At 65.7% G+C, this 45223-nt stretch carries 47 protein-coding genes (1 of these 47 cut by a window edge); 25 read left to right on the forward strand and 22 right to left on the reverse strand.

Going from position 1 to position 45223, the window contains the following annotated elements:
• A protein-coding gene (locus ACFW0H_RS05795) for a zinc-dependent alcohol dehydrogenase family protein (protein ID WP_422912946.1) crosses the window boundary here: on the reverse strand, window positions 1-334 show its beginning. 644 nt of this gene lie to the left of the window's left edge; only the first 334 of its 978 coding nucleotides appear in the window; its start codon is at window positions 332-334; its stop codon lies beyond the left edge, outside the window.
• A gap of 209 nt (window positions 335-543) precedes the next feature.
• Here ACFW0H_RS05795 and ACFW0H_RS05800 point away from each other — a divergent pair, with 209 nt between their 5' ends.
• The 3 genes from ACFW0H_RS05800 to ACFW0H_RS05810 all read left to right on the forward strand — a co-directional run bounded on the left by ACFW0H_RS05800 (window position 544) and on the right by ACFW0H_RS05810 (window position 3883).
• Complete coding sequence (locus ACFW0H_RS05800) at window positions 544-1602, forward strand: HAD family hydrolase (protein WP_459077285.1); 1059 nt, start codon at window positions 544-546, stop codon at window positions 1600-1602.
• A gap of 176 nt (window positions 1603-1778) precedes the next feature.
• On the forward strand, window positions 1779-3071 hold the full coding sequence (locus ACFW0H_RS05805; protein ID WP_422912947.1) for a phospholipase: 1293 nt from the start codon (window positions 1779-1781) through the stop codon (window positions 3069-3071).
• Window positions 3072-3214: 143 nt separating this feature from the next.
• Window positions 3215-3883, forward strand: a complete 669-nt coding sequence (locus ACFW0H_RS05810) for a TetR/AcrR family transcriptional regulator (RefSeq protein WP_422912948.1) — start codon at window positions 3215-3217, stop codon at window positions 3881-3883.
• Window positions 3884-4112: 229 nt separating this feature from the next.
• On the opposite strand, the gene ACFW0H_RS05815 is transcribed toward ACFW0H_RS05810, so the two are convergent.
• Window positions 4113-6446, reverse strand: coding sequence for an LTA synthase family protein (locus ACFW0H_RS05815; protein WP_422912949.1), 2334 nt, complete (start codon window positions 6444-6446; stop codon window positions 4113-4115).
• Between the two features lie 262 nt (window positions 6447-6708).
• On the opposite strand from ACFW0H_RS05815, the gene ACFW0H_RS05820 reads away from it, so the two are divergent.
• Together ACFW0H_RS05820 and ACFW0H_RS05825 are read left to right on the forward strand one after the other, a co-directional pair.
• Window positions 6709-7545: a CvfB family protein gene (locus tag ACFW0H_RS05820; protein WP_422912950.1), complete on the forward strand. Its 837-nt coding sequence runs from the start codon at window positions 6709-6711 to the stop codon at window positions 7543-7545.
• Between the two features lie 254 nt (window positions 7546-7799).
• Entirely contained in the window at window positions 7800-8060 is a 261-nt protein-coding gene (locus ACFW0H_RS05825; protein ID WP_422912951.1) for a DUF3509 domain-containing protein, read from the forward strand.
• 62 nt (window positions 8061-8122) lie between these two features.
• On the opposite strand, the gene ACFW0H_RS05830 is transcribed toward ACFW0H_RS05825, so the two are convergent.
• A complete protein-coding gene (locus ACFW0H_RS05830) occupies window positions 8123-8446 on the reverse strand; it encodes a hypothetical protein (RefSeq protein ID WP_422912952.1) in 324 nt (107 codons plus the stop codon).
• Window positions 8447-8734: 288 nt separating this feature from the next.
• Here ACFW0H_RS05830 and ACFW0H_RS05835 point away from each other — a divergent pair, with 288 nt between their 5' ends.
• Window positions 8735-9643 carry a c-type cytochrome domain-containing protein gene (locus ACFW0H_RS05835; RefSeq protein ID WP_422912953.1) on the forward strand — a complete coding sequence of 303 codons (909 nt, stop codon included), beginning with the start codon at window positions 8735-8737 and terminating at the stop codon, window positions 9641-9643.
• 27 nt (window positions 9644-9670) lie between these two features.
• On the opposite strand, the gene ACFW0H_RS05840 is transcribed toward ACFW0H_RS05835, so the two are convergent.
• Window positions 9671-10606 carry a DMT family transporter gene (locus ACFW0H_RS05840; RefSeq protein ID WP_422912954.1) on the reverse strand — a complete coding sequence of 312 codons (936 nt, stop codon included), beginning with the start codon at window positions 10604-10606 and terminating at the stop codon, window positions 9671-9673.
• A 128-nt stretch (window positions 10607-10734) separates the two neighbouring features.
• On the opposite strand from ACFW0H_RS05840, the gene ACFW0H_RS05845 reads away from it, so the two are divergent.
• Window positions 10735-11667 (forward strand): LysR substrate-binding domain-containing protein, encoded by a 933-nt coding sequence (locus ACFW0H_RS05845; RefSeq protein ID WP_422912955.1) that lies wholly within the window; start codon window positions 10735-10737, stop codon window positions 11665-11667.
• A gap of 50 nt (window positions 11668-11717) precedes the next feature.
• Here the strand turns inward: ACFW0H_RS05845 and ACFW0H_RS05850 are convergent, their stop codons facing one another.
• The 4 genes from ACFW0H_RS05850 to ACFW0H_RS05865 all read right to left on the reverse strand — a co-directional run bounded on the left by ACFW0H_RS05850 (window position 11718) and on the right by ACFW0H_RS05865 (window position 14136).
• On the reverse strand, window positions 11718-12272 hold the full coding sequence (locus ACFW0H_RS05850; protein ID WP_422912956.1) for a magnesium transporter: 555 nt from the start codon (window positions 12270-12272) through the stop codon (window positions 11718-11720).
• A 190-nt stretch (window positions 12273-12462) separates the two neighbouring features.
• A complete protein-coding gene (locus tag ACFW0H_RS05855) occupies window positions 12463-12642 on the reverse strand; it encodes a hypothetical protein (protein ID WP_422912957.1) in 180 nt (59 codons plus the stop codon).
• A 95-nt stretch (window positions 12643-12737) separates the two neighbouring features.
• Window positions 12738-12947: a cold-shock protein gene (locus ACFW0H_RS05860; RefSeq protein ID WP_422912958.1), complete on the reverse strand. Its 210-nt coding sequence runs from the start codon at window positions 12945-12947 to the stop codon at window positions 12738-12740.
• 280 nt (window positions 12948-13227) lie between these two features.
• Entirely contained in the window at window positions 13228-14136 is a 909-nt protein-coding gene (locus tag ACFW0H_RS05865; RefSeq protein WP_422912959.1) for a LysR family transcriptional regulator, read from the reverse strand.
• A 130-nt stretch (window positions 14137-14266) separates the two neighbouring features.
• On the opposite strand from ACFW0H_RS05865, the gene ACFW0H_RS05870 reads away from it, so the two are divergent.
• Together ACFW0H_RS05870 and ACFW0H_RS05875 are read left to right on the forward strand one after the other, a co-directional pair.
• Window positions 14267-15025 (forward strand): SDR family NAD(P)-dependent oxidoreductase, encoded by a 759-nt coding sequence (locus ACFW0H_RS05870; RefSeq protein WP_422912960.1) that lies wholly within the window; start codon window positions 14267-14269, stop codon window positions 15023-15025.
• Window positions 15026-15345: 320 nt separating this feature from the next.
• Window positions 15346-16218 carry a universal stress protein gene (locus ACFW0H_RS05875; RefSeq protein ID WP_422912961.1) on the forward strand — a complete coding sequence of 291 codons (873 nt, stop codon included), beginning with the start codon at window positions 15346-15348 and terminating at the stop codon, window positions 16216-16218.
• A 59-nt stretch (window positions 16219-16277) separates the two neighbouring features.
• Here the strand turns inward: ACFW0H_RS05875 and ACFW0H_RS05880 are convergent, their stop codons facing one another.
• A complete protein-coding gene (locus ACFW0H_RS05880) occupies window positions 16278-16409 on the reverse strand; it encodes a hypothetical protein (protein ID WP_422912962.1) in 132 nt (43 codons plus the stop codon).
• A 251-nt stretch (window positions 16410-16660) separates the two neighbouring features.
• On the opposite strand from ACFW0H_RS05880, the gene ACFW0H_RS05885 reads away from it, so the two are divergent.
• The 3 genes from ACFW0H_RS05885 to ACFW0H_RS05895 all read left to right on the forward strand — a co-directional run bounded on the left by ACFW0H_RS05885 (window position 16661) and on the right by ACFW0H_RS05895 (window position 19922).
• A complete protein-coding gene (locus tag ACFW0H_RS05885) occupies window positions 16661-17428 on the forward strand; it encodes a PP2C family protein-serine/threonine phosphatase (protein WP_422912963.1) in 768 nt (255 codons plus the stop codon).
• A gap of 4 nt (window positions 17429-17432) precedes the next feature.
• Complete coding sequence (locus ACFW0H_RS05890) at window positions 17433-19004, forward strand: serine/threonine-protein kinase (RefSeq protein WP_422912964.1); 1572 nt, start codon at window positions 17433-17435, stop codon at window positions 19002-19004.
• A gap of 75 nt (window positions 19005-19079) precedes the next feature.
• Window positions 19080-19922: an FHA domain-containing protein gene (locus tag ACFW0H_RS05895; RefSeq protein WP_422912965.1), complete on the forward strand. Its 843-nt coding sequence runs from the start codon at window positions 19080-19082 to the stop codon at window positions 19920-19922.
• A 101-nt stretch (window positions 19923-20023) separates the two neighbouring features.
• Here ACFW0H_RS05895 and ACFW0H_RS05900 read toward each other — a convergent pair whose 3' ends face one another.
• Window positions 20024-20614, reverse strand: coding sequence for an NAD(P)H-dependent oxidoreductase (locus ACFW0H_RS05900; protein ID WP_422912966.1), 591 nt, complete (start codon window positions 20612-20614; stop codon window positions 20024-20026).
• Window positions 20615-20770: 156 nt separating this feature from the next.
• On the opposite strand from ACFW0H_RS05900, the gene ACFW0H_RS05905 reads away from it, so the two are divergent.
• Entirely contained in the window at window positions 20771-21085 is a 315-nt protein-coding gene (locus ACFW0H_RS05905) for a putative quinol monooxygenase (protein WP_422912967.1), read from the forward strand.
• Here the strand turns inward: ACFW0H_RS05905 and ACFW0H_RS05910 are convergent.
• Window positions 21082-21846, reverse strand: coding sequence for an alpha/beta hydrolase (locus tag ACFW0H_RS05910; RefSeq protein WP_422912968.1), 765 nt, complete (start codon window positions 21844-21846; stop codon window positions 21082-21084). The genes ACFW0H_RS05905 and ACFW0H_RS05910 overlap by 4 nt on opposite strands.
• Before the next feature lie 139 nt (window positions 21847-21985).
• Between ACFW0H_RS05910 and ACFW0H_RS05915 the strand changes: the two genes are divergently transcribed.
• Window positions 21986-22321: a carboxymuconolactone decarboxylase family protein gene (locus ACFW0H_RS05915; RefSeq protein ID WP_422912969.1), complete on the forward strand. Its 336-nt coding sequence runs from the start codon at window positions 21986-21988 to the stop codon at window positions 22319-22321.
• A 546-nt stretch (window positions 22322-22867) separates the two neighbouring features.
• On the opposite strand, the gene ACFW0H_RS05920 is transcribed toward ACFW0H_RS05915, so the two are convergent.
• From ACFW0H_RS05920 to ACFW0H_RS05945, 6 genes are all read right to left on the reverse strand, one after another.
• On the reverse strand, window positions 22868-23401 hold the full coding sequence (locus ACFW0H_RS05920; protein ID WP_422912970.1) for an REP-associated tyrosine transposase: 534 nt from the start codon (window positions 23399-23401) through the stop codon (window positions 22868-22870).
• 142 nt (window positions 23402-23543) lie between these two features.
• On the reverse strand, window positions 23544-25409 hold the full coding sequence (locus ACFW0H_RS05925; RefSeq protein WP_422912971.1) for an ABCB family ABC transporter ATP-binding protein/permease: 1866 nt from the start codon (window positions 25407-25409) through the stop codon (window positions 23544-23546).
• An 83-nt stretch (window positions 25410-25492) separates the two neighbouring features.
• Window positions 25493-26074, reverse strand: a complete 582-nt coding sequence (locus tag ACFW0H_RS05930; protein ID WP_422912972.1) for a DUF3501 family protein — start codon at window positions 26072-26074, stop codon at window positions 25493-25495.
• A 17-nt stretch (window positions 26075-26091) separates the two neighbouring features.
• Window positions 26092-27435: a heterodisulfide reductase-related iron-sulfur binding cluster gene (locus ACFW0H_RS05935; RefSeq protein ID WP_422912973.1), complete on the reverse strand. Its 1344-nt coding sequence runs from the start codon at window positions 27433-27435 to the stop codon at window positions 26092-26094.
• 29 nt (window positions 27436-27464) lie between these two features.
• Complete coding sequence (locus ACFW0H_RS05940) at window positions 27465-27899, reverse strand: rubrerythrin family protein (RefSeq protein ID WP_377692049.1); 435 nt, start codon at window positions 27897-27899, stop codon at window positions 27465-27467.
• Between the two features lie 170 nt (window positions 27900-28069).
• Window positions 28070-28507 (reverse strand): Lrp/AsnC family transcriptional regulator, encoded by a 438-nt coding sequence (locus ACFW0H_RS05945; RefSeq protein WP_377692048.1) that lies wholly within the window; start codon window positions 28505-28507, stop codon window positions 28070-28072.
• Between the two features lie 131 nt (window positions 28508-28638).
• Between ACFW0H_RS05945 and ACFW0H_RS05950 the strand changes: the two genes are divergently transcribed.
• Window positions 28639-29538 carry a DMT family transporter gene (locus ACFW0H_RS05950; RefSeq protein ID WP_422912974.1) on the forward strand — a complete coding sequence of 300 codons (900 nt, stop codon included), beginning with the start codon at window positions 28639-28641 and terminating at the stop codon, window positions 29536-29538.
• A 122-nt stretch (window positions 29539-29660) separates the two neighbouring features.
• Here the strand turns inward: ACFW0H_RS05950 and ACFW0H_RS05955 are convergent, their stop codons facing one another.
• The 3 genes from ACFW0H_RS05955 to ACFW0H_RS05965 form a co-directional block, all read right to left on the reverse strand.
• Entirely contained in the window at window positions 29661-29912 is a 252-nt protein-coding gene (locus ACFW0H_RS05955; RefSeq protein ID WP_422912975.1) for a hypothetical protein, read from the reverse strand.
• Window positions 29890-30594: a YebC/PmpR family DNA-binding transcriptional regulator gene (locus ACFW0H_RS05960; protein ID WP_422912976.1), complete on the reverse strand. Its 705-nt coding sequence runs from the start codon at window positions 30592-30594 to the stop codon at window positions 29890-29892. Before ACFW0H_RS05960 ends, ACFW0H_RS05955 begins: the two co-directional genes overlap by 23 nt.
• Window positions 30595-30805: 211 nt before the next feature.
• The gene (locus ACFW0H_RS05965) at window positions 30806-31282 is read right to left on the reverse strand and encodes a YbhB/YbcL family Raf kinase inhibitor-like protein (protein ID WP_422912977.1); all 477 of its coding nucleotides are present in this window, start codon (window positions 31280-31282) and stop codon (window positions 30806-30808) included.
• Between the two features lie 213 nt (window positions 31283-31495).
• Here ACFW0H_RS05965 and ACFW0H_RS05970 point away from each other — a divergent pair, with 213 nt between their 5' ends.
• The 7 genes from ACFW0H_RS05970 to ACFW0H_RS06000 all read left to right on the forward strand — a co-directional run bounded on the left by ACFW0H_RS05970 (window position 31496) and on the right by ACFW0H_RS06000 (window position 39672).
• Window positions 31496-32164, forward strand: a complete 669-nt coding sequence (locus tag ACFW0H_RS05970) for an ABC transporter ATP-binding protein (protein WP_422912978.1) — start codon at window positions 31496-31498, stop codon at window positions 32162-32164.
• Between the two features lies 1 nt (window position 32165).
• Window positions 32166-34640: an ABC transporter permease gene (locus ACFW0H_RS05975; RefSeq protein WP_422912979.1), complete on the forward strand. Its 2475-nt coding sequence runs from the start codon at window positions 32166-32168 to the stop codon at window positions 34638-34640.
• Window positions 34630-35706 (forward strand): lipocalin-like domain-containing protein, encoded by a 1077-nt coding sequence (locus ACFW0H_RS05980; protein WP_422912980.1) that lies wholly within the window; start codon window positions 34630-34632, stop codon window positions 35704-35706. The genes ACFW0H_RS05975 and ACFW0H_RS05980 overlap by 11 nt, the downstream gene beginning before the upstream one ends.
• Before the next feature lie 157 nt (window positions 35707-35863).
• Window positions 35864-36535, forward strand: a complete 672-nt coding sequence (locus ACFW0H_RS05985) for a dioxygenase family protein (protein ID WP_422912981.1) — start codon at window positions 35864-35866, stop codon at window positions 36533-36535.
• Window positions 36536-36561: 26 nt separating this feature from the next.
• Window positions 36562-37311 (forward strand): TIGR01458 family HAD-type hydrolase, encoded by a 750-nt coding sequence (locus tag ACFW0H_RS05990; RefSeq protein WP_422912982.1) that lies wholly within the window; start codon window positions 36562-36564, stop codon window positions 37309-37311.
• A 107-nt stretch (window positions 37312-37418) separates the two neighbouring features.
• Complete coding sequence (locus ACFW0H_RS05995; RefSeq protein ID WP_422912983.1) at window positions 37419-38270, forward strand: CAP domain-containing protein; 852 nt, start codon at window positions 37419-37421, stop codon at window positions 38268-38270.
• 346 nt (window positions 38271-38616) lie between these two features.
• On the forward strand, window positions 38617-39672 hold the full coding sequence (locus ACFW0H_RS06000; protein WP_422912984.1) for a hypothetical protein: 1056 nt from the start codon (window positions 38617-38619) through the stop codon (window positions 39670-39672).
• A 267-nt stretch (window positions 39673-39939) separates the two neighbouring features.
• On the opposite strand, the gene ACFW0H_RS06005 is transcribed toward ACFW0H_RS06000, so the two are convergent.
• Window positions 39940-40575: a hypothetical protein gene (locus ACFW0H_RS06005; protein WP_422912985.1), complete on the reverse strand. Its 636-nt coding sequence runs from the start codon at window positions 40573-40575 to the stop codon at window positions 39940-39942.
• A gap of 222 nt (window positions 40576-40797) precedes the next feature.
• On the opposite strand from ACFW0H_RS06005, the gene ACFW0H_RS06010 reads away from it, so the two are divergent.
• From ACFW0H_RS06010 to ACFW0H_RS06020, 3 genes are all read left to right on the forward strand, one after another.
• Window positions 40798-41652: a DUF6502 family protein gene (locus ACFW0H_RS06010; protein ID WP_422912986.1), complete on the forward strand. Its 855-nt coding sequence runs from the start codon at window positions 40798-40800 to the stop codon at window positions 41650-41652.
• A complete protein-coding gene (locus ACFW0H_RS06015) occupies window positions 41649-43070 on the forward strand; it encodes a DUF5666 domain-containing protein (protein WP_422912987.1) in 1422 nt (473 codons plus the stop codon). Before ACFW0H_RS06010 ends, ACFW0H_RS06015 begins: the two co-directional genes overlap by 4 nt.
• Before the next feature lie 183 nt (window positions 43071-43253).
• On the forward strand, window positions 43254-44006 hold the full coding sequence (locus ACFW0H_RS06020) for a hypothetical protein (protein ID WP_422912988.1): 753 nt from the start codon (window positions 43254-43256) through the stop codon (window positions 44004-44006).
• 124 nt (window positions 44007-44130) lie between these two features.
• Here ACFW0H_RS06020 and ACFW0H_RS06025 read toward each other — a convergent pair.
• The coding region (locus ACFW0H_RS06025; RefSeq protein WP_459077286.1) for an alkaline phosphatase D family protein at window positions 44131-45223 on the reverse strand (1093 nt) is incomplete at its 5' end.

A 45223-nucleotide genomic window follows, 5' to 3' on the forward strand; every position in this document is an offset into this window, starting at 1 on the left:
TGGGTAGCGGGATCAGCTGCCTGGCGTCGGCGATCAGGTGGGTGCGCCAGGTGCCGCAGCCCACCGGCAGCAGCACGGTCTGGCCGGGTTTGAGGTTGCCGACGTCGGCGGCGACTTCCAGCACTTCGCCCACGCCCTCATTGCCGCCGATGGCGGGGAGCGGCGGCAGCATGCCGTACTGGCCGGTCAGGGTGAGTACATCGGAGGGGTTGATGGGTGCGGCCAGCACCTTCACCAACGCCTGGCCGGCGCCAACGGGCGGCAGCTCGAACTCCACGGCTTCGATCACGTCCTGGGGCACCGGGCCACGGGTCTTGTATTCGGCTTTGAGCATGGCGCTTCTCCTGGCGGCTTTGGGGGAGCCTGAGTCTAGCCGCTGTCGCGCCAGAGGCGCTGAATCCCCGGGCATTTGCGGCGTTGATGGCATGGCGCGATCTGGACGCTGGAGGTCGCTATGGAGCCGGTCCGGGGCGGGACCTTTGCTAGGTTCGGCGGTGAAGCTGGAGTAGGGCTTCCTCCCGTCACATATAAGGAATAAGAAGAATGAAGATCGCCAAGACACTGATGTCCGTCGTACTCAGCCTGGGCCTGGCCGGCGCCGCCCAGGCCGCCACCGAGCTGAAGCACTGGCCGGAACCTGCCGCCAAGCAGTTGGACGCGCTGATCGCCAAGCATGCCAACCAGGGCAACTTCGCCGTATTCGACATGGACAACACCAGCTACCGCTACGACCTGGAGGAGTCCCTGCTGCCTTTCCTTGAGATGAAGGGCGTGCTCACCCGCGAGAAGCTCGATCCCTCTCTCAAGCTGATCCCGTTCAAGGATGTGAAGGGCCACAAGGAAAGCCTCAACAGTTACTACTACCGGCTCTGCGAGGTGGATGACCTGGTCTGCTACCCCTGGGTCGCCCAGGTGTTCTCCGGCTTCACCCTGCGTGAGCTGAAGGGTTACGTCGACGAGCTGATGGCCTATGGCAAGCCGGTTCCCGCCACCTACTACGAAGGCGACGAGGTGAAGACCATCGAGATCAACCCGCCGAAGGTCTTCAGCGGCCAGAAGGAGCTGATGAACAAGCTCAGCGAGAACGGCATCGAGGTCTACATCATGACCGCCGCCCTGGAAGAGCTGGTGCGCATGGTCGCCTCGGACCCGAAGTATGGCTACAACGTGAAACCGGAGAACGTCATCGGTGTCACCACGCTGCTGAAGGACCCCAAGACCGGCGCCGTGACCACCAGCCGCAAGCAGATCACCGATGGCCAGTATGACCAGAAGGCCAACCTCGACCTGGAGCTGACGCCGTACCTCTGGACCCCGGCCACCTGGATGTCCGGCAAGCATGCGGCGGTGCTCACCTACATCGATGAATGGAAGAAACCCATCCTGGTGGCCGGCGATACCCCCATCAGCGACGGCTACATGATGTTCCACGGCACCGACGTCGGCAAAGGCGGCATCAACCTCTGGATCAACCGCAAGGCCAAGTACATGGACCAGATCAGCGCCATGCAGAAGAAGAATGCCGAGGCCCAGGCCAAGCAGGGCCTGCCGGTGACGGCGGACAAGAACTGGGTGGTGGTGACCCCCGAACAGATCCAGTGACCCCTGAGCCAGACGTGTGATGAAAGCGGCCGCCCAAGGGCGGCCGCTCCGCTTTGCACTAGAGTGATTGCTGTCGGCCCGATCGGTGAGTCCGGCTGTCCCGGCTGGACAGTGAAGCCTTGCATCGTGGCTGCTACCCTGCCGGGCCTTGCTTGAACCCTGTCACGGAGTGATCGATGAAGTACCTGGCGCTCGCCCTCAGCCTGAGCCTGGCCGGCCTGCCGTCTGCGGCCCTGGCCTGGTCCAACCACGCCCTGGGCACCGCCCTGGCGCTGGCCAGCCTGCCGCAGGTCAAGGACGCGCCGGCCGTGGAGGTGGAAAGCCTGGAGTCCTTCCTGGAGGAGGAGGGCGTTGCCCTGGAGCAGTTCCTGGATGAGCAGGAGGAGTTCTTCCGCGACAACCTGCCGGACTATCCGCCCCGGCCTGACGACCTGCGCTGGATACCCACCCACGGCGGCGACCATCGGCGGGCTTTCCTGATGGCGCTGCGGGTGAACCCCGAGATCAAACTTGCCTATTTCGTCCAGGCCCTGCCGGGTATGGACTGGAGTGGTCGAACGCCCCTGGATGCTGCCGACGTCCTGGTGTTCCGCAAGCTCAGTCCATGGCTCGAATGGCGTTTCTACCAGGTGCAGCCCGGCGACAAGTTGCCGGCGCTGGCGGTGGTGGCCAGCGCCGCCGACGAACCGGACTACGGCCACGACATCAATCTGTTCAGCGACAACCCCGGCGAAGCGGGGAGCCGCTACAACTTCGGCAAGCAGCCCTTCGGCGATGCCCGCTTCGAATATTCGTCCCAGGCCCCCTTCCATATCGGCTACTACCACGAGGATGAACTCATCTTCCGCGCCGCGCCGTATCTGAAGCGGACCTATCCCGAGGTGCGGGTGTACCAGTATCTCGGCCTGGCGCGTTTCGCCTTCGAGAGCGGCCACCCCTACTGGGGCTACCGCTTTCTGGGCTGGGGCCTGCACTACATCCAGGACCTGACTCAGCCCTACCATGCCAAGGCCCTGCCGGGGCACGGCACACCCGCTCTGGTGTGGATCGCACTCAAGGCCGCTGTAGGCCTGGATAGCGACAAGCTGGCGGCCATCGAGCAGGTGGCCGACCGCCACACGCAGGTGGAGCAGTACCAGGCCGACTGGCTACGCCGGCTGCTGCGAGAGGGGCGCAATGACAGCCTCCTGTTGCGTGCCTACGCCGACAGCCGGGCGGATGGCCAGTATCCGCCCTTCGACGGTGAGTCCCTGCGCCAGGTGGTATCCCAGGAGGCCTACGATGTCGCCGAGGACTTCGACGGTCGTATCGCCCACTGGCTGGCGGGTGGCCAGGCGCCAGCGGGCTTCAGTCAGGGCAACAAGCTGGCGCCACTGCTCGACGACGTCATGCTGGACCACGCGCTGGTGAGGCTGATCCGCCATTTCGGCAGCCACAGCCGCAACGCCACCCGCGCCACCCTGCCTTGATTCGCACCAAGGGGTGGCCCCGGTCGGGCGAACAGACGTGATACTGTGCAGCGATCCGGTTCATCCGGCTCCTGCTGTGGAGGGAGTCGGAAGAGGCTGGCAAGGGCCCCGCACTGCGGGTTCGGAAACCGCCAGAGGTCCCCATGGAGTTCGCGAAACCCCGCAACAAGTCACTCAAGCGGCCGACCCAGGCCCGTTCCCGTTTCACGGACGAAGCCATCTTCGAGGCCTTCGTCCGGATTCTTCGCCAGCGCGGCTGGAGTGGTGTGACCACTCGTGCCGTTGCCCTGGAAACCGGAATGGCGGTGGCCACCCTCTACGAATATTTCCCCAGCAAGGAGGCGTTGCTCTCCGGCTATATCCGTCACCAGTTGGACCTGCTCCTGCAGCGTCTGGAGCGCGAGGTGCTGCTGGCCACTGGCCTCGACTGGCAGACGCGCGTGCGGCGCCTGGTGCGCCTTTGCTGCGGCCAGGCGGAGGAGCAGGCCCGGCCGTTCTTCGATGCCGAGTTGCTGGAGCTGGAGCGCACTGTTGCCGAGCCCTGGCATCATCAGCGGGTCTATCAGGAGTTGGCGGGCAAGTGGCGCCAGGCCGTGGCCGCTTGTGCGGACCTGCCTTGCCAGCCCCGTCCGGAAAGCATCGATGCGCTCTTCGTCGCGGTCTGGGGTGGGCGTCGCTATGGCCTGACTGCACAGTTGTCCGCCCAGCAAGTGGAGGCCTGGTTGCTGGAAATGGAGGAGCTGTGCTGCGCGCGGATCCTGATGGAACTGGCGCGCGACGAGGAAAATTCAGCGTCCCACCCTCCCGTGTAGGCGCGATTTCAATCGCGAAAGCAGGCCGCAGGCCTGCCCCCAGGCATCTCGGCGGGCGCTGCGCACCCATTGGCGAATGAATGCGTCAGCCGTGTAGGGTGGATAGCGCTCTTCTATCCACCAGCGAGGCCACGCAAGGCCCTGACGGTGGAAATCCCGAAAGGGATTTCCTCCCTACGCGTCGATTGCCATGGAATCTCCCACAGGCCGGAGCCTCGCCGGTAGCGCTTCAGTGATACTGCTGCAGGCGCAGCTCGGTGCTCTCCGGCAGTACCGTGCGCTCTTCCCCCGGTTTTTCCAGCTCGTTCTCCAGGGCGTCCTGCTGACGTCCCATCAGGCCGAAGAGGGTGGTAATGGGGTGCAGCGGGCGTTTCTGTGCGACCTGGCCGGTGCTTTCGGCGGCAACGATCGCTGCCGGCAGGAGCTCGGTGGTCACCCGGAAGTCACTGATCTCGATCACGCCGCGGCCCTCGGCCAGCAGGTGGAAGGAGAACGCCTTGCGTGCTTCGGGGTTGTCGAAGGCGAAGTCGACCTTCAGCGGCTTGCCCTGTTTCAGCAGCGGTAACTCCGGAATCGGCAGGGCTACGTCGCGCTCGAACTCCTTGGCCTTCAGCCGCAACTGGGCACCCTGGCGGTCCATGCGCAGGACCTTGATGGTCATTTGCACACTGGTACGGCTGTTCTTCGGCAATTCCATGTACTGCGCACCGATCAGGTTGTCGGCCCAGTCATCCCTGGCCTTCTCCTTCAGGCGGATGCGCTCGCGCGTGGCGAACTGGTATTCCTGGCCGAGGTTGCCGCCCATGAGCGACTGGTCCAGCAACGCGGCGCGCTGGGCGACCAGGCGGGCTTTCTTGCCGCTGTAGCTGCCCAGGTAGCGAGCTTCATCGGCAATGAACCCCTCGCTCTGGTAGCGTCGGCAGACCTGGCGGAAGTCGCACTCGGTAAAGGTGTCCTTGCCGTCGTGGTAGCGCAGCTTGCCGTTGGTGTAGGACATGATTTCGCGGCCGCTGGCGTAGTCGCGGAACAGCGAGCGGCCGGAAAGGTTCTGCGGTACCCGGTAGCCGAAGTAGTCGAGGATGGAGGTGGTCAGGTCGACGTGCCCGTAGACGCCGCCCTTGATCGGCGGCAGCGCGGCCTGCTCCGGCGCCAGCACCAGGTTGAAGCCCCAGGCCGAGGCGAGGCGCACGTTCTCGATGCCGTGGGACTCGTCCGAGGTGACGATGACCAGGGTGTCCTTCAGCACGCCCTGTTTTTCCAGGCCGGCCAGGAAGGCGTCCACCGCGTCATCCAGGTAGGCGATGGCGGCCTGCTTCGAATCCGGGTAGCGCATCAGGTAGTCGGCCGGTGCCGAGTACGGCTGGTGGGTGCCGACGGTCAGCAGGGTCAGCATCCAGGGCTTCTTATGCTGGCGCAGTTGTTTCACATAGGTCAGGGCGCCCTCGAAGAACGCCTTGTCATCCATGCCCCAGGGGAATTCCAGGTAGGCCTTGTTGCGGAACCAGTTGCGCCCCTGGGTCTTGTCGAAGCCCATCTGCGGCATGATCTTGTCCTTGGCCATGAAGCGCAGTCCGGCGCCCTGCAGGAAGTGGGTGCTGAAACCATGCTGGTGCATCTGCGCGGGCAGGCAGGCCTTCGCGCGGGCCGGGTTGTTCAACAGCTCCAGCCCCTTGGGAGTGCCCGAGTCCAGCTTGCTGTAGTCGCCGCAGAGCATGGCGTACAGGCCGCGGATGGTCTGGTGGCTGTGCAGCACGTAGTCCGGCGTGGTCATGGCGCGTTCGGCCCAGGCGCTGAGCTTGGGCATCAGCGATTCCTGGTAGCTGCTGTTGATCGCTGCACGGTTGGCGGCGATGTAGGCGCCGGGGATGCCTTCCAGGGTGATCACCAGCACGTTGCGCGCTCGGCCGGGAGCGGGGAGCAGGGGCGTGCCATCGAGATCCAGTCGCGCCAGGCCGGCGATATCCGGCGGGTTCTCGGGCTTGTTGCCATCCAGCCAGTCCTCGATTGCCAACTGGCCGCTGCTGGCGGCACTGGCCATCAGTTTGTGGGGGAGGTTGAACAGCTTCCACTGGTCGGCATCGCTGGGCTGCACGTACTGCAGCGCCATGTGTCCCGCCAGCAGTGCGGCCGGAGCGGCGAACCATTTCCAGGAGAGCGGGCGATGCCGGCGTCGCCAGCACACCAGGCAGGCCAGGAGGCTGGCGCCCAGCGCCATGGCGAGGTGCGGGTGGGCAATGCCGCCACCCTGGGTGGAGTGGCTGACGAACTGCGGGTCGAGCAGATACTTGAGGTCGCTCGGCTCGGGCATGCGGCCGACGGCGCCGATCAGTTCGGCATTGCCGAGAAGCATCAGGCTCCAGAGCAGCATCAGCGGTAACGCCAGCAACAGGGTGCGGCCGAAGAGCAGCACGATCAGGAGGCTGCCGAAGAGGAGGTCGGAGAGGTATCCGAAGGGGTTGGACCAACCCAGCCAGAAGCGGCTGGCGAGGGGGATCACCAGGAACAGCACGCCAAGTGTTGCGAGCGATGCGGATTGCGACAGCCAGCGGCTGGATGGACGCACAGGAACTCCTGAGATGGGACAGCGAGAATCCGTCGGGTAATGCCGGAATACATGGGGTCGTGGTGGCGACGACACGATTCTGAAACATCATTGTGCTAGCGACCAGTAGACAGTTTTGCAGAATGAAAATTCAGGCGGGTCGCTGAGATTTGCTTGCCGACGAAAGGGGGCGTATCTGGCAGGCGAATCATCCTTGTCAGCGATTCACCCAGGGTCCCGGCCAGCGGGTAGAATGCCGCCTCGACTCAAAGAGGTAGCGAAGATGGCACTTATCGGGCGTTTCAATTCACTTCAGGTGGTCAAGCACACCGACTTCGGCCTGTACCTGGATGGCGGCCCGGACGGAGAAATCCTCCTGCCTAAACGCTACGTGCCGAAGGACGAGCCCAGCGACGAGGGCGACTGGCTGAACGTCTTCCTCTATCTGGATAGCGAGGACCGGCCGGTGGCCACCACCCTCAGGCCCAAGGTGCAGGTCGGCGGGTTCGCCAGCCTCAAGGTGGTGGAGATCAATCGCATCGGCCTGTTCCTCGACTGGGGCCTGCCCAAGGACCTGCTGTTGCCCCATTCCGAAGAGAAGCGTCCGCTGCAGGTGGGCGACTACTGCGTGGTGCATGTCTACCTCGACAAGCGCACCCGCCGGATCACCGCGACCGCCCGCCTGGACCGCTACCTGGACAACACGCCGCCACGCTACAAGACGGGCCAGGAGGTGGACCTGCTGGTGACGGAGAAGACCGACCTCGGTTTCAAGGCCATCATCGAAGGCCAGCACTGGGGCCTCATCCACAAGAACGAACTGTTCAAGTTCGTGCGCAGCGGCATGCGCGAAAAGGGCTACATCAAGGAAATCCGCCCCGACGGCAAGATCAGCCTGAGCCTGCAACCGGTGGGTGTGGCGGCGGTCAGTGGCCTGGGCGAACAGATCATCGCAGCGTTGCGTGCCGAAGGCGGCGTGCTGGCGTTGTCCGACAAGAGCCCGCCGGAACTGATCAGCCAGCGCTTCGGGGTGAGCAAGGGCAATTTCAAGAAGGCGATCGGCGGCCTCTACAAGCAGGGGCTGATCCGCATCGACGACGACCGTATCGAACTCATCTGAATTGCCCCGCAGGCCGCCTCCCTCGCGGCCTTGAGCACAAGGCCCCCGCCCGGAGAGTGGTTCCGGGCGGGGGCTTTGCATTGCATTGGGTTTGCAAATTGCACGCTGTCAAATGGCCAGATCGTGCGCAATGCACGGAAAAAATTGTGCAAAAAATTTGCAACTGACTGATTTATTTGGCGTTTACGTTGTCATAGCGCAGGCATGCATGCTGCAACGGCTGCAGGAGCAATCAATTTTCTGGGAGAGAAGACATGGATCTGGATCTGGACAAGCTGATCAGCGCCTTTCCGGAATACGAGCTGAGTACCAAGCCTCGGCCCGACGGTGGCTTCGTGCTGACGCTCGAGCGTGAGGGGAGATTCTTCCAGCGCGTGGTGGCGGTGACGGCGCAGCTGGATTGGCTGGTCAGCACACTCAAGCGCGACCTGGCGCTGGAGCACGGCGAAGTTCCGCCGGTGGAGTCGCTGAAGGTGCTGCACCGCAAGCCCCTGCCGCGGTATCTGCGCGCCTAGGGCTTGAGCACGGTTGTGCAATGGAGGCCGCGACAGGACGTCGCGGCCTGCGTTTCAAACCCTCAGGTTTCTACCCCGGAAGGAGGCAGCATGGCGTCCTCTTCCTTGGCCTTATCCTTGTTCGATGGCGCGCGTGGCGACGCTTCGCGGGCCTCTTGCTTGTGCTTTTCTCCCAGCAGGTCCTTGGCCGATGCCTGGACTTCATCCACCTTCTTGTTCAGTTCGTTGACCGCTTCGCCAATGGCTTCCCGGGCGATGTCCTGGGCGGCCGCCTCGGCTTTCTTCGCCAGTTTGTTGGCCGACTCCTCGGCCAGGTCGCAGCCGGCGAGGCTGGCCAGCAGGCCGGCGCCGAGCAACAGGGCGGTGAGGCGGGGGGCAGGTTTCATGCAGTGATTCTCCAGTGATGCAATACGCGGCCGCCATCATTGCCTACGGCGGGCTCTGAGGAAACATATCAGCTTGGCGATTCTGTATACGGACGTTTCTCGTTTTTTGCGCACGAGAAAGCCCCGGGGATCCACAGCGGCGACTGAAAGGAGCCCGGGGCTTGGGGCCGGCGTACGCCAGCCTCGAATAGACTGACCGGCGGATCGCCGCGGGGTTCCGCGCGACTGCGCAATGCGGGTTGTTTCACTAGTCTTAGCGGGGCAACCAGCGCGGGAGGCCGATGCGCCATGACCAAGGGGCTGTTCGTGCTCTGTTCGCTGCTCCTGGCGATTGGCCGCGCGCCTGCGCAGCCGGTGAACTTCGACGACATCCAGCCCATCCTCCAGGCCCGCTGCGTCATGTGCCACGCCGGCGAGGCGGCGCCGCTCGGGCTGCGGCTGACCAGCCTCGATGAACTGCTCAAGGGTAGTGCCAGCCGCCAGGTGGTCCGCAGCGGGGATCCGACCGGCAGCGAGTTGATCCGCCGCCTCAAGGGCCAGAGTCAGCCGCGCATGCCGATGACGGGGCCGCCGTTCCTCAGTGATGCCGAGATCGCGCTGTTCGAGGGCTGGATTGCCGGTGGCCTGCTGCCCGGAAGCCGGCCGGCGAGCGCAATCGCCCCACCGGCTCCGCTGCAGCGCCCGGCGGCGGGCCAGCCGGTGACCTACAGCCACGTGGCGCCGATCTTCGCCAACCGTTGCGTCAAGTGTCATTCCGCCTATGGCCTGATGGGCTCGGCCCCGGAGGGCCTGCTGCTGAATTCCTATGCCGGAATCCTCGACCGTGGCGAACGTGTGCGCGTCGTACCCGGCGCTTCCAGCGCCAGTGAGTTGGTGCGGCGCATCCGTGGTCAGTCGCAGCCGCAGATGCCGTACGACGGCCCGCCCTTTCTCAGTGACGAGGAGATCCAGCTGATCGTTGACTGGATCGACCAGGGCGCGCGCGACGCCGATGGCCGGCCCGCGCCCAGCCCAGTAGGGGCGCGGGTGCGGCTGCAGGGCATTCTGGGCGCGGGCTGGACCCTGGATTCGTTGCAACTGGTGGTCGGTCCCGGCACGCGCATCGACAAGTCGCCAGGGATTGGCGACTACGTGGAGGTGCGTGGGCGCTGGGGCCGGGACGGACAGCTGCTGGTGGAGCGCATCCGCCGACGCTGATCCGGGCTGGCCGGTGTCCCGGGTGCGTCAGGCCTCGGAAGGCGTGAGGGCCTTGCGTTGCTGGCGGCTGCGCAACAGTTCGGCGCCGCTGACCAGCAGGATGCCGCCCACCACCAGGATGGCGCCGACGATGAAGGACAGGTCGACCTTCTCCCCCAGCACCAATACGCCGAAGGTGACGCCGAACAGCGGGGTCATGAAGGACAGCACCGACAGGCGCGAGGCCAGGTAGCGGCGCAGCAGCCAGAACCAGCCCAGGTAGCTCACCAGGGCGATGACGATGGTCTGGAAGCCCAGGCTGACGAGGGCGCGCTCGGTCAACTGCATCTCGGTCCGCCCGGTGACGAAGGCGGCCATGGTCAGCAGCAGCGCGGCGCCGAACAACTGGTAGAAGAGCGTCTTCACCGGGTTGGCGTCGGCCAGCGAAGAGCCGCGGATCACCAGGGTGGTGGCACCCCAGGCGAGGGCGCCGAGCAGCGCATAGCTGTCGCCCAGCAGCATGTTGCCGGCTGGGCCTGCGCCCTTGCCGAGGAAGGCTGCCGCGATGCCGCCGAAGGCCACCGACACTCCGAGCCACTGCAGGGGGGAGAGTCGCTCCTCGGACAGCATCAGGTGCAGGCCCAGGGCGGCGAAGATGGGCGCGGTATAGAGAAACACCGAGACGTGGGAGGCGCTGGTGTGGTTCAGCGCCTCGCTAATGAACAGGAACTCCAGGCCGAACAGCGCCCCCACCGCGATGCCGGGCAGCAGGGTGCCGTCGGTGAAGGCGCTGCGACCTTCCTGCCACAGCGCCAGGGCGCCCAGCACCAGCGCCGCGCCGCCGGAGCGGATCGCCAGTTGCAGGATGGAGGGCACGTCGTCCAGGGTCAGCTTGATCGCCACCTGCTGGAAGCCCCAGCAGATACAGAGGACGAACATCAGTCCGCAGGCGAACCAGTCCAGGGGGAGGCGGGAGGTTTTCATCGTTGAATTCGCAAGGCAGAGGGGCGCGGCAATGGCCGCCAATGGGTGGCAGGATCGGTCCTCGAGTGCCTTGCATTCAAACGATGATTTGTCATCATGCTTTGACTTGAACTCAAAGCGAACCCGCCATGCGTCTCCCTTCTCTCATCGCCCTGCGCACCTTCGAGGTCGCGGCGCGCAGCCGCAACTTCACCGAAGCCGCCCAGGAGCTTTCCGTGACGCCGGGCGCGGTCAGCCGGCAGATCCGCCTCCTGGAGGGTGAGCTGGGTGTGAGCCTGTTCGACCGCACCCGCAATACCGTCAGCCTCAACGACAACGGCCGTCGACTGGCCGCCACCGCCACCCAGGCCTTCGAACTGCTGACCCGAGGCGCAGACGAATTGCGGGGCCAGGATGAAGCGCCCATCCACATCACCTGCGCCCCATCCATCGCCAGCCACTGGCTGATGCGCCGGCTCAACCTGTTCGCCGCCTCCAACCCGGACATCACCCTCAGTCTCGAAGCCACCGAACAACTGGTGGACCTGGAGCGTGGCGAAGCGACCCTGGCCATACGCTTCACCACCACCGATGCCGCCATACCCGCGAGCGAGTTGCTGTTTCGCGAAGAGTTCTTCCCAGTGTGCAGCCCGGCGTACCTGGAGCAGTTCGGCCCGGTGCGCGAGCCACGGGACATGCTGGGGGCGCGACTGATCCACACCCATTGGAAGAACACCGCCAACCTGCACCTGCCTAGCTGGGAGGAATGGTTCGCCGCCTACGTCGGCAAGCCGGGGCCGGTGAAGGGCGGGATGCGCTTCGGCCTGATCGGCCACGCGATCCAGGGGGCCGTGAGCGGCCAGGGATTCGCCCTCGGCTCCACCGCCCTGGCCTTCGACGACATTGCCAATGGCCGGCTGGTGCTGCCCTTCGGCGAAGGTTGTCGCCTGCCCACGCCCTGGGCCTACCGCCTGGCCTGGAGCCGCAGGTCGCCACCGGCGGAGAAGGTACGCCGGCTCATTGACTGGTTGCTGGCCGAGGCCCGTGCCAGCAGCGTGTCCGGTCAGGGAAAAGACGAGTGAGTCGAAGCGGCGGATGACGCTGGGCGTTGCATCCGCCGCTGCAAGGGGGGCTACATCATCTTGCGCAGTTGGTGCAGGCGGTGGTGCAGGCCTTCGGCCCAACCCGGTGTGGCTTGGCCGGTGCCGGCACCTTCGAGCATTGGATGGTGGCTGACGACAAAGGCAAGGATGGGCTCCTGGGCCGGCTTCACGTCGACGAAGAACACGTGCTTGCCTTCGTCCAGGGTGCGTTGGAAGCGTTTCACCACCGAGTTCGGCGTCTGTATCCCGAACAGGCTGCCTTCCCAGACGCTGAAGCCGAACAGCGCGATGGCCAGGAAGATGAACGGAATCCAGCCTGCCGCCGTGGCGGTCCAGCCACTGAACCAGGCCAGCAGCATCACCACGGTTGCCAGGCCAAGGCCAATGCCGACACCTATCAGGCCGGAATGCACAAGATCGCGTTTCATCACGGAAGACACGTCGTGCAACTGGTGGCGCTCGACGTCGGCATCGCGGTCGCTGAGGACATGGATCTGCTCGTGGTCGATGCCTTCGGCCTCGAGCTCGCTTTCGACCTTCTCCAGGTCGTTGAGGTTGTTGCTGATGTAGTAATGCCGCTGCATGGGACACCTCCCACATGGTTGTCGCCGGCCCCCGCCGGCCGTCACCCCCTGATTCCGGCCGTTGCAGGCCTGCGTGGAAGTGTAGTCCGGCGCGTCTGGGCGCAAGCGGCAACCGCCAATCGGCAGGGCAGGGCGGCGGCGCCCGGCGGCGGGTCTTGCACCCGTCCGCGCTGCAGGCGCCTGGCTGCTCTTACTTGTTGCCGATGCGGATATGGCGGCTCGGCGCTACCTGGGCGCTGACGCCCTTGGCAATTTCCTGGATCTCGCCACCCTGCTTGAGGAAGGCGGCAATCTGCGCTTCCAGGGCTTCACTGCTGGTGGTGGCAGCCGGGGGCTTCGGGGTGCTGCTGTGGGAGGTCTTGATGCGCATGTCGTTTACTCCATCCGGGCTGGCCCTGGGCGGGCCATTCAAACCTGCTGAAAAAAAAACCGGCCCGAAGGCCGGTTCTTTGTATCGGCGTGTGATCAGATCACTTGCACTTCGTCAGCCTGCATGCCTTTCTGGCCCTGCACGGCGATGAAGGAGACCTTCTGGCCTTCCTTCAGGCTCTTGAAGCCGGCGGTCTGGATGGAACGGTAGTGAACGAACAGATCCGGACCGTTGTCGGTGGTAATGAAACCGTAGCCCTTTTCATCGTTGAACCACTTGACGGTGCCGGTTTGGCGCTCGGACATTGGAATGTCTCCTAGAAACTGGGTAATTGCTGGGCTGGAACCTTCCAGCCTGTCACTGAGTGCAGAAAGTCGGCAACCGATGAAGAGGGGAACCGCTAAGGTACAAACCGTTTTTCCCGGTGACACATGCATCACAGCGTCCGACACAATACCTGTGCTTTCGAGGAATGCCTAACCTTTTATTCGCCAATCGTCAGATCGGCGCATCAAAGCGCAGGTGCAAGGCACCTTTCCCGCCCGTGGGCATGGCCCCGATGAGCAATGGCCGCAACCGCTGCATCTAAGTCGCCTGAAGTGTGGTCTCTTCCCGTACCACCCGCTCCAGCCAGTCCATGCAGGCCCGTACCCGGCGCGGCAGGCGGCGGTGAGCATAGAGCAGGGTGAGCTCCAGTGGCGGCGCCTGGTACTCCGGCAGCAATGCCACCAGTTCGCCACTGGCCAGATGGTCGCGCACACCGTGCAGCGGGACCTGGATCAGCCCGAGGCCGCCCAGGCAGGCGGCGCTGTAGGCCTCGGCGTTGTTCACCGTCAGGCTGCCGGCCATGGGTAGCTGCTGCACCTTGTCGCCGGCGAGGTACTCGAAACCCGGCGGGCGGCTCCCCAGCACGGACACGTAATGCACCAGCCGGTGCCGGGCCAGGTCCTCCAACGTACGGGGCACGCCGTGGGCGGCGAGGTAGGCGCGGCTCGCGCAATTGACCATGGGAAAGGCGCCCAGCGGACGCGCCACCAGCGAGCCATCCAGCACCGGCCCGACCCGCAGCACCAGGTCGAAGCCCTCCCGCACCAGGTCCACCCGCCGGTCGGTGCTGCTGACTTCCAGCTCCAGGCCCGGGTGCAGGCCGGTGAATTCCGTCAACCGGGGCATCACGATCTTGCGCGCCAGTACCGTGGGCATGTCCACCCGGATACGCCCGCTCAGGGCCGTCGCGTCCTGGCGGAACAGGCCTTCCAGTTCGTCCATCTGCGCCAGCAGCTCACGGCTGCGCTCGTAGAGCAGCAAGCCGTCCTGGGTGGCCTGCACCTTGCGCGTGGTGCGCTGCAACAGGCGTGTGCCCAGCAGATCCTCCAGTGCCTGTACCTGGTCGGACACCGTGGAGCGGGGCAGGCCGAGGCTGTCGGCGGCCTGGGTAAAACTTGACAGTTCGCTGACCCGTACGAAGGTTTTCAGTAGCTCCAGCTTGTTCATCCGTGCGGCGCCTCTCTCCGGATTGTCCGATTAAGCCGATCAGTTATTCCGCGATCAGCATATTTATCGCTCACGAACCGGACAATAAGCTCCTCACCACTCCCCACCACCTGCAACCAGGAGCACTGCAATGAACCGCAAGATCGCACTCATCACCGGCGCCAGCCGCGGCCTCGGCAAAAGCATGGCGCAGCACCTGGCGGCCCAGGGCATCGACATCATCGGCACCTACCACAGCAAGCTGGAGGACGCCGAATCCCTCAGCCGCGAGATCATGGACCTCGGCGGTCACGCGGCGATGCTCCAGCTGGACGTGAGCAAGAGCGCCACCTTCGACGCGTTCGTCGCCAGCATGGGCCGTCTGCTGAAAAGCGAGTTCGGCCGCGACGACTTCGACTTCCTGGTGAACAACGCGGGTATCGGCATCCACGCCAGCTTTGCCGAAACCACCGAAGAGCAGTTCGACCAACTGGTGAATGTCCAGCTCAAGGGGCCGTTTTTCCTGACCCAGAAGCTGCTGCCGCTGATCGCCGACGGCGGGCGCATCCTCAATATCTCCACCGGTCTGGCCCGCTTCGCCTTGCCAGGCTATGCCGCATACGCGGCGATGAAGGGCGGCATCGAAGTGCTGACCCGTTACCAGGCCAAGGAACTGGGCGCGCGCGGCATCTCGGTGAACGTGCTGGCGCCCGGCGCCATCGAGACCGACTTCGGTGGTGGCGTGGTGCGTGACAACGCCCAGGTCAATGCCTTCATTGCCGGCAATACCGCCCTCGGCCGCGTTGGCCTGCCGGAGGATATCGGCGCGGCGGTGGCCATGCTGCTTTCCGACGCCGGCCGCTGGATCAACGGGCAGCGGGTGGAGGCGTCGGGCGGCATGTTCCTCTAAGGGCACGGTGGTGAGCGACCCGCGCCTTCTGCCCGCGAATGGTTATTCCATTCCGGTCTGGAGCAAGAGCGAATCGAACTTCACGGCACGATGACCTGCCTTGCCCGGCCATGGTGCGCGGCCATACTCCAAACCTGACCCCAATACCGTGACCATGCAGGACCCCGACTCCCTTCGGAGCCGGGGTCCGTTGCGTTGAACAGGAGGTTCCCTTTCAGCACCCGTTTCGGCGAGCACGACCTGCTGTCCTTTTCGTGTACAGGAACGAATAAGGAGAGGCCAGCCCGCAATCGCGTTTCATCAACAGGAGGACGATTGCCATGCGCTCAATAAAAAAGATCCTGGTTGCCATCCCTCCCACCGCCGAGAGCCCGGCCCTTGAGCGAGGCCTGCAGCTTGCCAGGCGGCTCGGCGCCAGCCTTGATGTGCTGCTCTGCGATCCGCAGCAGGACCCGGACAAGTATCTCGACCTGCACCTGGTCAGCCTGTTGCGAGCGGGGGTACACGCTCGTGGCGAGGTGGCGCCGGTGGACATCGACCACGCCAGCCAGGCCGTGCTGGCGGCATGCCGCGACCACGAGTGCGGCCTGGTGATCAAGCAGCATCGACCCTCGGGGCTCCTCAGCCAACTGCTGATGACCCCTGATGACTGGCAATTGCTGCGCCAGGTGCCGACGCCGCTGTTCCTGATCCGCGGGGGCCGGTCCTGGGAGGGTGGCACCATCCTGGCCGGCATGGACGTCGAGCATCACGATGAGGAACACATCGCCTTGCAGGGCAACGTGATGGAACACGCCAGCTTCCTGTGCGAACTGTTCGACGCCGCCCTGCACGTGGTCAGCGCCTATTCGCCCGCCCTGCTGCCCCAGGCCGACCCCAGCCAGCGCATCGACCAGGCTGTCGCCAGCCATTGCCATGACCAGTGCCGCTGGTTCATGGAGGAGTACGAGCTGCCCGAGCACCGCCTGCACATCGGCGAAGGACCGGCCAAGGTCCTGATACCGCGGATTGCCCACGAGTTCGAAGCGGCGCTCACCGTGCTGGGCACTGTCGCTCGCCAGGGGATGATGGGCACGCTCGTCGGCAATACCGCGGAGGCGGTGCTCGATCGGCTGGAAGGCGACCTGCTGGTGCTCAAGCCCGGCGCCGTGTCCCTGGAAGCGGCCCTGCCGAGCGGGCATCGGGCTGCCTGAAGGCAGGCTGGAAAAAAGACGCCCTCCATCTGGAGGGCGTCTTCGTTGCCTGGCTGACTTCAGGGATTCGGTGCGTGGCTGCCGAGGATCCCCGCGCCGGTTTTCTTCGCGCGCTTGGCGGAACGTTTTTCCAGAAGCGTTTTCTGAGGCTTTTTCTTTGCCGCGCGTTTTGCATCGAGACCTTTGCTCATGACCGTGACCTCTATTGGCGGGTGGAAGGTTCAGCGCATCCCTGCCTTGGAGCGCTCAATGGCCATTACCACCTCCTGGGCTGCACGAGCCTGTCATTTGCGAAACCGATGAACAAAGCATAGCCGCGCCGCAAGGCGCTGCACGGGCGGGGAAATCCTCGATTGTTTAACACTTCATGCGCCAGACGGTGACAGCGTCCGGCTACGGCCGCATCATGCGGGATCATCGCCGGACGGTAACAGGGAGACCCATGCCCGAGTTCCTGGGATACGCCGCGCAGTCCATCGTGGGCTGCGTGCGCCAACACAATGAAGATGCGCTGCTCTGCGCTCCCGAACTGGGGCTCTGGGCGGTGGCCGACGGCATGGGCGGCCACCAGCGTGGCGAAGTGGCCAGTGCCGTTGCGGTAGGCGCCTTGCGGGACGCCGTCGCCGCCGGCCTGCCACTTCAGGAGGCGGTGCAGGCCGCCCATCACGCTGTCGTCGCGGAGGCGTCCGGTTCCGGCATGGGCACTACCCTGGTGGCGGTGAAGTTTGCCGGCGCCGCGTTCGACCTGGCCTGGGCCGGCGACAGCCGCGCCTATCGGGTGGACGCCGACAGCATTACCCGGCTGAGTCACGACCACAGCCTGGTGCAGGCCCTGGTGGACGCGGGTGAATTGAGTCCGCAGGAAGCTCGCCGCCATCCCCGGCGCAATGTCGTGACCCAGTGCCTGGGCCAGACGCACCAGGACCTTGAAGTCGGCTGCGTGGAAGGCACCCTGGCCCCCGGCGAGCTGCTGTTGCTGTGCAGCGACGGGCTCACCGGCGAGCTGGAAGATGACCTGATCCAGGCCCGCTGCGCCAGCGCCGAGACCCTGGAAGAACTGGTGGCGCAGTTGCTGGGGCTGGCCTGCGATGCCGGCGGTCGGGACAACATCACCTGCATCGTGATTGGCCGGGCCCTGCCGGAAACCATCGTGGCGGCAAACAGGTCGAAGTCTTTCCTGAGTCGGTTGCTCAAATCCCGAAGATCCTGAATCCATGAATGACAATCTGCTAGATATACCCGGCTATCTTGTGCACGGCCGCCTGGGCAAGGGCGGGATGGCCGAGGTCTACCTCGCCACCCAGGAGTCCCTCAACCGCAAGGTGGCGGTGAAGGTGCTGGACCGGCTGGATGACGAAGCCTTCACCAGCCGCTTCATCAGGGAAGCGCGCATGGTCGCTTCTCTCCACCACCCATCCATCGTCACCATTCACGACATCGACCGCCTGCCCGATGGCCGCCATTACCTGGCCATGGAATTCCTCTCCGGCGGCGATCTCGGCCGCTACAAGGGGCAAGTCCTGGAGCCGCAGGAAGCGTTGCCCATCGTCCGGCAGATCGCCGGCGCCCTTGCCGTGGTTCACGACAAGGGGTTGGTGCACCGCGACATCAAGCCGGCCAACATCCTCTTCCGCGATGACGGCACCGCGGTGCTCACCGATTTCGGCATCGCCAAGGACCTGGCGCTGGACAGCGACCTCACCCAGTTCAACGTCGCCGTCGGCAGCCCGGCCTACAGCAGCCCGGAGCAGGCCCAGTGCCAGCCGCTGGATGCGCGCAGCGACATCTACGGCCTGGGCGTGATCCTGCTGGAGCTGCTGACCGGCGAAAACCCCTACCGCGGCGCCAGCTACGCCGAGACCGTGCTCAATCACGTGCAGATGGACCCGCCGGTGCTGCGGCGGGGCCTGGCCGACTACCAGCACCTGATCGACCGCATGCTGGCCAAGGACCCGGACGAGCGCTTCGCCGACTGCCACGTGCTGCTGGAGAGCCTGACCGAGCTGATCGAGCTCGACCTGGACTTCACCCGCATCGCGCCGGCCGTGCCCGTGCCCCGGGCGGCGAAACAGCCGGCGAAACAATCGACGAAACAGTCAGCCAAGCAGCCGGCGCAGCAGCCGGTGGCACGCCGCCGCACCCGCCGCCTGCTCTGGGGGGTGGCCGGCGTGCTGCTGACCCTGGTGTCGGCCGGCGGCGGTTATTACGCGGTGCTGCAACTGAAGATCGCGACCCTGCTGGAGCGCGCTGACCAGCGTCTGGCCGAAGGCCGGCTGATGGAACCGGCAGGGGACAATGCCGATTTCTACTACAAAGAGGTGCTGCGCCTGGACGCGGATAACGCCAAGGCCGGCGACGGCCTGCAGCGCTTGCTCGCCGCACGCATCGCCAATGCGCTGGCCCTGGCCGAGCAACGCCTGGGCGAGGATAAGCTGCTGGGCCCGGAACAGGACAACGCGGTGTTCTACTACCAGCAGGTCTTGGGCTGGGCGCCGGGCAACGAACAGGCCTTGGCCGGACTGGAGAAAGTGGCGCAGCGCTTCGTCGACTACAGCGAGGATGCCTTCAGCCGCCGCGAGTACGCCGTAGCGCTGGAGTACATCGAAGCCGGCCTGCAAGCGGCACCGGCGAACGAGACGCTGCTAAAGCTCCAGGCCGATCATGAACAGCGCGTGCGCAAGGCGAAGAGCACGGGGGTGGCGACGAGCCGGCCGGCGAAGGCGCAGTCCCGCCAGCAGGAGCAGGAGAACCCGATCAAGAAGTTCTGGAATCGCCTCTTCAATTAACTGCCAACTGCAGCAACGTCGTACCTGGAGGCACATGGCTACCATTGTCTGGTGACCTGCCTCCAAGGACCCCACATGCTCAGGATTCACTTCGCGGATAACCGCCAGGCGCCCATCTGGCTGGTGGACGAACGTTTCACCATCGGCCAGGACAGTCGCAACAGCCTGGTTCTGGCGGAATCGGGGATCAGCCCCTTCCACGCGGAAATCCGCCAGGACCATGGCCAGTACTACCTGAGCGATTGCGGCACCCCGGGTGGCACCTTCGTCAATGGCGAACGCATCGGTGCGCGCTTCCAGCTGCGCTCCGACGACCGCGTGCGCATCGGCGACCTCGAACTGCTGCTGGTGGACCCGGCCAGGGCGCGCTCCAAGGCCGAGAAGGCCGCGCGCTGGTACCTGCAGGTGATCAAGGGCGAGCAGGAGGGGCAGAAGTACCACGTCACCAGTTCCATGACCTTCGGCCGCTCGGTGAAATGCGAGCTGTGCTTCAGCGACCTTGAACTGTCGCGCCGGCATTGCGAGTTCTTTCTCAAGGACGACATGCTGGAGGTCAAGGACCTGGCCTCCGCCAACGGTGTCTTCGTCAACCAGCAGAAGGTGAGCACCGCCGTCCTGCAGCCCGGAGACCAGGTGCGCATGGGCTCGGTAACCCTGCTGGTGATAGGCCCCAAAGTCACGGCGCCCCAGGCGGTGGACGAAGACGCGACGCTGTTCATGCCTGCGGTCCAGGTGCCCAAACCCGCCATCCCTCGCCGCAGCGGCCGTCAACTGGTGGCCAATCCGCTGCGCGCCTCGGCGCAGAAGCCTGCCGAGCCGGCCGAGGCTGCGCGGCAGTCACCGAACAGGTTGCTGATCGGCTTGCTGGTGTTGGCCGTTGCCGTTGTCGCCGCGTTCGCGGGGAAGACGCTGCTTTAGGACACTGGTGGAAATCCACTTTGTGGATTTCCACCCTGCATGCAGCTGCCACCTCCTGTAGGGGGGATAGCGCTCTTCTATCCACCAGCGGCAGCGACCGACTACCGCTGAACCCCAAACACCTCTGCCAGGTGCTCTTCGTAGCGCTGCACATCCGCCTCGATGTTCGGCTGCTTCATCACGTCCACGCAGAGGAAGGTGGGCAGGGCGCTCATGCCGAGGAACTGGTTGGCCTTGTGGAAGGGGAAGTACACCGCATCCACACCCTTGGCCTCGAAGAAGTCGGTGGGGTCGTCGAAGGCGTGCTGCGGCGCATTCCAGGTCAGCGACAGCATGTACTGCTTGCCGTGGATCAGGCCGCCGCTGCCGTACTTCTGCGAGGCGTCGGAGCGGGTGCGGCCGTCGTTGGCGTAGAGGCTGCCGTGGCCGGCGGTGAATACCTCGTCCAGGTAGCGCTTCACCGTCCAGGGCGCGCCCATCCACCAGCCGGGCATCTGGTAGATCACCACATCGGCCCAGAGGAACTTCTGCACCTCTTCGGCAATGTCGTAGCCGGCGTCGATGAAGGTTTCCTTGACGTCGAAGCCGGCACGGTCGAGGAAGGCCAGCGCGGCGTCGTGCAGGGTGGCGTTGTAGCGGCCATCGGAGTGGGCGAACTTCTTGCCGCCGTTGAGGAGCAGGATCTTTTTCATGGCAGGTGCCTCCGCAAATTGATGTGGCGGCAGACTACCGGCCACACCTGTGCGGAAAAACCGGCTACGGTGCAATTGATACTTGCTGAAGAGTCATGAGTGACAGGGTTGGCTTTGCGATAGGGTTGATAAAACTTTCAACCAGAGGCAAGCACCATGACCCAGGCTTACGGCTTCATCCTTCACGCCCATACCAAGCCCGAGAAAGCCGACGCATTCGAAGCGCTGTTCCGCGCCTATGTCGAGCCCAGCCGGGCGGAGGAGGGGTGCATCGAGTACCACATGCTGCGCGACGCCCAGGACCCGACCCTGTTCATCTTCTATGAGGTCTGGCAGAGCCGCGCCCACCTGGAACTGCACAGTGCGCTGCCGCACATGCGCCGCTTCCACGAGCAGCGCATGGACTACCTGCGTCGCGACTTCGAGATCCGCGAGATCGAGATGCTCAGCCCGTCGTCCGCCGGCGCCTAGAGACCGCTGCGAATCAGCCGCAGGTACTCGGGGCGGTCGCCGATATCGTTGTGCCCGGCGCCGGGGATCACCTCCCGTCGTGCCACGCCGGAACGGAACCGGGCGAAGAGCTTTTCACTGCTCCAGCGCGGGATCACCTCGTCATGCTCGGCCACTATCACCAGAGTGGGCACCGTGATGCTCGGGGCGTAGCGCCAGGATTCGTACTTGTCCTGGAGCATCCAGCGCACCGGGTAGATGGGGAACTGCCGCTGGGCCAGTTCGAGGATGCTGTTGTAGGGCGTAACCAGCACCAGCCGCGCCGCCGGGCGCTGGCTCGCCAGGCGGATGGCGACGCCGCTGCCCAGACTGCGCCCGACCAGGGCCACGTCGGGGTGCAGGGCGTGAACCTTGTCGAACAGGGCCTGGGCGTCGTGCTGGATGGCTGCCTCCGTCGGCTCGCCGGAGCTGTCGCCGAAACCACGGTAGTGCAGCAGGTAGAGGGCATGATCGGGAAAGGCTTCGGCGAAGTCGGGCAGGCTGCGGGACACATCCTCGGCATTGCCACCGAAATAGATCAGCGCCTTGGCGCTGGCCAGGGGTCGCACGGTGACGGCAATCCGCTGGTCCGTCACCGGCAGCATCAGCAGCCGCTCGGGGCCACCCTCGTCGCGAGGCTGCGGGAAGTAGATCAGTGACCGCTGGAAGACCAGGAGCAGCACGCCCAGCCCCAGGTAGAGCGCAATGCCGAGCAGGATGACGCCGATCAGGCTGCGGGCCATGGCGTCAGGTGCGGCGGCTGCCGTGGCAGGTCTTGGGCATGATGGCGGTCTTCCCTGCGGTTGGGTCCCTTAACCATAGATCGTGCCTGCGCCCAAGGGTTTTCTAAGCTGAAAGGGCATACCCAAGCGAGGTGGCCCCATGGAACGCAAGCACGGTCTCGAAACCTACAAACGCTTCAAGAAACAGCACCCGGCCTACTTTCAGGCGGTGGAAACCCTCGGCGTCGTCGTGCGCCAGGCTGGCCCGCTGGATGAGCTCAGCCTGCAGCTGATCCAGCTCGCCGCCGCGGCGGCCACCCATTCCGAAGGCGCGGTCCACAGCCACACCCGCCGCGCCCTGGAGGCCGGCGCCACCCCCGAGCACATTCACCACGCCCTGCTGGCGCTGACCAGCACCATCGGCTTCCCCACCGTGGTCGCCGCCCTGAGCTGGGCAGGGGATGTGCTGGAGAGCGATGAGTCCGCCGGGAATTAGCGCCGAAATGGTGGATAGAAGAGCGCTATCCACCCTACGGGAGCGGGAGTCCGAGTGGATGTAGGGTGGAAATCCACGTGGTGGATTTCCACCAGCCGTCACTCGCCCCAGCGCCATCGCTCGTCCGGGGTGGCCGATGCTTGGCGGACCGCAATGATGGTGGATAGAAGAGCGCTATCCACCCTACAGGAGGCGGGCGTCGGAGCGGATGTAGGGTGAAAATCCACGAAGTGGATTTCCACCAGCCGTCACTCGCCCCAGCGCCATCGCTCGTCCGGGGTGGCCGATGCTTGGCGGACCGCAATGATGGTGGATAGAAGAGCGCTATCCACCCTACGGGAGCGGGAGTCCGAGTGGATGTAGGGTGGAAATCCACGAAGTGGATTTCCACCAGCGTCACTCCCCCCCAGCGCCATTGTTCGTCCGGGGTGGCCGATGCTTGGCGGACCGCAATGATGGTGGATAGAAGAGCGCTATCCACCCTACGGGAGCGGGAGTCCGAGTGGATGTAGGGTGGAAATCCACGTGGTGGATTTCCACCAGCCGTCACTCGCCCCAGCGCCATCGCTCGTCCGGAGCGCCCGAACCGGCCCAGTCCTCGGGATAGATGCCTTCTCGTACCGCACGATGAAAACTCGAATACGGCCAGTTCCGCACCTGCTGTACATGGCCATGTTTCACCGGGTTGAAATGGATGTAGTCGAAGTGCCTCTGGTAATCGACCTCATCCCGGATCAGGTGCTCCCAGTATCGTCGCTGCCAGATGCCACGTTCACCGCGCTTCCACTGGGTGGCGGTGCGGCATTCGTGGGCGGGGATGCGCCTGGAGAAACCGAGCTTTATGGACTTCCAGCGCAAGGCGAAATCCGCATCACCAAGTGGCAGGGTCCAGAGGCAATGCATGTGTTCGGGAAGCACTACCCAGGCATCAATGCGAAAGGGGTGGTGGAGCATGGTCTTCCTGACGACCCTGCGCAGCAGTTCGATTTCACGGATCAGCAGGTCATCGCGGCGATCGTTCAGGTTGACCGTGAAGAACCAGGTGCTTCCCGGCGCATGTGCCCGGCGGTAGTTGGGCATGACTCGCTCCTTGAGCCTTGGGAAATGGTGGATAGAAAAGCGCCATCCACCCTACAGGAGGCGGGAGTCGGAGCAGGATGAAACAGCCGTGGCGCGCGTCCGAAGGGTGGAAATCCACAAAGCGGATTTCCACCATAGCGGCCTAACCTTGAACGTCGACCGATGGCGAACCCACTGTCTCGGGCTCCTGCTGCTGCAGCAACCACATCTGCGCGTAGCTGCCGCCGGCCTCCAGCAGTTGGCGGTGGGTGCCTTGTTCGATCACGCGGCCGGCGTCGAGGACGAGGATCTGGTCGGCGTCCATCACCGTGGACAGGCGGTGGGCGATGACCAGGGTGGTGCGGCCCACCTGGATGCGGTCCAGCGCGGTCTGGATGGCCTTTTCCGATTTGGAGTCCAGGGCCGAGGTGGCTTCGTCGAAGATCAGGATGGCCGGGTTCTTCAGCAGCGCGCGGGCGATGGCCACGCGCTGCTTTTCGCCGCCGGAGAGCTTGAGCCCGCGTTCACCCACCTGGGTCTCGTAGCCATCGGGCAGGCGCAGGATGAAGTCATGGATGTGCGCCGCGCGGGCGGCGGTTTCCACCTCTTCGCGGCTGGCGGCAGGAAGGCCGTAGCTGATGTTGTAGTAGATGCTGTCGTTGAACAGCACGGTGTCCTGGGGAACGATGCCGATGGCACCGCGCACCGAGGCCTGGGTCAGATCGCGCAGGTCGTGGCCGTCGATGCGGATGTGCCCGGCGTCGATGTCGTAGAAGCGGTAGAGCAGACGGGCGAGGGTGGACTTGCCCGAGCCGGAATGGCCGACCACCGCCACGGTGCCGCCGGGCGGAATCTCGAAGTCCACGCCGTGGAGGATTTTCCGGCGCGGGTCGTAGCCGAACTGCACCTGCTCGAAGCGCACCCGTGGGCGGCTGGTTTGCAGCGGGATGGCGCCCGGTGCGTCCTGTACGTCCTGGCGTTCGTCCAGCAGGCCGAACAGCCGCTCCATGTTGGTCAGCGCCTGCTTCACCTCGCGGTACATCATCCCCAGCATGAACAGCGGTGCCGACAGCTGCAGCAGGTAGGTGTTGACCAGCACCAGGTCACCGATGGTGAGCTCGCCGGCCACCACCCCGGCGGCGGCGCGCCACATCATGGCGGTGACGCCGATGGCGACGATGGCCGTCTGGCCCAGGTTGAGCAGGGCCAGGGATTTGGTGGCCTTGACCCGGGCGTTTTCCAGGAAGCGCAGGTTCTCGTCGTAGCGCGCCGATTCGTGGGCCTCGTTGTTGAAGTACTTGACCGTCTCGTAGTTGAGCAGCGAGTCCACCGCGCGCTCGTTGGCCCGGGTGTCGGCTTCCACCGAGGCGCGGTAGAAGCGGGTGCGCCACTCGGTCACGCTGAAGGTCCAGACGCCGTAGGCCAGCAAGGTACCGAGGGTGATGAAGGCGAAGCCCCAGTCATAGGCCCAGACCAGCACCAGGGTGACCAGCAGCACTTCCAGCAGGGTCGGGACAATGGTGTAGAGGGTCCAGTCCAGCAGGTCGGAGATGGCGCTGCCGCCGCGCTCGACGTCACGGGCCACGCCGCCGGTGCGGCGGCTGAGGTGGAACTTCAGGCTGAGGCCGTGCAGGTGCTGGAAGACCTTCAGGGTGATCTGCCGGGAGGCCCGTGCCATCACCCGGGCGAAGACCACCTGGCGCAGTTCGGTGAAGAGGGTGACGCCGATGCGCGAGGCACCGTAGGCCAGCAGCAGGGCCACCGGCAGCACCACCAGGCTGGGTTCGACATTGAGCTGATCGACGATCTGCTTGAGGGCGACCGGTACGTAAAGGTTGACCAGCTTGGCGCCCAGGATCAGCCCCAACGCCAGGGCGATGCGCCCCGTGTAGGGCCGCAGGTAGGGCAGCAGGGTGGCGATAACGGCGGCATCACCACGGGAACCGGCCTTTCGCGCGATGGGCGCGGTGCCGTCGTTCGTGTCGCCGGCCGCTTCCTGCGTTTCCGGCTTGTTATCCAGGGCTGTCATCGCCCACCTGCCTTGTCCGGTAAATGTCTGGTGACATTACCCCAGTCGCGGGGCGGGCTGGAATCTTGTGATGGGGGGCGAATTCAGTCGAAGTCGGCGGCCAGCGCCTGCCGCTGTTCGTCGCTGAGGCGGGTGGCCACGGCGAGCGCGGGCAGGGTGGAGGCCAGGGTGACCGACGCTCCCGAGCGCCAGGCGTCGATATGGCCGGCGCTCAGCGGGAAGCGCAGGAAGTGCACGGCGGAAGTCTTTTCCTCATTGCTGCGCGGCAGGTCTTCATCGGCGATGGCGGTTACCGCCGGCTGGCCGTCAACGACCAGTTCGAAGCCATGCTCGATCCCGCGCAGGCGCACCAGTTCGCGCCGGCGCTGCGCCTCATCGGCGAACTCCAGCAGCAGCGTGGCCCGCAGGTCGTTACCGCCGGGAATCAGCGGGTTGTAGGCGTCCAGTTCATCTTGAATGGCGTCTGCCTCGAAGATGCGTTCGATGCGCAGCATTTCCTGGACCTGGTACTGGATGCTCAGGCGGTCCTCGAAGATCAGCGTCAGATACTTGCCCAGGTACACCATGCGGGCCTTCTTGTGGGCAATGACGCGGGCGCGGAACGCCGGACGCTGCTGGGCATAGTGCTCGAGGCTGAGCAGGTCGTCGCGGGCGAGTGGTTTCATGGGCGCGGTCTCGTGGGTCAGATGCCGTAGGCCTTGCGCAGCAGGCTCAGGGGATGCTCCGCCGCCGGATGATCGCCCAGGCCATGGGCGATATGGCCGCCGGCCATGGGGCAGTCGCTGGTGAAATGCTCGGGCTGGGCATTGGCCACCAGTTTCTCCACCGGGCGCGCCAGCTTGCGCGAGAGGGCATAGGTCTTGTGCTTCACGCCGTAGGTGCCGTCGTGCCCGGAGCAGCGCTCCAGGGTGAGGATTTCCGTGCCCGGTACCAGTTGCAGCACCTCACGGGTCTTCGGGCCGATTTTCTGCACCCGCTGGTGGCAGGCCACCTGCCAGGCGACCTTGCCCAGCGGCACCTTGAAGTCGGTGTTCAGCAGGCCGGCGCGGTGGCGTTCGAAGAGGTACTCGAAAGGATCGAAGAACCGCGCGCGCACCAGGGCCACGTCTTCGTCGTCGGGAAACATCAGCGGCAGTTCCTGCTTGAACATCAGCACGCAGGAGGGTACGGCGGCGGTCAGGTCCCAGCCCTCGCGCACCATGTCCGCCAGCACCGGGATATTGAACGCCTTCAAGCGGCGCACGCTGTCCAGGTCACCGAGTTCGAGTCGGGGCATACCGCAGCAGCTCTCGCGCTCCACCAGGCGCGTGGGGATGGCGTTGTGCGCCAGGACGGTCGCCAGGTCTTCCACCACACCCGGATCCGAATGGTCGCAATAGCAGGTGGTGAAGATCGCCACCTTGCCACGTGTGCGGCCGGCGGCCTGTGGCGTGCCGGCGCCGTCCAGGGCTTTCAGGCGCTTGCGGGCGCTGGGGCGGTGATAGGCGGGCACTCGTGCCTCTGCATCCACGTCCAGCGCCTTTTCCAGGAGCTTGCGCGCAGTTGGGTTGCGGTTGGCGGCATTGACCGTCTGTGCGACCACCGGGATGGATGCCAGCCGTCCGACTTCACGGGTGCTGGCGAGGATTCGCGCCGACAGCGGCGCGCCGTGTTCACGGAACGCCACGGCCTTGGCACGCAGCATCAGGTGCGGGAAGTCCACGTTCCAGGGGTGGGGCGGTGTGTAGGGGCATTTGATCTGGTAGCACAGGTCGCAGAGGTAGCACTGGTCGCTGACCTTGGGAAAGTCGGCCTTGGCCACGCCGTCCACCTCCAGCGTTTCGGAGGCGTCCACCAGGTCGAACAGGGTGGGAAAGGCGTGACACAGGCTGACGCAGCGGCGGCAGCCGTGACAGATGTCGAACACCCGCTCCTCTTCGGCCTCCAGTGCGGCGTGGTCCCAGAACTCGGGAGCTTCCCAGCCGAGGGGATGGCGCGTAGGAGCCTCGAGGTTGCCCTCGCGGGTGTTGTCCACTGGCGCGGCCATTCAGGTTACCCCGCTTGTGCGGTCTCGCTTCAGGCGGCGTTGCCCATGGTCAGCTCGCCCAGGGCCTTCTGGAAGCGGTTGGCATGGGAGCGCTCGGCCTTGGCCAGGGTTTCGAACCAGTCGGCGACTTCGTCGAAGCCTTCTTCGCGTGCCACCTTGGCCATGCCCGGGTACATGTCGGTGTACTCGTGGGTTTCGCCGGCGATGGCGGTCTTGAGGTTCAGTTCGGTACCGCCGAACGGCAGGCCGGTGGCCGGGTCACCGCACTGTTCGAGGTACTCCAGATGGCCGTGGGCGTGTCCGGTTTCACCTTCGGCGGTGGAGCGGAACACGGCGGAGACGTCGTTGTATCCCTCGATGTCGGCCTTGCCCGCGAAGTAGAGATAGCGCCGATTCGCCATGGATTCGCCGGCGAAGGCGTCCTTCAGGTTTTGCTCGGTCCTGGAACCTTTCAGCATGCTCATGTCATCACCTCATGCCTGTAGCCGAGAGGAAAATGCAGGAGACGGCCTTACGGTCGTGACCTTAGAAAGCCTAATCCGGCATTTCCAGCATCCCGATGAAAAATGCGAATCGGCATGATTGAGTGTAGCTATGGGCGTTCTGGCAGGGCGCGCTGCGACCCGCGGGAGCCTCAGGCCATCGGCGGCAGCCGCCGTTTCACCGGGGTTTTCTTGACGATGGCAGTGTTGGTTTCGGCGTAGCCATTGATGCGGTCGAGCAGGGTGTCCAGCTGTTCCATCGAGCGCACGCACAGGCGGGCGATGAAGCAATCGTCGCCGGTCACCTTGTCGCACTCGGTGAACTCCGGGATGCCCTGGATCTGCCGCTCCACTTCCTGCAACTGGCCGGGCAGCGGGCGGATGCGGACGATGGCCTGGAACTGGTAGCCGAAGGCCTTCGGGTCCACGTCCACCGTGTAGCCCTTGAGCACGCCGCGCTCCTCCAGCTTGCGCAGGCGTTCCGCGACGCTGGGGGAGGAGAGGCCGCTGATCTGCGCCAGGGCCTTGAGGGAGCGGCGGGAGTCTTCCATCAGCGCGGCGATCAGCAACTGGTCGATGTCATCGGTCATGGCGGTCTCGTTAGGTAATCGAAGAAAAATGCCTTGATAGTAAAGGTAGGTGAGGACTGCGGCCTTCGCTTTCGCATGGAGTTGCCCTGATCCGGCTCGTCATACTGTGCGCCATGCAGAGGAGCCCCATCATGGACAAATCGATACATCGCGGATCAATGGAAATGGTTGCCGCCATGCTCATCTCCGGCACCATCGGGTGGCTGGTGATGCTCTCCGGGCAACCGGTGCTGGATGTGGTGTTCTGGCGCTGCCTGTTCGGCGCGGCGACCTTGCTGGTCATCTGCGCGGCGAGGGGCTTCCTGCGGCCTGGCATCCTGACCGGCACCACCTTCCTCCTGGCAGTGCTCAGCGGCGTGGCCATCGTCGGCAACTGGGTGTTGCTGTTCGCCTCCTACTCGCGGGCGTCCATCTCCATCGGTACGGCGGTCTACAACGTCCAGCCGTTCATGCTGGTGGGGCTGGCGGCGCTCTTTCTCGGCGAGAAGATCACCGTGCAGAAGCTCGGCTGGCTGGCGGTGTCCTTCGCCGGGATGCTGGCCATCGTCAGCGCCCATGGCGGACAAGGAGAGGGTGGCGGCGACTACCTGGTGGGCATCGCCCTGGCCCTCGGGGCGGCGCTGCTCTATGCCATTGCGGCGCTGATCATCAAGTGGCTGGGCGGGGTGCCGCCGCATCTGATCGCGCTGATCCAGGTCTGCACCGGCGTGCTGCTGCTGGCGCCGCTGGCCAACCTCTCCAGCCTGCCCCAGGGCAGCGACACCTGGTCGATCCTGCTGACCCTGGGCATCGTCCACACCGGCGTGATGTACGTGCTGCTCTACGGTGCGATCCAGAAGTTGCCCACGGCCCTGACCGGCGCGCTGTCCTTCGTCTATCCGATCGCGGCGATCTTCGTCGACTGGTTCGCCTTCGGCCGCCACCTTGAACTGCTGCAATGGGTGGGCGTGGCGGCCATCCTCATCGCGGCGTTGGGGATGCAACAGGGCTGGGGTTTCGGTCTGCGCCGCTCGGCACAGGTGCAATCGTAGGTGGGGGAATGCCTGGTGATGGGTTTCGCTTCGCTCTACACCATCCTACGCAAGCCCCATCCCGTAGGATGGGTCGAGGCACGAGACCCATGCGGTTTGGGCCGAGTGGACCGGTTCACCTGTTAGTGCACTTCCCGGGAGGCCTGGCCGAACTGGCGATCCGCTGTACTCAGGCGTTCCAGCTCGCGGCGCACCATATTGGCGAACTCCGACGGCTTGAGGTGGTACAGCTCGGTGGCCACCCAGGCCAGCCAGCGCGGGCCCATGGCCTCGCGCTGCGCCAGCAGGCGCAGCGCTTCGACGCGGGCCTGGTCGGCATGTTCCTGGTGGAACTGCCGACGGCCCCGGGGCTCAGTTGGCTTGCAGGCCGACATAGACGTTCTGCACGTCGTCGTGGTTGTCCAGGGCTTCGAGGAAGGCTTCCACTTCTTCCAGCTCGGCGCCGGACAGGCTGACCGGGTTCTTCGCCTTGTAGCCCAGGTTGGCCGACTGCACGGTGAAGCCGAACTCCGGCAGCGCCTTGCACACGGCGTCCAGGTCGGTGGGGTCGGTGTAGAACAGGGTGGCGCCTTCTTCAGAGGCTTCGAAGTCCTGGGCGCCGGCTTCGATGGCGGCGAGTTCGGCGTCGGCGTCGGCGCTGGCCGGTTCCGCCTCGATCATGCCCAGGTGGTCGAAGTCCCAGGACACCGAGCCGGAAGTGCCCAGCTGGCCCTTGCGGAACAGCACGCGCACTTCGGCGACGGTGCGGTTCAGGTTGTCGGTCAGGCACTCGACGATCACCGGCACGCGGTGCGGCGCGAAGCCTTCATAGAGGGTGCGCTCGTAGTTGACTACCTCGCCCGACTGGCCGGAGCCCTTCTTGATGGCGCGCTCCAGGGTGTCCTTGGGCATGGAGGCTTTCTTGGCCTGGTGCACGGCCAGGCGCAGCTTCGGGTTCATGTCCGGATCGGCGCCGTTGCGCGCGGCGATCATGATCTCTTTCACCAGTTTGCCGAAGATCTTTCCTCGGGCGTTGGCGGCGGCTTCTTTCGGTTTGGCTTTCCACTGGGCACCCATGGCGGCTCTCTCGCTGGTTGTGGATGGGGGAGCGGGCGCGCGGTGCGCTCGCGATGGCCGGCGATTCTACTGGGCGGGCGTGGGCGGCGGCCAGCCAACTCGTCAGGTGCCATTGCCCAGGCTGACAAAGTCCGGGGCGATCCATGTTTGAGTGAATCGCCCTTCGAGCACGCCAACCGTGTCCAGGCCCATCGTCCTGCCGGAGCGGAACCTAGCGGTGCCGCTGATATCGACCGATCAGCTCCGCCTGGGCCAGGACGTGCCCTTTCATGGTCTGGTCCAGCATTGCCCGCGTCGGATGGCGCAGGTCGACCAGCATCGTGTCCAGGGCGAACAGCTTGTGGAAGTAGCGGTGATTGCCGATCGGCGGGCAGGGGCCGCCATAGCCGGTGCGCTGCCAATCGTTGAGCCCTTGCAGCGTTCCCGACGGCAGGGCGCTGTCCGGCACACCCTCGGGCAGGATGCCGGCGGTGGGAGGGAGGTTGTAGAGCGTCCAGTGGGTCCAGGTCATCTTCGGCGCGGCGGGGTCGGGGGCATCCGGGTCGTCGACGATCAGCACCAGGCTGCGGGTGCCGGGCGGCGGTTCGGTCCAGTTCAGCGGCGGTGAGATGTCCCGGCCCTCACAGGTGTTCAGCTCGGGGATCGGTTCGTTGGGGGCGAATGCGGAGGAACTCAGTCGGAAGGTCATGGCCGTATCTCCCAGGTTTCCAGGTGGATTCAGCAGTGGACCGCAACGGTGCTGCCTGGCCTTGCGGCCTGGCTGTATAAGAATAGTGGTTCGGTCCCGAAGGCTCTGAACACCTGGCGAATCGGCGACAGCTTCTAAGCTGGAAGGACAGTCCAGTCCGGCAGGGCGCCTTGCCGCTACCTTCGCAGTCAGTGCCTCCAGGGCCGCACGTCGATGCTGAAAATCCAGGGTCTGTGCAAGAGCTATCCGACGCCCCAGGGCCCGCTGGCGGTGCTGCGCGGAGTCGACTTCGAACTGGAGCGGGGCCGCAGCCTGGCGCTGATGGGCGAGTCCGGTAGCGGCAAGAGCACCCTGCTGCACCTGGTGGCCGGGCTCGATCGTTTCGATTCAGGCAGCATCCAGATAGGCGGGCACTCCCTGGCTGGGCTCGACGAGCGCCAACTGGCGGCCTGGCGACGCACGGGCATCGGCCTGGTGTTTCAGCAGTTCAACCTGATCCCCAGCCTGCCCGTTGCGGACAACCTGGCCTTCCAGGCCCGCCTCGCCAACCGCCATGACCCGCACTGGCAGGCGGAGCTGGTGCGGCGGCTCGGCCTCGGCCAGCTGCTCCAGCGCTATCCCGAACAGCTCTCCTGCGGCCAGCAGCAACGGGTCGCCCTGGGCCGAGCATTGGCCGCCAAACCGCCGCTGCTGCTGGCCGACGAGCCCACTGGCAGCCTGGACGAGAACGCCGGCGACGAGGTGCTGGACCTGCTCCTGCAACTGCTCGCCGACACCACGACCAGCCTGCTGATGGTGACCCACAGCCCGCGCCTGTCCGCACGCCTGGAGCGTTGTCTGATTCTCCACGGCGGTCGCTTGCTGGAACCGGGCGAGGCCTGAGATGAGCGTGCTGCGCTGGACCCTGCACAGCCTGTTCAGCCACTGGCGACGGCACCCCGTGCAGTTTTTCAGTGTGCTGACCGGCCTGTGGCTGGCCACCAGCTTGTGGAGCGGCGTGCAGGCGCTCAACAGCCAGGCCCGGGAAAGCTATGCGCGGGCCAGCCAGTTGTTCGGCGCTGAGCAGTTCCTGCTGATCGCCCGCAACGGCGGCCTGTTCGCGCAACAGGCCTTCATCGACCTGCGCCGTGCCGGCTGGCCGGTATCGCCGGTCCTGCAGGGTCGGTTGCGCCTGCAAGGGCAGGGCGGGCAGCGCCTGCAACTGATCGGCGTCGAACCCCTGACCCTGCCGGCCAGTGCTGCGCTGGCCGGACAGGCGCTCGACACGGCGGACCTGGTGGCCTTCCTCGGCCGCTCCGGTCGCACCTGGATCGCCGCCGACACCCTGGCGGACCTGGGGCTGGTGGCCGGGGCGCAGCCCATGAGCGAGTCCGGCCAGGCGTTGCCACCGCTGGAAGTCCGCCCGCAGGTGGCGCCTGGCGTGCTGCTGGTGGACATAGGCGTCGCCCAGCGACTGCTTGGCGCCCCGGAAAAACTTTCGGGGCTGCTGCTGCCCAGTGACTTCGCCCGCAGCGAACCGCGCCTGCCGCCGCACCTGGCCGGGCAACTGGCGCTGGAGCGCCGCAGCGAGGCAGCCGAACTGGCGCAGCTGACCGACAGCTTCCATCTCAACCTCACCGCCCTCGGCCTGCTGGCCTTCGTGGTCGGCCTGTTCATCGTGCACGCTTCCATCGGCCTGGCACTGGAACAGCGCCGCGCCCTGCTGCGCACCCTGCGGGCCTGCGGCGTGAGCCTGCATTTGCTGCTCGGTGCCCTGGCCCTGGAGCTCGGCCTGCTGGCGCTGGTGGGTGGCTTCGCCGGCGTGCTCAGCGGCTACTGGCTGGCCGGCCTGTTGCTGCCCGATGTGGTGGTCAGCCTGCGCGGCCTGTACGGCGCCGAGGTGTCCGGCCAGCTCAACCTCAGCCCCTTGTGGTGGCTGGGTGGCCTGGCCATCTGCCTGTTGGGCGCCCTGTTCGCCGGTGCCAGCGCTCTGGCCAGGGCCGCGCGGCTGCCGCTGCTGGCGGTGGCCCAGCCGGAGGCCTGGCAACGCAGCCAGGCCCGCTGGTTGCGTCGCCAGGCATTGCTGGCCGGGGGCCTCGGTGTGCTGGCGCTGATCGCGCTGGGTGTCGGCGACAGCCTGGTCGCCGGCTTCGTTCTGCTCGCCGCTTTGCTGCTGGCCGCCGCCCTGTGTTTGCCGTTGTGCCTGAACCTGCTGCTGGAAGGTCTTCTGCCCCATTGCCGGCGACCGTTGGTGCACTGGTTCGTCGCCGATTGCCGGCAACAGCTGCCGGCACTCGCCCTGGCGTTGATGGCCTTGCTGCTGGCGCTGGCGGCCAATATCGGTGTCGGCAGCATGACCGAGGGCTTTCGCCGGACCTTCACGGTCTGGCTCGACCAGCGTCTGGCCGCCCAGCTCTACGTGACCCCGCGCGACCCACAGCAGGCGACAGCCATGGGCGCCTGGTTGGCGCACCAGCCACAGCTCCGTGCGGTGCTGCCGGGCTGGCGGGTGGAGCTGCGGCTACAGGGCTGGCCGGCGCAGCTCGGCGGCGTACTGGATCACCCGGCCTACCGCGACCACTGGCCGCTGCTGAGTGCTTATCCCGACGCCTGGGAACGCCTGGCCCGGCAGAAGGCCCTGATGCTCAGCGAGCAGCTGGCACGCCGCTTGAAGATTCACCTCGGCGAGCGCCTGAGCCTGCCCACGCCGAAGGGAGAGTGGACGCTCGAGGTTGCCGGCATCTATGCCGACTACGGCAACCCCAAGGGGCATCTGCTGGTCAATGCCGAGGGCCTGCGGCAGCACTGGCCGGGGCTCGAGCCCCGCAGTTACAGCCTGTATCTGCCCGCGGCGGAGGTGCCCGCGCTGATGCAGGCCCTGCAGAGGGAGTTCGCCCTGGACAGCGGCCAACTCATCGACCAGGGCGAGCTCAAGAGCTGGTCGACGCGGGTGTTCGAGCGCACCTTCGCCGCCACCACTGCCCTTAACGGCCTGACCCTGGGCGTGTCCGGCGTGGCGCTGTTCATCAGCCTGCTGACCCTCGGCCAGACCCGCCTCGGCCAACTGGCGCCGCTCTGGGCCCTGGGCGTGGGGCGGCCACAATTGGCTCTGCTATGCCTCGGCCAGACCCTGCTGCTGGCCCTGCTCACCCTGGCGCTGGCGGTGCCATTGGGCGTGCTGCTGACCTGGTGCCTGGTGGAGGTGATCAATGTGCGGGCCTTCGGCTGGCGCCTGCCGCTGCAGGTCTTTCCCTGGCAACTGCTGTACCTCTCGGGAACGGCATTGCTCGCCGCACTGCTGGCCTCTGCCTGGCCACTCTGGAACCTGGGCCGCAGTACCCCGGCCGAGCTGCTGAGAGGCTTTGCTCATGAACCCTAGTCCGCATCTGGCGCTGCTCCTGGCGCTCCTGCTGTCGGCTTGCGACGCCCCCTCGCCTGCGGGAGAGGGGTTCGCCGGGCTCGGCGGCACCGCGGAACAGTTCGCCCAGGTGACCCCGGGCCGGGCCTTGAGCTTCCCGGCCGATCACGGCGCGCACCCGGACTACCGCATCGAGTGGTGGTACGTCACCGCCAACCTGGTAGACCAGCAAGGCCGCGCCTGGGGCGTGCAATGGACCCTGTTCCGCAGCGCCCTGCAGCCCGGCTCCACGGAGTCGGGCTGGGGCAACCAGAACCTGTGGATGGGCCACGCCGCATTGACCGGCCCCTACGGCCATCGTTCGGCGGAACGCTTCGCCCGTGGCGGCGTCGGCCAGGCTGGCGTCGAGACTTCGCCCTTCAAGGCCTGGATCGATGATTGGCAATTCGGCAGCCGGGCAGCGGCAGGCGCCGGGCTGGCCGATCTGGAACTGCGCGCCGACAGCGGCGCCTTCGGCTATCGCCTGCACCTGACCAGCCAGAAACCCCTGGTGCTGCATGGCGAGCAGGGTTTCAGCCGCAAATCCGGGCAGGGGCAAGCCTCCTACTACTACAGCCAGCCGTTCTTCCGGGCGGGCGGCACCCTCCGGCTGGAGGGCAAGACCTATCCGGTCGAGGGCCAGGCCTGGCTGGACCGCGAATGGAGCAGCCAGCCCCTGGCGCCCGACCAGCGGGGCTGGGACTGGTTCTCCCTGCACCTGGACAGCGGCGAAAAGCTCATGCTGTTCCAGCTGCGCCACGCCGACGGCAAGCACTACCGCGCCGGCACCTGGATCAGCGCCGACGGCCATGCCCGCGCGCTGGGCAGCGATGAAATCGTCATGACCGCCTTGCAGCAGAGCCGGGTCGCCGGCCGCGAACTCCCGACCCGATGGTCACTGCGCATCCCCAGCCAGGGCTTCGACATCACCAGCCAACCCGTGCAGGAAAACGCCTGGATGGACACCCGCTACCCCTATTGGGAAGGCCCCATCCGCTTCAGTGGCAGCCACAGCGGGGTGGGCTACCTGGAGCTGACCGGGTACTGAACCGCCCGTCAGCACCGCACGACACCGCCAGGTATCGGGTCGCCCAGGGGCATTCTGGCTGGCGATTGGAGTGCTGCCTAAACTGACCGCTGATGGCCAGCAGCCAGGCGTGTCGTCATGTCTGCAACCGGGTCGAACATCCGGACAGGAGGCAAAAGTGGACAAGCATCGAATCCCGGCAGCCGACCTGGGCATCTCGCGACGCCTATTCCTGCACGGCAGCGCCGTGATGCTGGGAGGTGGACTGCTCGCCCGGCCGCTATTGGCCGCCACCCGGGGCTGCCAGGCCACCGCGGGCGATATCCTCGGCCCGTATTACCGTTTCGGCGTGCCATTCCAGACCCGCTTGGCCGGTCCCGAAGAGCCCGGCGAACGTCTGATCCTGACCGGCACCGTCTACAGCTCGGACTGCCGCAGCCCCGTCCCCGGCGCCCTGATCGAAGTCTGGCAGGCCAACAGTGCCGGCTTGTACGACACCCAGAAGCCCGGCAATTTCACCGACAGCGGCACCTTCCACCTGCGGGGCATGCTGTACACCGATGAACAGGGGCAATACCGCATCGAGACCGTCATGCCGGGCCGCTATCCCATTCCGCCGAATCTGCCGGGACTGGAGAAATACGCGGGGATGACGCGCCCCGCGCATATCCACTTCCGGGTCATGGAGTCGCTGCATGTGCCGCTGACGATGCAGCTCTATTTCAAGGGCGACCCTTTCATCGCCAAGGATCCCTGGGCCGGAGATAAACCCGCCAACGCCATTGCCCTGGAGCAGGACGGCAAGCTGCGTCGCGGCGTGTTCGACTTCGTGCTCGCCAGGGGCTTCTAAGGCTCCAACCAAGGGGCGATCCGGTCATGTTGCAGGCAGTGTTGCTCGACATCAGTGGTGTGCTTTACGAGGACGACCAGCCCTTGCCGGGGGCCGTGCAAGCGGTACGCCTGCTCCAGGACAAGGGCTGCCCGCTGCGGCTGATCACCAACACCTCACGGCAGGGCCGGGCGGCCATCCACCGCAAGCTGACCGGCATGGGCTTCGCCGTGGCGCCGGAGCAGATCTTCACCGCGCCACAGGCCGTGCTCCGCCATGTCCGGGCACATGGCCTGCGGCCGTACTGCCTGATCCACCCGGGGCTGGAGGAGGAGTTCGCCGATCTGCTCGACCTGCCCGGACCCAATGCCGTGGTTCTGGGCGATGCGGAGATGCGCTTCGACTACGCCCACCTCGACCGCGCCTTCCAGCTGTTGATCGAAGGGGCGCCGCTGATCTCCATGGGCGACAACCGGTACTTCCGTGGCCAGGGCGCCCTGCACCTGGACGCCGGCCCCTTCATGCGGGCCCTGGAGTACGCCGCCGGCACCACGGCGCTGGTGCTCGGCAAGCCGTCCGCCGCCTTTTTCGCCAGCGCCCTGGATGACCTGGGCGTACGCGCCGACGCGACGCTGATGATCGGCGACGATGTGATCGCGGACGTCCAGGGCGCGCTCTCCGCGGGTCTCAAGGCCTGCCTGGTGCGCACCGGCAAGTACCGCGACGGTGACGAGGCGCAGGCGCCGGCGGCCTGGGTGGCGGCTGATCTGGCGCACGCGGTGGAGCGGTATTGCTGAGCAGCGGCGTCCGCGAGTGCCCCTGCTTGAGGTGCGCGTGTCATGGCCATTGCGCAGAATGGGGCGGAATCGCGCATCATGGGCGCAGTTTGGAGAAGGAGGGTTCCATGGGCGTCACGTCTTTCGTTTTGCGTCTGGCCGGGGTTTCCCTGGGGCTGGTGCTGGCCGGCACGGTGGTGGCGAGCGAGGAAACGCAGCTGCTCGCGTCGATCAACGCCTACCGCAGCCAGGCGCAACCCTGCGCGGGACAGGCCTCGACCGAACTGCCGCCGCTCAAGCCGGACTCGCGGCTGATCCTGCCGGCCGGCGGCATCGGCGACCTGCAGACGGCACTGACCCGCACCGCTTACCCGCTGGTCAATGTCCAGGCCATCAACCTGTCCGGCCCGCGCGATGCGCCGGCGGCCATGAAGGCGTTGCAGGAAAGCTTCTGCCAGGTGGTGCTGGACCCGCAGTTCGTCGATATCGGCGTGAGCCGCCAAGGCATGGACTGGCGCATCGTGCTGGCCCGTCCGCTGCTGGCCGGCGGCCTGGGTGACTGGCAGGCGGAAGGGCAGAAGCTGTTGGCGCAGATCAACTCCGCCCGCACCCAGGCTCGCCAGTGCGGCAGCCAATCCTTCGCCGCTGCGGCGCCGCTGACCTGGAACGCCACCTTGGCCGATGCCGCCCAGAGCCACACCCGCGCCATGGCCAACCAGAACTTCTTCGACCACAAGGACCGCGACGGCCGCACCCCCGGCGACCGCGTGGAACTGGCCGGCTACTCCGCCCAACTGGTCGGCGAGAACATTGCCGCCGGCCTGGATAGCGCGAGCAAGGTGGTGGAAGGCTGGCTGGCCAGCCCCGGCCACTGCGCCAACCTGATGAACCCGCAGTTCCGCGACCTGGGCGCGGCCTATGCGGTGGACCCCAAGAGCGACGCGGGCATCTACTGGACGGCGCTGTTCGGGACGCAGTGAGCGTCCCGAACGCCTCCGCGGGATGACCTTGCGATCCCCATCGATGCGCCTTGGTAGAACGCGGACTTGCCTTTGTCCGCGGCCTACCTGCGCACGTGGAGCGAAACTCCCGCACTTGCCCATGTAATGTGCGCGATGCGCACCGATCACCGGAACAGCCCCTGCGCCTCGCTCAACCCCTGGTGCGCACGGCGCACCCTACCGGGTCACCGCCGTCGCGCTGAGTCCTGACATTCGGTCGTTGACACTCGGTTGGACAGCACTAGCCTCTTTGCGTGGGAAAATATCCCACCATGCAAAGCTGACTGGCTCAGAAGGATCGTGCGGAAACCGCAGTTGTCTTTTCATGCTGGAGATTGATGTCCGCGCCGGTTGGCTGGCCGCCCCAATGGGCGACTGGGAGCTCACTGGTTATTGCCCATCGCTGCTGCGTGAGGACGACATCATGAACAACCAATGGTTTTTACCCGTGGCTGTGACACCCCCCATCCCCGGCAAGCCTGTGCTCGTGAGTGCCGGCTTGACCGCGCTCGTGACGTTTTCGTTCGGCTTGCTCAGCGAGGAGGCCGCGGCCGCGAAGTCAGCGGGCTGCGAAGGGGGCGGATTTTCCGTCGTGCTGCCAAGCGGGACGGTCAGTGGTGTGACGGACGCGGTTGTGCCTGCAGGTACGCTGGGAACCAGCTTCCTTGTCCAGGGCAAGTACGTGGTCTTTCAAGTCGATGCGGCCACGCTTGGCGTTAGCGACTACACCCTGACCGGAGCGGCGAATCCGGAAGATATGACCGGAGGCGTGCCGACGACCCTATTCGCCAGCAAATTCCCCGATCATCGCGGACTGGTGTTGACCGGAGACTTGACGGTCTCGGTTGACGGAGCGGATATCCTGCTCGAGCGCACCGGCCCCGGCCTGGATATGAAAATCCAGGCCAAGGATTGCGCCCAGGGCGGCATCTTCCAGATGGAGCCGTCGCGCTCCGACGGGTCGACCACCGATATCACCCACGTGTTGGCACCCGGCGTGTTCTATTTCGACAACCCCAACTTCAGAGACTTCCCCCCTCTGCCGTTGTGCGTGCCGCCCAACTTCACTCCCGCCTGCTATCCGGTTCCGGTCACGCCGCGGATCAATTTCGCCAACGACCTCTCCGCGAACTTGGTCGGACGCGATAGCCCGCAGGTCGCCACCCGTGTCAGCCAGTTCGGGGGCGTTTCGGTCTGGCGTGTAGCCAGCGGTGGGCGAATGGGCGGCGTCCTCGGTGAGGACGCGGTGGAGGTCGCCCCTCCGGCCACGAACTGCATCCAGAACTGCCAGGCGCAGAACCGCGTGCGTGGCAAGTTCCCGGTGCTTGGCTTCCCCTTCCCGGTCCCCGACGCGAGCCGCCTTGCGCCGCGCGCGCCATGACCTGGCAAGCCCGGTTCGAGACCGGAGTACACCCACGCCGACGCTGTGTGCGTGCGGCTTGTGGTTCACGCAAGTCCATGTCCGGTGAGTCCTGATATTCGGTCATTGACACTCGGCATGGCGGCACTAACCTGAGTTTGTGGGAAAAATTCCCACAACAAGCTGACTGGCTCAGAAGGATCGTGCGGAGCGCCGTTGCACAGCTGTTGCAGTCTGATGGCCGCGCTGGTTGGCTGGTCGCCCCAATGGGCGGCTGGGGATTACTGGTTATTGCATTGGAAACGGAAATGACTGTCCAACTCCAAGCGGAGGCTCATCATGCTGCTCAAGAAATGTTTGCTGGCTCTTGCTATCGGCGGAGTCCTTTCTGCATCGACGATCCTGGTACCCGATTACGTCAGTAGCTTCTCCAGTGTGTATGCCAAAGAAGGCGGCGGCGGTGGCGGCAGCGGCGGCGGCAGCGGCGGCGGTGGTGGCAGCGGCGGCGGTGGTGGTGGCAGCGGCGGTGGTGGCAGCGGCGGTGGCGGCAGCGGCGGCGGCGGCGGTCATGGCGGTGGTCACGGCGGCGACGGCGGAGGCCACGGTGGTGGCCACAGCGGCGAAGGTGGTGGCCATGGTGGTGGTCACAGTGGCGAGGGTGGCGGCCATGGCGGGTCTGGCCACAGCGGTGAGGGTGGCGGTCACGGCCGTGGCGCGGACGATGGCGCCGACCACGACGCCGGCGGACCGCACGGTGTCGGCCATGGCGCGGATGATGGCGCCGACCATGACGTGGGTGAAGCCCACGGTGTGGGGCATGGCGCGGACGATGGTGCCGATCATGACGTGGGTGAAGCACACGGCGTAGGCCGTGGCGCGGATGACGGCCCCGACCATGATGTCGGCGACGATCGTGGTGCCCACGACGGCGGCGAACCGGGCGACGACCGCTCTGGTGGCTGAGTAGTCGGTCCAGCCTCGCAAGGCCCGGAGTTTCCCCGGGCCTTGCGAGGCTGGGGCGGCCACGCAGGCGGGTGTGGATTTCCAGGCGATGGAGGTGGAATTATCGAGAATTTCAGGCGAATAGCTGGACTGGCCGCTCAGGCGTGTTTTCCCGCTTGCCACTGATTTTGAGGAATGCCTCGAATGCAATTGCCGACCTTGCCTCCCTCTTTACTGCCGGCGCTGCTGCATGTCATGCGCCCGCTGGTGAGGCTGATGCTCAGAAAGGGGGTCACCTACACCTACTTTGCCGATCTGCTCAAAGAAGTTTTCGTGGATGTCGCCGAACGGGAATTCCGTCTCGATGACAAGCCGCCGAGCGACAGCAGGATCAGCCTGCTCACCGGCGTACATCGCAAGGACGTCAAGCGTTTGCGGGCCAGGGAGGCCGATTCTGATTCCGGCCTGCCCCAGGCCGTTTCCTTCGGTGCCCACCTGGTCAGCGTCTGGCTGAACAACACGCCGTTCTGTTCCAAGCCCGGCCAGCCGCTACCCCTGGCGCGCCTGGCGAGCAATGGCGGCGAGTGCTCCTTCGACGGGCTGGTGGCGAAGGTCAGCAAGGACATCCGGGCCCGTGTCGTGCTGGACGAATGGCTGCGCCTGGGGGTTGTGCGGATTGACGACCAGGACTGCGTCCATCTGGAGGCGATGGCATTCATTCCGCAACGGGGATTCGACGAGAAGGCAGCCTATTTCCGACACAACCTCCACGACCATGCCTGCGCCGCCGTCCACAACCTGACCGAAGGCGGCGAGCCGCTGTTCGAGCGTAGCGTCCACTACGACAGCCTGTCTCCGGCTGCGATCGAGCAACTTCGCAATGCGGTGAGCGTGGAGGGCATGCAGGTGCTGATCGGGCTCAACCAGTTGGCGGGCCAGCTGGAAGAGCGGGACGCTCCACCGCCTGACGCCAGGCAGCGCATCACCATCGGCGTTTATTTCTACACTGAACCCACGCCGCCAGCAGAATCCACTCCGAAACCGGCCAGTTCGTCATGAGCACTGCCTCGCGCCTCCTGTGCGTCTTCGCCTTACTTTGCGGCCCACTCCTGGTGGCTTCGCCGTCGCTGAGCGCGGCGCCCGTCTGTCTTGAACCAGGCGGCATCGGCGGGACGGGGGCCGTTGCGACGGGCGGTATAGGGGGGACTGGCGCACCGGCTGAAGACGAAGGTGGCATCGGCGGTACCGGCATCGTCGGGACCATCACCGGATTTGGTTCGATCTGCGTCAACGGCGTGGAAGTGCACTACGACAACAAGGTTGCGCTCACTGAGAACGGTGTCCCGGCCAGCAGCCAGCGCCTGGCCATTGGTCAGGTCGTTGCGGTGGAGGCCGGCCCGTCGCCTAGAGGGCTGGAGGCGCGGAGCATTGCCATCCTCCATGCCTATGAAGGCCCGGTTACCGAATTGACGGCGGATCGCGCCACCCTGCGGGTGATGGGCCAGCCGATTCACCTGGCGGCGGATGCTCGCGTGGCCGCAGGGCTGCGCCTTGGCGAGCCGGTTCGGGTCAGCGGCCTGCGCAATGCCCTGGGCGAAGTGGTCGCCAGCCGGGTCGATCGGGCGCCGGAGATTGTCCAGGCCAGTGCCATCGGTGCCATCGAGCGAGCCGGCAACCTGCAAGGGTTGGCCCTGAGCAGGCCCCTGGCACCCAGTGGCGAGGTGCTGGTGCGCGGGACCTGGAACGGCAGGCAGCTGGAAGTGGCGCAGTCACGTCCCGATCCGGGGCTGCCCTTCGCCGGGCGGGTACGTAACGCCCTGGTCGAAGGGCTGGTCCGTGCCCAGAAGGGCGATCGGATCGAGTTCGGTAGCTTTACCGCACACCTGGATGGCAGTACGTCATTCGCCGGTGGGAAATCCGCTGACATCGCGGTCGGCCAGCGTATCCGGGTCAGCGGCGTATTCGACAAGGGGCGGGAGATCAAGGCGACGCGAATCGAGTTCTTCCGCGAGCGACCTGCATCTTCCAACCGGCAGGGTTCCGGCCATGACGACTCCTCCGCGAGCGAAACAGAATCGCAAGAGCAGGATCAAGCGCACGAGAGCGGCAGCGGCAACGAAGGTTCCGGCCGGGGTGGCACCGAGTCCATCGAGCGCCGCAGCGAGAATGGCGAGACGCGGGAAAGAATCGAACGAACCCAGGTGTCCCCCTCTGGTGACGTGGAGCGTCGCGAGCGCATAGAGACACGGGAATCCGATGGCCGCGTGGAGACCCGGGAGCGCATCGAGGTTTTCCAGAATGGCGTCCGGGTCGAGCGGATCGAACGGATCGAACGGATCGATCGGCCGGACAAGGTGGACAGGCCGGAACGGGTCGAACGCGTCGAGCGGGTCGAAAAACCCGAGCGAATCGAGCGCCCCGAGCGGGTGGAAGAGGTCGAGCGTGTCGAGCGGATCGACCATTCGGGACCGCATTAAGGGGCTGGATCGAGCGCGTCGGGCGCGGAAATCCGGTAGCCGACTAAGCTAAGCAGGGCAGGGGGGCTCCCCCTGCTTGCCTGGCGCGGCGGACAGGGGGCGAGTGGCTCCCGGCAAGGTTCCGCCAGGGGCGGGCAATGAGTCTGATGTGAACTTCGATGTCCGGATCGCTACGAGGTAAACATGAGCGCTGCTCGCGTGATCTTGCCGGCCCTGCTGGTGTGCGTGGCCATTCCGGCCCTCGCCGAGGAGTTCACGGTTTCGACTGGGGCCGACTACTCGCGCGGGCGGTACGGGACCCCGACAACCAGCGAGACCTGGTATATCCCGGTGATCGGGAAATATGAAACCGGCCGAATGATCTACAAACTGACCATTCCGTACCTGCGCATCACCAATCCCTCGGTCGGGCCGGATGGCGAACCCTTGGCTGGGGACTGCGGCAGCGTTGAAAAAGGCCTGGGCGACACCGTGGCCAGCGCGGACTATGCGCTGCTGGACGGCAGTCGAGGCGATGGGCTGATCGTCGACCTGATAGGCAAGGTCAAATTGCCGACCGCCGATGAAGACCACTGCCTGGGAACCGGCAAGACCGATTTCTCCGGCCAGGTAGACGTCACCAAGACCTTCGGCAGAATCAGCGGTTTTGCCACGTTGGGTTGGAAGAAATTCGGTGACCCTTCGGACTCCGACTTCCAGGATCCGATCTTTGTCTCGCTCGGCCTGGTTACCCGAATTGCGCCTCCGACTTCCGTGGGGGTGGCCTACGACTGGCGAGAGAAGGTGACCTCCGATGGCGATGAGATCCAGGAGTTCACCCTGTTCCTGACCCAGAGGCTCAGCCCGGCCTGGAAAGTCCAGCTGTATGCACTCAAGGGATTTTCCGATGCCAGCCCGGACTCCGGCGGTGGTTTTGTGCTCAGTCACCTGTTCTAGGTTTCGGTCGAATCGCAGCGGCCTCATGCCGCTGGGGGGAAGTTCGAATGCTTGAAGGGCAGCAAGGCCGGCTACGCAAGCTGCCCGGCAAGTGCCGGGCAAGCTCCCCGCACTCCCTGCTCGGCTAGGCCTGGCGCGCCGGCGGCACCGTCTGCAGGTGGTTGGAGAAGGCGGTCGCCGTCTCGCAGCGCCAGGTGACCCAGAGCTTGGCTTCGTCGCTGCCCAGGTCCAGCTCCAGGGCCAGCCAGTTGCGCGCCGGCATCACGTACTTGTTGAAGCCAGGGAACAGCATCATCTCCACGCTGTATTGCACGTCGATGGTCTGCGGCGTGCTGGCGCTGGCGTTGAGGTAACCCAGGAACAGCCGCTCGGCCACGCCCATCAGCGAGGGGTGTACCACCGCCGATGAGGTGAATTGCTGGATCTGCGCCCAGGTCTCGTTGGCTGGCAGGTCACGCCGGTAGGCCGTGCCCCAGGCGGCCACGTGCACATCGCCGGACACCAGCGACACCCGCAGGCGTTTGCTTCTGGCTGTCTCGGAGAGCACTTCCAGCAGGCGCTTGCGTTCGCCCTCGTGGTCGTCGTGGGACCAGTGGTCCTTGAGGTCGTCGGCACTGCTGTCCAGCACATGGTCCTGGCCGAAGCTGTCCAGCAGGCCTTCGGCCGTGGTGAGCTTCGGATGGGCGACGGGCACCGAGGACATGAACAGCAGGTGCTGGCAGCGGGTGCCCGGATGCTTGGGCGGGCCGGAGGCGTCGAGACCGGCCAGCCAGCCCTTGAGCTGCGTCCAGGTCGCTTCGCCGAGCACCTGGGTGCGCGAGCGCTCGGTGCGCAGGTCGGCCACCACCAGTGCCAGCGGGCCGACCTGGAAGGCGGAGCTGAAGCCGGGCTGGCCATCCAGCAGGGGCAGCGCGAGCGGGTCCTTCTTCAGCTGGCTGCTCCAGGCGATGGGCCTGTAGAACGGGTCCCGCGAGGAAAAACCGGGGGGCGTGCCGTCGGTGAGGTCGGGCAGGTCCTCCAGCGCCTGCTGCATCTGGAACACCCAGAACGCGCGGCGGGCATGGCGGAACAGGGTGCGGAACAGCGGCGAACGCTGCATCTCCGGGGTGTAGGAGCCCCAGCCGTCGAAGATGTCATGGTCATCCCACATCATCAGCGTGGGGATGCGCGCCAAGGCGTCGGCGGCGTCGCGGTTGGGCTCGGCCGAGCCCCAGGGC

Origin of the sequence: Metapseudomonas cellulosilytica (assembly GCF_049334135.1) — a bacterium.
In the GTDB taxonomy this organism is placed as follows: Bacteria; Pseudomonadota; Gammaproteobacteria; order Pseudomonadales; family Pseudomonadaceae; genus Metapseudomonas.

Coding starts and splice junctions, on each gene's coding strand:
- ACFW0H_RS05845 (WP_422912955.1), top strand. CDS start 10,735: ATGCGTCTCCCTTCTCTCATCGCCCTGCGCACCTTCGAGGTCGCGGCG.
- ACFW0H_RS05885 (WP_422912963.1), top strand. CDS start 16,661: ATGCCCGAGTTCCTGGGATACGCCGCGCAGTCCATCGTGGGCTGCGTG.
- ACFW0H_RS06000 (WP_422912984.1), top strand. CDS start 38,617: ATGCTGGAGATTGATGTCCGCGCCGGTTGGCTGGCCGCCCCAATGGGC.
- ACFW0H_RS05970 (WP_422912978.1), top strand. CDS start 31,496: ATGCTGAAAATCCAGGGTCTGTGCAAGAGCTATCCGACGCCCCAGGGC.
- ACFW0H_RS05875 (WP_422912961.1), top strand. CDS start 15,346: ATGCGCTCAATAAAAAAGATCCTGGTTGCCATCCCTCCCACCGCCGAG.
- ACFW0H_RS05890 (WP_422912964.1), top strand. CDS start 17,433: ATGAATGACAATCTGCTAGATATACCCGGCTATCTTGTGCACGGCCGC.
- ACFW0H_RS05830 (WP_422912952.1), bottom strand. CDS start 8,446: ATGAAACCTGCCCCCCGCCTCACCGCCCTGTTGCTCGGCGCCGGCCTG.
- ACFW0H_RS05870 (WP_422912960.1), top strand. CDS start 14,267: ATGAACCGCAAGATCGCACTCATCACCGGCGCCAGCCGCGGCCTCGGC.
- ACFW0H_RS05800 (WP_459077285.1), top strand. CDS start 544: ATGAAGATCGCCAAGACACTGATGTCCGTCGTACTCAGCCTGGGCCTG.
- ACFW0H_RS05935 (WP_422912973.1), bottom strand. CDS start 27,435: ATGGCCGCGCCAGTGGACAACACCCGCGAGGGCAACCTCGAGGCTCCT.
- ACFW0H_RS05990 (WP_422912982.1), top strand. CDS start 36,562: ATGTTGCAGGCAGTGTTGCTCGACATCAGTGGTGTGCTTTACGAGGAC.
- ACFW0H_RS05835 (WP_422912953.1), top strand. CDS start 8,735: ATGACCAAGGGGCTGTTCGTGCTCTGTTCGCTGCTCCTGGCGATTGGC.
- ACFW0H_RS05920 (WP_422912970.1), bottom strand. CDS start 23,401: ATGCCCAACTACCGCCGGGCACATGCGCCGGGAAGCACCTGGTTCTTC.
- ACFW0H_RS05860 (WP_422912958.1), bottom strand. CDS start 12,947: ATGTCCGAGCGCCAAACCGGCACCGTCAAGTGGTTCAACGATGAAAAG.
- ACFW0H_RS05900 (WP_422912966.1), bottom strand. CDS start 20,614: ATGAAAAAGATCCTGCTCCTCAACGGCGGCAAGAAGTTCGCCCACTCC.
- ACFW0H_RS05805 (WP_422912947.1), top strand. CDS start 1,779: ATGAAGTACCTGGCGCTCGCCCTCAGCCTGAGCCTGGCCGGCCTGCCG.
- ACFW0H_RS05895 (WP_422912965.1), top strand. CDS start 19,080: ATGCTCAGGATTCACTTCGCGGATAACCGCCAGGCGCCCATCTGGCTG.
- ACFW0H_RS05865 (WP_422912959.1), bottom strand. CDS start 14,136: ATGAACAAGCTGGAGCTACTGAAAACCTTCGTACGGGTCAGCGAACTG.
- ACFW0H_RS05950 (WP_422912974.1), top strand. CDS start 28,639: ATGGACAAATCGATACATCGCGGATCAATGGAAATGGTTGCCGCCATG.
- ACFW0H_RS05965 (WP_422912977.1), bottom strand. CDS start 31,282: ATGACCTTCCGACTGAGTTCCTCCGCATTCGCCCCCAACGAACCGATC.
- ACFW0H_RS05980 (WP_422912980.1), top strand. CDS start 34,630: ATGAACCCTAGTCCGCATCTGGCGCTGCTCCTGGCGCTCCTGCTGTCG.
- ACFW0H_RS05940 (WP_377692049.1), bottom strand. CDS start 27,899: ATGAGCATGCTGAAAGGTTCCAGGACCGAGCAAAACCTGAAGGACGCC.
- ACFW0H_RS05880 (WP_422912962.1), bottom strand. CDS start 16,409: ATGAGCAAAGGTCTCGATGCAAAACGCGCGGCAAAGAAAAAGCCTCAG.
- ACFW0H_RS05930 (WP_422912972.1), bottom strand. CDS start 26,074: ATGAAACCACTCGCCCGCGACGACCTGCTCAGCCTCGAGCACTATGCC.
- ACFW0H_RS05825 (WP_422912951.1), top strand. CDS start 7,800: ATGGATCTGGATCTGGACAAGCTGATCAGCGCCTTTCCGGAATACGAG.
- ACFW0H_RS05960 (WP_422912976.1), bottom strand. CDS start 30,594: ATGGGTGCCCAGTGGAAAGCCAAACCGAAAGAAGCCGCCGCCAACGCC.
- ACFW0H_RS06010 (WP_422912986.1), top strand. CDS start 40,798: ATGCAATTGCCGACCTTGCCTCCCTCTTTACTGCCGGCGCTGCTGCAT.
- ACFW0H_RS05905 (WP_422912967.1), top strand. CDS start 20,771: ATGACCCAGGCTTACGGCTTCATCCTTCACGCCCATACCAAGCCCGAG.
- ACFW0H_RS05910 (WP_422912968.1), bottom strand. CDS start 21,846: ATGGCCCGCAGCCTGATCGGCGTCATCCTGCTCGGCATTGCGCTCTAC.
- ACFW0H_RS05850 (WP_422912956.1), bottom strand. CDS start 12,272: ATGCAGCGGCATTACTACATCAGCAACAACCTCAACGACCTGGAGAAG.
- ACFW0H_RS05945 (WP_377692048.1), bottom strand. CDS start 28,507: ATGACCGATGACATCGACCAGTTGCTGATCGCCGCGCTGATGGAAGAC.
- ACFW0H_RS05975 (WP_422912979.1), top strand. CDS start 32,166: ATGAGCGTGCTGCGCTGGACCCTGCACAGCCTGTTCAGCCACTGGCGA.
- ACFW0H_RS06020 (WP_422912988.1), top strand. CDS start 43,254: ATGAGCGCTGCTCGCGTGATCTTGCCGGCCCTGCTGGTGTGCGTGGCC.
- ACFW0H_RS05820 (WP_422912950.1), top strand. CDS start 6,709: ATGGCACTTATCGGGCGTTTCAATTCACTTCAGGTGGTCAAGCACACC.
- ACFW0H_RS05925 (WP_422912971.1), bottom strand. CDS start 25,409: ATGACAGCCCTGGATAACAAGCCGGAAACGCAGGAAGCGGCCGGCGAC.
- ACFW0H_RS05995 (WP_422912983.1), top strand. CDS start 37,419: ATGGGCGTCACGTCTTTCGTTTTGCGTCTGGCCGGGGTTTCCCTGGGG.
- ACFW0H_RS05955 (WP_422912975.1), bottom strand. CDS start 29,912: ATGTCGGCCTGCAAGCCAACTGAGCCCCGGGGCCGTCGGCAGTTCCAC.
- ACFW0H_RS05810 (WP_422912948.1), top strand. CDS start 3,215: ATGGAGTTCGCGAAACCCCGCAACAAGTCACTCAAGCGGCCGACCCAG.
- ACFW0H_RS06015 (WP_422912987.1), top strand. CDS start 41,649: ATGAGCACTGCCTCGCGCCTCCTGTGCGTCTTCGCCTTACTTTGCGGC.
- ACFW0H_RS05855 (WP_422912957.1), bottom strand. CDS start 12,642: ATGCGCATCAAGACCTCCCACAGCAGCACCCCGAAGCCCCCGGCTGCC.
- ACFW0H_RS05915 (WP_422912969.1), top strand. CDS start 21,986: ATGGAACGCAAGCACGGTCTCGAAACCTACAAACGCTTCAAGAAACAG.
- ACFW0H_RS05840 (WP_422912954.1), bottom strand. CDS start 10,606: ATGAAAACCTCCCGCCTCCCCCTGGACTGGTTCGCCTGCGGACTGATG.